Source organism: Massilia orientalis (assembly GCF_030411975.2).
Classification (GTDB): domain Bacteria; phylum Pseudomonadota; class Gammaproteobacteria; order Burkholderiales; family Burkholderiaceae_D; genus Telluria; species Telluria orientalis.
Window position 1 is genome coordinate 108,682 of record NZ_JASNRB020000013.1, and the last position, 53,081, is coordinate 161,762.

Annotated in this window: 69 protein-coding genes (1 of these 69 running past the window's edge); 22 read left to right on the forward strand and 47 right to left on the reverse strand. The window is 61.8% G+C overall.

What is annotated here, in order from left to right:
• Positions 1–269: 269 nt before the first annotated feature.
• Together QPK29_RS20855 and QPK29_RS20860 are read right to left on the reverse strand one after the other, a co-directional pair.
• Entirely contained in the window at positions 270–428 is a 159-nt protein-coding gene (locus tag QPK29_RS20855; RefSeq protein WP_371770916.1) for a hypothetical protein, read from the reverse strand.
• Complete coding sequence (locus tag QPK29_RS20860) at positions 425–784, reverse strand: hypothetical protein (RefSeq protein WP_371770917.1); 360 nt, start codon at positions 782–784, stop codon at positions 425–427. Before QPK29_RS20860 ends, QPK29_RS20855 begins: the two co-directional genes overlap by 4 nt.
• A gap of 167 nt (positions 785–951) precedes the next feature.
• Between QPK29_RS20860 and QPK29_RS20865 the strand changes: the two genes are divergently transcribed.
• From QPK29_RS20865 to QPK29_RS20875, 3 genes are all read left to right on the forward strand, one after another.
• Positions 952–1,527 (forward strand): hypothetical protein, encoded by a 576-nt coding sequence (locus QPK29_RS20865; protein WP_371770918.1) that lies wholly within the window; start codon positions 952–954, stop codon positions 1,525–1,527.
• Positions 1,528–1,655: 128 nt separating this feature from the next.
• Positions 1,656–2,234 carry a hypothetical protein gene (locus QPK29_RS20870; RefSeq protein ID WP_371770919.1) on the forward strand — a complete coding sequence of 193 codons (579 nt, stop codon included), beginning with the start codon at positions 1,656–1,658 and terminating at the stop codon, positions 2,232–2,234.
• 70 nt (positions 2,235–2,304) lie between these two features.
• Complete coding sequence (locus QPK29_RS20875) at positions 2,305–3,003, forward strand: hypothetical protein (RefSeq protein ID WP_371770920.1); 699 nt, start codon at positions 2,305–2,307, stop codon at positions 3,001–3,003.
• Between the two features lie 19 nt (positions 3,004–3,022).
• On the opposite strand, the gene QPK29_RS20880 is transcribed toward QPK29_RS20875, so the two are convergent.
• The 22 genes from QPK29_RS20880 to QPK29_RS20985 all read right to left on the reverse strand — a co-directional run bounded on the left by QPK29_RS20880 (position 3,023) and on the right by QPK29_RS20985 (position 16,738).
• Positions 3,023–3,592 carry a hypothetical protein gene (locus tag QPK29_RS20880; protein WP_371770921.1) on the reverse strand — a complete coding sequence of 190 codons (570 nt, stop codon included), beginning with the start codon at positions 3,590–3,592 and terminating at the stop codon, positions 3,023–3,025.
• Between the two features lie 144 nt (positions 3,593–3,736).
• Positions 3,737–4,318 carry a plasmid fertility inhibition factor family protein gene (locus QPK29_RS20885; RefSeq protein ID WP_371770922.1) on the reverse strand — a complete coding sequence of 194 codons (582 nt, stop codon included), beginning with the start codon at positions 4,316–4,318 and terminating at the stop codon, positions 3,737–3,739.
• Between the two features lie 8 nt (positions 4,319–4,326).
• The gene (locus QPK29_RS20890; RefSeq protein ID WP_371770923.1) at positions 4,327–4,692 is read right to left on the reverse strand and encodes a hypothetical protein; all 366 of its coding nucleotides are present in this window, start codon (positions 4,690–4,692) and stop codon (positions 4,327–4,329) included.
• A gap of 15 nt (positions 4,693–4,707) precedes the next feature.
• Complete coding sequence (locus QPK29_RS20895; protein ID WP_371770924.1) at positions 4,708–5,184, reverse strand: hypothetical protein; 477 nt, start codon at positions 5,182–5,184, stop codon at positions 4,708–4,710.
• 17 nt (positions 5,185–5,201) lie between these two features.
• The gene (locus tag QPK29_RS20900; protein WP_371770925.1) at positions 5,202–5,423 is read right to left on the reverse strand and encodes a hypothetical protein; all 222 of its coding nucleotides are present in this window, start codon (positions 5,421–5,423) and stop codon (positions 5,202–5,204) included.
• 87 nt (positions 5,424–5,510) lie between these two features.
• Positions 5,511–6,137, reverse strand: a complete 627-nt coding sequence (locus tag QPK29_RS20905) for a hypothetical protein (RefSeq protein WP_371770926.1) — start codon at positions 6,135–6,137, stop codon at positions 5,511–5,513.
• Positions 6,134–7,033: a nucleotidyl transferase AbiEii/AbiGii toxin family protein gene (locus QPK29_RS20910; RefSeq protein WP_371770927.1), complete on the reverse strand. Its 900-nt coding sequence runs from the start codon at positions 7,031–7,033 to the stop codon at positions 6,134–6,136. The genes QPK29_RS20905 and QPK29_RS20910 overlap by 4 nt, the downstream gene beginning before the upstream one ends.
• Before the next feature lie 110 nt (positions 7,034–7,143).
• Positions 7,144–7,455, reverse strand: coding sequence for a hypothetical protein (locus QPK29_RS20915; RefSeq protein ID WP_371770928.1), 312 nt, complete (start codon positions 7,453–7,455; stop codon positions 7,144–7,146).
• Positions 7,452–8,999, reverse strand: coding sequence for a DNA methyltransferase family protein (locus QPK29_RS20920; protein WP_371770929.1), 1,548 nt, complete (start codon positions 8,997–8,999; stop codon positions 7,452–7,454). Before QPK29_RS20920 ends, QPK29_RS20915 begins: the two co-directional genes overlap by 4 nt.
• A gap of 325 nt (positions 9,000–9,324) precedes the next feature.
• Positions 9,325–10,443, reverse strand: a complete 1,119-nt coding sequence (locus QPK29_RS20925) for a GIY-YIG nuclease family protein (protein WP_371770930.1) — start codon at positions 10,441–10,443, stop codon at positions 9,325–9,327.
• A gap of 425 nt (positions 10,444–10,868) precedes the next feature.
• Positions 10,869–11,207, reverse strand: coding sequence for a hypothetical protein (locus QPK29_RS20930; RefSeq protein WP_371770931.1), 339 nt, complete (start codon positions 11,205–11,207; stop codon positions 10,869–10,871).
• Positions 11,208–11,630: 423 nt separating this feature from the next.
• Positions 11,631–12,062, reverse strand: a complete 432-nt coding sequence (locus QPK29_RS20935) for a hypothetical protein (RefSeq protein WP_371770932.1) — start codon at positions 12,060–12,062, stop codon at positions 11,631–11,633.
• Between the two features lie 25 nt (positions 12,063–12,087).
• Entirely contained in the window at positions 12,088–12,258 is a 171-nt protein-coding gene (locus tag QPK29_RS20940; protein ID WP_371770933.1) for a hypothetical protein, read from the reverse strand.
• A gap of 59 nt (positions 12,259–12,317) precedes the next feature.
• A complete protein-coding gene (locus tag QPK29_RS20945) occupies positions 12,318–12,560 on the reverse strand; it encodes a hypothetical protein (protein ID WP_371771133.1) in 243 nt (80 codons plus the stop codon).
• A 45-nt stretch (positions 12,561–12,605) separates the two neighbouring features.
• On the reverse strand, positions 12,606–13,307 hold the full coding sequence (locus tag QPK29_RS20950) for a hypothetical protein (RefSeq protein ID WP_371770934.1): 702 nt from the start codon (positions 13,305–13,307) through the stop codon (positions 12,606–12,608).
• Positions 13,308–14,069: 762 nt separating this feature from the next.
• On the reverse strand, positions 14,070–14,525 hold the full coding sequence (locus QPK29_RS20955; RefSeq protein WP_371770935.1) for a hypothetical protein: 456 nt from the start codon (positions 14,523–14,525) through the stop codon (positions 14,070–14,072).
• Positions 14,526–15,308: 783 nt separating this feature from the next.
• The gene (locus tag QPK29_RS20960) at positions 15,309–15,461 is read right to left on the reverse strand and encodes a hypothetical protein (RefSeq protein ID WP_371770936.1); all 153 of its coding nucleotides are present in this window, start codon (positions 15,459–15,461) and stop codon (positions 15,309–15,311) included.
• Positions 15,462–15,535: 74 nt separating this feature from the next.
• Positions 15,536–15,838: a beta/alpha barrel domain-containing protein gene (locus QPK29_RS20965; RefSeq protein ID WP_371770937.1), complete on the reverse strand. Its 303-nt coding sequence runs from the start codon at positions 15,836–15,838 to the stop codon at positions 15,536–15,538.
• A gap of 16 nt (positions 15,839–15,854) precedes the next feature.
• Complete coding sequence (locus QPK29_RS20970) at positions 15,855–16,085, reverse strand: hypothetical protein (protein WP_371770938.1); 231 nt, start codon at positions 16,083–16,085, stop codon at positions 15,855–15,857.
• A 13-nt stretch (positions 16,086–16,098) separates the two neighbouring features.
• Complete coding sequence (locus QPK29_RS20975; protein WP_371770939.1) at positions 16,099–16,290, reverse strand: hypothetical protein; 192 nt, start codon at positions 16,288–16,290, stop codon at positions 16,099–16,101.
• 18 nt (positions 16,291–16,308) lie between these two features.
• Positions 16,309–16,536, reverse strand: coding sequence for a hypothetical protein (locus tag QPK29_RS20980; RefSeq protein ID WP_371770940.1), 228 nt, complete (start codon positions 16,534–16,536; stop codon positions 16,309–16,311).
• A gap of 31 nt (positions 16,537–16,567) precedes the next feature.
• Entirely contained in the window at positions 16,568–16,738 is a 171-nt protein-coding gene (locus QPK29_RS20985; protein WP_400189817.1) for a hypothetical protein, read from the reverse strand.
• Positions 16,739–17,081: 343 nt separating this feature from the next.
• Between QPK29_RS20985 and QPK29_RS20990 the strand changes: the two genes are divergently transcribed.
• The 3 genes from QPK29_RS20990 to QPK29_RS21000 all read left to right on the forward strand — a co-directional run bounded on the left by QPK29_RS20990 (position 17,082) and on the right by QPK29_RS21000 (position 20,132).
• Positions 17,082–17,942: an N-6 DNA methylase gene (locus QPK29_RS20990; protein WP_371770941.1), complete on the forward strand. Its 861-nt coding sequence runs from the start codon at positions 17,082–17,084 to the stop codon at positions 17,940–17,942.
• Between the two features lie 80 nt (positions 17,943–18,022).
• Complete coding sequence (locus QPK29_RS20995; RefSeq protein ID WP_371770942.1) at positions 18,023–19,243, forward strand: adenine nucleotide alpha hydrolase family protein; 1,221 nt, start codon at positions 18,023–18,025, stop codon at positions 19,241–19,243.
• A gap of 430 nt (positions 19,244–19,673) precedes the next feature.
• Positions 19,674–20,132 carry a hypothetical protein gene (locus QPK29_RS21000; protein ID WP_400189818.1) on the forward strand — a complete coding sequence of 153 codons (459 nt, stop codon included), beginning with the start codon at positions 19,674–19,676 and terminating at the stop codon, positions 20,130–20,132.
• A 40-nt stretch (positions 20,133–20,172) separates the two neighbouring features.
• Here QPK29_RS21000 and QPK29_RS21005 read toward each other — a convergent pair whose 3' ends face one another.
• Positions 20,173–21,387: an AAA family ATPase gene (locus QPK29_RS21005; protein ID WP_371770944.1), complete on the reverse strand. Its 1,215-nt coding sequence runs from the start codon at positions 21,385–21,387 to the stop codon at positions 20,173–20,175.
• 164 nt (positions 21,388–21,551) lie between these two features.
• Here QPK29_RS21005 and QPK29_RS21010 point away from each other — a divergent pair, with 164 nt between their 5' ends.
• The 4 genes from QPK29_RS21010 to QPK29_RS21025 all read left to right on the forward strand — a co-directional run bounded on the left by QPK29_RS21010 (position 21,552) and on the right by QPK29_RS21025 (position 24,005).
• Positions 21,552–22,388, forward strand: coding sequence for a hypothetical protein (locus QPK29_RS21010; protein WP_400189819.1), 837 nt, complete (start codon positions 21,552–21,554; stop codon positions 22,386–22,388).
• 116 nt (positions 22,389–22,504) lie between these two features.
• Positions 22,505–22,987: a hypothetical protein gene (locus tag QPK29_RS21015; RefSeq protein ID WP_371770946.1), complete on the forward strand. Its 483-nt coding sequence runs from the start codon at positions 22,505–22,507 to the stop codon at positions 22,985–22,987.
• Positions 22,988–23,005: 18 nt separating this feature from the next.
• Entirely contained in the window at positions 23,006–23,479 is a 474-nt protein-coding gene (locus tag QPK29_RS21020) for a hypothetical protein (protein ID WP_371770947.1), read from the forward strand.
• Positions 23,480–23,549: 70 nt separating this feature from the next.
• Complete coding sequence (locus QPK29_RS21025; RefSeq protein WP_371770948.1) at positions 23,550–24,005, forward strand: hypothetical protein; 456 nt, start codon at positions 23,550–23,552, stop codon at positions 24,003–24,005.
• Positions 24,006–24,251: 246 nt separating this feature from the next.
• Here QPK29_RS21025 and QPK29_RS21030 read toward each other — a convergent pair whose 3' ends face one another.
• Positions 24,252–24,413, reverse strand: a complete 162-nt coding sequence (locus tag QPK29_RS21030; protein WP_371770949.1) for a hypothetical protein — start codon at positions 24,411–24,413, stop codon at positions 24,252–24,254.
• Positions 24,414–24,466: 53 nt separating this feature from the next.
• Here QPK29_RS21030 and QPK29_RS21035 point away from each other — a divergent pair, with 53 nt between their 5' ends.
• Complete coding sequence (locus tag QPK29_RS21035; protein WP_371770950.1) at positions 24,467–25,024, forward strand: hypothetical protein; 558 nt, start codon at positions 24,467–24,469, stop codon at positions 25,022–25,024.
• A 284-nt stretch (positions 25,025–25,308) separates the two neighbouring features.
• Here QPK29_RS21035 and QPK29_RS21040 read toward each other — a convergent pair whose 3' ends face one another.
• Complete coding sequence (locus QPK29_RS21040; protein ID WP_371770951.1) at positions 25,309–25,692, reverse strand: hypothetical protein; 384 nt, start codon at positions 25,690–25,692, stop codon at positions 25,309–25,311.
• A 93-nt stretch (positions 25,693–25,785) separates the two neighbouring features.
• Positions 25,786–26,718, reverse strand: coding sequence for a glycine zipper 2TM domain-containing protein (locus QPK29_RS21045; protein ID WP_371770952.1), 933 nt, complete (start codon positions 26,716–26,718; stop codon positions 25,786–25,788).
• Positions 26,719–26,892: 174 nt separating this feature from the next.
• On the opposite strand from QPK29_RS21045, the gene QPK29_RS21050 reads away from it, so the two are divergent.
• Positions 26,893–27,789, forward strand: a complete 897-nt coding sequence (locus tag QPK29_RS21050; protein ID WP_371770953.1) for a recombination-associated protein RdgC — start codon at positions 26,893–26,895, stop codon at positions 27,787–27,789.
• 111 nt (positions 27,790–27,900) lie between these two features.
• On the opposite strand, the gene QPK29_RS21055 is transcribed toward QPK29_RS21050, so the two are convergent.
• Positions 27,901–28,527, reverse strand: coding sequence for a hypothetical protein (locus QPK29_RS21055; RefSeq protein WP_371770954.1), 627 nt, complete (start codon positions 28,525–28,527; stop codon positions 27,901–27,903).
• Positions 28,524–29,054: a hypothetical protein gene (locus QPK29_RS21060; RefSeq protein ID WP_400189820.1), complete on the reverse strand. Its 531-nt coding sequence runs from the start codon at positions 29,052–29,054 to the stop codon at positions 28,524–28,526. The genes QPK29_RS21055 and QPK29_RS21060 overlap by 4 nt, the downstream gene beginning before the upstream one ends.
• Before the next feature lie 144 nt (positions 29,055–29,198).
• On the opposite strand from QPK29_RS21060, the gene QPK29_RS21065 reads away from it, so the two are divergent.
• Positions 29,199–31,439, forward strand: coding sequence for a hypothetical protein (locus QPK29_RS21065; protein WP_371770956.1), 2,241 nt, complete (start codon positions 29,199–29,201; stop codon positions 31,437–31,439).
• A 39-nt stretch (positions 31,440–31,478) separates the two neighbouring features.
• Here the strand turns inward: QPK29_RS21065 and QPK29_RS21070 are convergent, their stop codons facing one another.
• The 4 genes from QPK29_RS21070 to QPK29_RS21085 form a co-directional block, all read right to left on the reverse strand.
• On the reverse strand, positions 31,479–31,802 hold the full coding sequence (locus QPK29_RS21070; protein ID WP_371770957.1) for a hypothetical protein: 324 nt from the start codon (positions 31,800–31,802) through the stop codon (positions 31,479–31,481).
• Between the two features lie 89 nt (positions 31,803–31,891).
• Complete coding sequence (locus QPK29_RS21075; protein WP_371770958.1) at positions 31,892–32,305, reverse strand: hypothetical protein; 414 nt, start codon at positions 32,303–32,305, stop codon at positions 31,892–31,894.
• Positions 32,306–32,412: 107 nt separating this feature from the next.
• The gene (locus QPK29_RS21080; protein WP_371770959.1) at positions 32,413–33,123 is read right to left on the reverse strand and encodes a hypothetical protein; all 711 of its coding nucleotides are present in this window, start codon (positions 33,121–33,123) and stop codon (positions 32,413–32,415) included.
• 5 nt (positions 33,124–33,128) lie between these two features.
• Positions 33,129–33,485, reverse strand: coding sequence for a hypothetical protein (locus QPK29_RS21085; RefSeq protein WP_371770960.1), 357 nt, complete (start codon positions 33,483–33,485; stop codon positions 33,129–33,131).
• A 308-nt stretch (positions 33,486–33,793) separates the two neighbouring features.
• Here QPK29_RS21085 and QPK29_RS21090 point away from each other — a divergent pair, with 308 nt between their 5' ends.
• The 4 genes from QPK29_RS21090 (at position 33,794) to QPK29_RS21105 (ending at position 37,711) form a co-directional block, all read left to right on the forward strand.
• Positions 33,794–34,945, forward strand: a complete 1,152-nt coding sequence (locus tag QPK29_RS21090) for a tyrosine-type recombinase/integrase (RefSeq protein ID WP_371770961.1) — start codon at positions 33,794–33,796, stop codon at positions 34,943–34,945.
• Positions 34,946–35,017: 72 nt separating this feature from the next.
• Positions 35,018–36,358, forward strand: a complete 1,341-nt coding sequence (locus tag QPK29_RS21095) for a GNAT family N-acetyltransferase (protein WP_371770962.1) — start codon at positions 35,018–35,020, stop codon at positions 36,356–36,358.
• Positions 36,359–36,370: 12 nt separating this feature from the next.
• Positions 36,371–37,162 (forward strand): hypothetical protein, encoded by a 792-nt coding sequence (locus QPK29_RS21100; RefSeq protein ID WP_371770963.1) that lies wholly within the window; start codon positions 36,371–36,373, stop codon positions 37,160–37,162.
• 117 nt (positions 37,163–37,279) lie between these two features.
• Positions 37,280–37,711 (forward strand): hypothetical protein, encoded by a 432-nt coding sequence (locus QPK29_RS21105; RefSeq protein ID WP_371770964.1) that lies wholly within the window; start codon positions 37,280–37,282, stop codon positions 37,709–37,711.
• Between the two features lie 70 nt (positions 37,712–37,781).
• On the opposite strand, the gene QPK29_RS21110 is transcribed toward QPK29_RS21105, so the two are convergent.
• Both QPK29_RS21110 and QPK29_RS21115 read right to left on the reverse strand, forming a co-directional pair.
• Positions 37,782–38,513 (reverse strand): DsbC family protein, encoded by a 732-nt coding sequence (locus QPK29_RS21110; RefSeq protein WP_371770965.1) that lies wholly within the window; start codon positions 38,511–38,513, stop codon positions 37,782–37,784.
• Positions 38,514–38,536: 23 nt separating this feature from the next.
• Positions 38,537–38,848 carry a hypothetical protein gene (locus QPK29_RS21115; protein WP_371770966.1) on the reverse strand — a complete coding sequence of 104 codons (312 nt, stop codon included), beginning with the start codon at positions 38,846–38,848 and terminating at the stop codon, positions 38,537–38,539.
• 146 nt (positions 38,849–38,994) lie between these two features.
• Between QPK29_RS21115 and QPK29_RS21120 the strand changes: the two genes are divergently transcribed.
• The 5 genes from QPK29_RS21120 (at position 38,995) to QPK29_RS21140 (ending at position 42,929) form a co-directional block, all read left to right on the forward strand.
• The gene (locus QPK29_RS21120) at positions 38,995–39,567 is read left to right on the forward strand and encodes a hypothetical protein (protein WP_400189821.1); all 573 of its coding nucleotides are present in this window, start codon (positions 38,995–38,997) and stop codon (positions 39,565–39,567) included.
• A complete protein-coding gene (locus tag QPK29_RS21125) occupies positions 39,564–40,127 on the forward strand; it encodes a bactofilin family protein (RefSeq protein ID WP_371770968.1) in 564 nt (187 codons plus the stop codon). The genes QPK29_RS21120 and QPK29_RS21125 overlap by 4 nt, the downstream gene beginning before the upstream one ends.
• Positions 40,120–41,442, forward strand: a complete 1,323-nt coding sequence (locus QPK29_RS21130; protein ID WP_371770969.1) for a hypothetical protein — start codon at positions 40,120–40,122, stop codon at positions 41,440–41,442. The genes QPK29_RS21125 and QPK29_RS21130 overlap by 8 nt, the downstream gene beginning before the upstream one ends.
• 285 nt (positions 41,443–41,727) lie before the next feature.
• Positions 41,728–42,555: a hypothetical protein gene (locus QPK29_RS21135; RefSeq protein WP_371770971.1), complete on the forward strand. Its 828-nt coding sequence runs from the start codon at positions 41,728–41,730 to the stop codon at positions 42,553–42,555.
• A gap of 53 nt (positions 42,556–42,608) precedes the next feature.
• On the forward strand, positions 42,609–42,929 hold the full coding sequence (locus tag QPK29_RS21140) for a hypothetical protein (RefSeq protein ID WP_371770972.1): 321 nt from the start codon (positions 42,609–42,611) through the stop codon (positions 42,927–42,929).
• 359 nt (positions 42,930–43,288) lie between these two features.
• On the opposite strand, the gene QPK29_RS21145 is transcribed toward QPK29_RS21140, so the two are convergent.
• The 11 genes from QPK29_RS21145 to QPK29_RS21195 form a co-directional block, all read right to left on the reverse strand.
• Complete coding sequence (locus tag QPK29_RS21145) at positions 43,289–43,672, reverse strand: hypothetical protein (protein WP_400189822.1); 384 nt, start codon at positions 43,670–43,672, stop codon at positions 43,289–43,291.
• Between the two features lie 103 nt (positions 43,673–43,775).
• Positions 43,776–45,062 (reverse strand): hypothetical protein, encoded by a 1,287-nt coding sequence (locus QPK29_RS21150; RefSeq protein ID WP_371770974.1) that lies wholly within the window; start codon positions 45,060–45,062, stop codon positions 43,776–43,778.
• A gap of 8 nt (positions 45,063–45,070) precedes the next feature.
• Entirely contained in the window at positions 45,071–45,616 is a 546-nt protein-coding gene (locus QPK29_RS21155) for a hypothetical protein (RefSeq protein ID WP_371770975.1), read from the reverse strand.
• A 57-nt stretch (positions 45,617–45,673) separates the two neighbouring features.
• Positions 45,674–46,738 carry a hypothetical protein gene (locus QPK29_RS21160; RefSeq protein ID WP_371770976.1) on the reverse strand — a complete coding sequence of 355 codons (1,065 nt, stop codon included), beginning with the start codon at positions 46,736–46,738 and terminating at the stop codon, positions 45,674–45,676.
• Positions 46,696–47,175, reverse strand: coding sequence for a hypothetical protein (locus tag QPK29_RS21165; protein WP_371770977.1), 480 nt, complete (start codon positions 47,173–47,175; stop codon positions 46,696–46,698). Before QPK29_RS21165 ends, QPK29_RS21160 begins: the two co-directional genes overlap by 43 nt.
• A gap of 75 nt (positions 47,176–47,250) precedes the next feature.
• Positions 47,251–47,703: a hypothetical protein gene (locus QPK29_RS21170; protein ID WP_371770978.1), complete on the reverse strand. Its 453-nt coding sequence runs from the start codon at positions 47,701–47,703 to the stop codon at positions 47,251–47,253.
• A gap of 10 nt (positions 47,704–47,713) precedes the next feature.
• Positions 47,714–47,941, reverse strand: coding sequence for a sigma factor-like helix-turn-helix DNA-binding protein (locus tag QPK29_RS21175; RefSeq protein ID WP_371770979.1), 228 nt, complete (start codon positions 47,939–47,941; stop codon positions 47,714–47,716).
• A gap of 12 nt (positions 47,942–47,953) precedes the next feature.
• Positions 47,954–48,271, reverse strand: a complete 318-nt coding sequence (locus tag QPK29_RS21180) for a hypothetical protein (RefSeq protein WP_371770980.1) — start codon at positions 48,269–48,271, stop codon at positions 47,954–47,956.
• 55 nt (positions 48,272–48,326) lie between these two features.
• Positions 48,327–48,851 carry a DNA topoisomerase gene (locus tag QPK29_RS21185; protein WP_371770981.1) on the reverse strand — a complete coding sequence of 175 codons (525 nt, stop codon included), beginning with the start codon at positions 48,849–48,851 and terminating at the stop codon, positions 48,327–48,329.
• 2 nt (positions 48,852–48,853) lie between these two features.
• Complete coding sequence (locus tag QPK29_RS21190) at positions 48,854–50,365, reverse strand: DNA topoisomerase (protein WP_371770982.1); 1,512 nt, start codon at positions 50,363–50,365, stop codon at positions 48,854–48,856.
• Between the two features lie 152 nt (positions 50,366–50,517).
• A protein-coding gene (locus QPK29_RS21195; protein ID WP_371770983.1) for a strawberry notch-like NTP hydrolase domain-containing protein crosses the window boundary here: on the reverse strand, positions 50,518–53,081 show its 3' end. The gene runs 3,433 nt beyond the window's last position; only the last 2,564 of its 5,997 coding nucleotides appear in the window; its start codon lies beyond the right edge, outside the window; its stop codon occupies positions 50,518–50,520.

Here is a 53,081-nt window from a genome sequence, read left to right on the forward strand (position 1 = left end):
CGGATGCCCCGCGCCACGATCGCCCGTCACGGCCGTGGGGCGACGTGTTCCTCGTCCCCGTCACCGACGGCTTCCTGCGCTCCCGCCGGGCCGTGAATTTCCTCAAGCAGCCTTGCGGCCTCGCCGACAACATTCATGCCGCGCACCAGCGTCTGCCTGTCCAGTACATTCCCGAAGCGCATCAGGATGTCGTGATGCGCCGACGATACCCGCTCGATGGCGCTGAGGATCCGGATCGGCGAAACGCCCGCAGGAATGCCCCGCCCTTCCTATATGGCCAGCGCGCGATCGAGCAGCGCGCACGCCGACGCGAGCTGGGACTGGTCCGCATTAGCCTGCTCCAGCTTGGGCAGCATCTCGCTCAGCATCTGGACCAGATCCTTGTGCATGTCCACGACCAGATTGCCTGCCTGGATCTGCGCCCTCACGCCCTCATATCGCGGTTCTCCTCAACCACCAGCGTTGCCAGGATGCCGGCATTGTTCGCGCCATCGTCCGCGGCCGCCACGACCGCCGGCGCCGAGGCCTCTCGCAAGGTCGCGGCGACCGCCTTCGATTCGTCCTGCTCAGTGGTCAAGGCCAGCTGATCAAATTCAGACACGAGGGACAGCTGGCGCTGGCCAGGTCCATCACTGGCGCGCTCAAAGCCCGCAATCAGGCTCTCGATCAACGTTGCGCTGATCGGAGTGCCGGGGTTGGCTTGCCTGGCCTGGGCAAGGTTGCTGGCCAGGTAGGCCGCAAGCTCGGCCCTGCACGAGGTGCTGCTGGATGCGGTCGACGTCATAACAGTTCGCTCAAAAAGAATTTACGAAGGAGGCATAACGCACCTGCACCGCGTTGTGGGTGCAACCACGCCTCGCCCGCATCCTTACACTCGATTATCCCAGTGGCCGCCGGCCGCGATCGACCGTGAAACGTGGTGGTGTCACCACAAGAGAAAGGACTGCCCCCATGATGAATTTTGACCATCCGCACCTGTCTAGGCTGCCTCAGGGCTACGTCGCCTGGCGCGGCCGCTCGGTCGAGCATTTTGACTTTCGCGGTGATCAGGAAGGGTTTGCGCGCGCCGGCCGCGAGCTGGCCCAGCATTGTGAGATGCTCGAGGCGAAGGGTTTCCCGGTCACGGCGCGCACCTGCATGTTCAGGCCCCTGTTCCGTGAGGCCCCGGCCGGCACGCCCTGGCTGCAGGCCATGACGACTTACTACACCGTCTTGGCGGACAGCACCGGTCGCGCACGCCGCTGCATCTTCGGGCTTCCGGATCACGCTGCCGTGGCCGTGGGCGTCGACGATGGACTGCTCGCCCTCGAATACGGGTACGAATCGGACGCCGCTTTCGGCACCACCAATCTTCTGGACCAGTTGCAAAACGACGGGTTCCGCTCCTGCGACGCCTCGAACTGCAGCTATGACCGGCTCACCCAGCTCTTCGTCGAGGCCGGGCTGACGCCGGAGCTTGTGGCCGCCGTTTTGGCCGCGACCGTCCCGGAGCAAGCCGATAAACCGCACGCCGAATGCCCGGCCTAACACCCGGCCGCGCGATTACCAGTGAGTGCCATGACGGCCCTAGAGCTTACACAACGCAAAATGAAAAATACGACATCTTTATCGACACGGGATACCCATATCGACCAGCCGGCGGAAGGGATCGCACAATGATCTTCGATCATCCGCTGTTGACGCGCCTGCCCCAAGGCTACGTCGGCTGGCGCGGGCACCCGGTCGCGCGCCTGTCCAACCTTCAGCTACGCCCAGACGAATTCACGAAGGCCTGCCGCGAATTGGCCGAGCACTGCGAGATGCTCGAGGCCAAAGGCTTTCCTGTTACAGAGCGCACCTGCATGTTTAAGACACTCTTCCGCGAGGCGCCCGCCGACACGCCCTGGTTGCAGGTCATGATGTCCTACTACGACATCGTCGGCGACCTGATCACCCGTCGCGCGAGGCGTTTCATCTTCGAGATGCCGGGCGACACTGCAGTGGCGATCGGGACGGAGAAAGGTCAGCTCGTGACGGAATACGGGTACGAGACGGAGCTGGCCGTCGGCAGGACAAATCTGCTGCACCAGCTTCATGACCAAGGGCACCGCTCTTGCGGCGCCTGGTACTGCAGCTACCATCGATTTACCCAACTCGTCAGTGAAGCCGGCCTGACCCCAGAGCTGGTGGCCGCAGTGCTTTCCACGCCTGTTCCCGAGCAGCCCGAAGCACCACACAGAGAATGCCCGGCCTGACCCGCAGCCGCGCCGAAACCCTGGTGGCGCCCGGCGGGCGCCGCCCCTCATACGACAGGACATCAAAAATATGACAACCCCAACAACAACGCAGCTGGCCGGCAGCGTGGTGATCTTCTCCGAGATCGAGGCCATGAGGTCCGGTGGCGGTTTCTGGTCCAACAATAACGGCTGGACGGTGCTCGCCGACGCCACGCTGTTCACGCACGAGGAACGCAGGACCTTTGGACTGCCATTTATCCTGGCCACGCTCCCAGACGCGAATTGGCTGGCCGGTAGCGACGCCGAGCGCGCGAACCTCGCAGCCAGGATCAAGACGGCACTGATTGAAGACGGCTTCGCGGTGGCGCTGGCGCCGGATGGACGTTGGTACTCGGCCGACGAGCAGGATCGCGACGAGGTGACAGAAGGCGAATATCACACCGAGAACATGGCTTGGCGCGACCTGGCCGAATCCAGGCGCCATGTGCTCGAAGAGGCCGGACTTGACCCCGCTGGCGCGTTCCCTGCGGTGACGTCGAGCATGCAGATGGCGATGCAGAAGAAGCACGTCTCCCGCGACGCCGCGACCGTTCTTCATACGGTCTCGCGCGAGGGCGAGGAGCTCGAGCTGCGCGTGTGCGGCTGCGGCACCGGCGCCTATTTCGAGTGGGTCGACCATCTCGGCGACCCGGTAGGCGATGTGTTCACCGAGATGGATTTCGACAAGGTGGAAGAAACGCTGGCGCTGATCGACCGCGATATCGCTGCACCCGGCGCCACGCTTTAGCGAAATCGCTCCACCAGCACTACCGCAGCTTGTCGCAAGCGGCCTGTTGGGCGGCTCGCGCCTGCGGAGTGGCATCGACCATTTTGATTAGCTGGCGGACGCACTTGCGCCGCGCCTGGGCCGCGGCCAGCCGGCCGCCAACATTCGACTCGTGGCACACCTGATCGTTGTACTGCTCGATCGCCAAGATCACTGGCACGTCGGAATGTGCAGCGTCCGCATAAAATGCGTCCAAGACCTGGGCTCCATTCGGTAGGGAGCTCGCCTTTGGGGTGACGCCGCGAAAACGGATGCCACAGAGGCGCAGGTTGGCGCGCAATCCCGGCTTCGACTTCAGCTGCGCGGCCGACACCACACCACCGCATTGCGTTTCCCCCGATACGTGTCCGGCGGTTTGTAGCCCGGTACAGATCCCGTCCAGGTACGCCGCTTTCTCGGCCGCCGACTGCTGCAGCCACACCTGGGCGTCCGAACCGATCTCAATCGGCGCGGCTTGCCCGAGCGTGCACAATGCAAGGCTCAATGCGCCCAGCGCCATGTACCTGCGGCGAGCTCGCCGGACGGCGGCTGCTTCGAAGAGTTTCTTCACGATCTTGAACGAGTGGTTGCAAAGCGACAAGTCTACCGACTTTCGTCGTTCATTGCCGATCCGACATCGAAGGCCACTGTCCACCCATCAGGTGCTGACGCGGTTGCGGCCCGCACCCTTCCCCCGGTACAAAGCGGCGACGGCCTAAGCCGCCTTCAACGTCGACAGTACAATGGGCTGAGAATTCTCGCAGCCCGCGAACTCGACCAGCAAGTCGGCGGCTCGGCGCTCGCAAAGCACAGGGAACGATTTCGCGCCATTGGAGAGCAGATAAATGGTCCTCGTGACCCCGTTGACGAAGCTCAGGCAGGGATCGCCCGCACGCACGACTATCACTTCGCGCTTGAAAAAGTGGAAGCGAGATTCATACTCGACGATGTCCGACGAGGAACGCCGGCACGAAACTTGCGCTAGAGGGACCGGGTTTTCCGCACCATGCGAAAAGCCGTCGACGGCATACGAGTACTTGTAGTCTCCCGGCCATGTCTCGGGCGTGTTGAGCGCAACCTCCCGGTGGCTGCTCAGCGGCTGGCGCCAGAGCTCAACGAACCGGGCCGCATCGACCATCACGACGACGTAATAGTCACCTTCCTGCGGTAGCTGGGCCTGCATGTGTACCGTTCGTCCACCGTCCAGTGCGACCTTGAACGTCGCTGCTTCCAGCCAGCCAAACAGCTTGCGGACACCTGTGTAGGCCGCCCCTTCTGGCGCCACGATTTCTTGCATATTCTTCCCTACTTTCTTGCTCGGTCAGTCTTCTGGCTTGATGTCATCAACTTGTGCACCGAATGGAAAGCGCCGCTGATGGTCAAGAAAGCCAGTGTGTACAGGGCCAAGCCGGTAACGTAGTACGCTGGCCATTGGAACAGTACGGCGGCGCCGTCGCCCCATCTCGGCGGCTTGTCCATCCAATAGCCTGAAAGTCGCTCGATGCCGAGGTAGTCAATCAGGAGGCCCAGCAGGTAAATCGGGTGCCGGAAATCGCCCACGATAAATCGCCACATGACGCCGATAGTGAGGAGCCACGCAACCAGTTGCGCTGCCGTATAGGACAAGGCATATACGCGCTCGCCGATTTCAACTTTACCTTCAACCTGCATACAGTTCTTTCACGTTCACTTCATAATGGACTGGCCCAGCGAGAGCCGGCGCGAGATCGAGAACAAAACGCTGCGCTCCGCATCGTAGTCTGTATCGTGCTGCCATTCTGCCCAGCCAACGATATTCGCTTTCGGGCCTGGCCAGATATTCCCGCGCGGCCTAGCGACTTCAGTAACACGTTTCCCGTCGACGTGCAGCAGTCCCCACCGTGCCGGCAGTTCGTCGGCTGCTATCAGGCCGGTCGGGCAGATGTAGAAGCGGTACAGCCCGATCCCCCCTGCGGCGCGATGCGGCTTCTTCCGGTCTGCAAGGAAGTCGGCGCGGCTCACCTTGGATTCGATCGTCGCTGAGCACTGCGAACGAAAGCCGATCACGTCGGCGCGCTCTCGGCATCCGAGCGCCGTCAGGTCGGTCGCGACAACGGCGAAGCCATTGCGCTTCAACCAGACCGCGCCGATACTGGCCAGCTCGTTGTGCAATTCGCTCGGCATGGACTCTCCCGTGAGGGTCAGACCGATGCCGCGCTCATCAGGGCGGCGACCTCGTCCGCGCTGATCGTTTCCAGCGTTTCGGAACATTCGTCGCAGCCCAGGAAGAACAGGCACTCGACGTCATTCGTGTTGAGACGCCCTTGTTGGACGTTTGAACGGTTCACGATCGAGGTTTGCCAGGTCAGCTTGGTGCTGCCGCACTCTTTGCAGCTGGTGAATGCCGTTGCTCCGATATTCATGACACTCCTAACCCGGTTGATGATGAGCCCATTATCCCGGTTCGGTTCCAAGTCTCGCCAGCATCCCACGGGACTGGGACGCTGGCACTATCGGCAGCGGCCCCAGTCCACTTCTTCGTCCGGATTCATCGCCAGATCGCCCAGGCCCAAGGCTTCGCAGGCAGCAGCCCACTCGGCTCGATCGCGATCGGTCACTTCATCCCAGTAAATGTCGTCCGGCGCCAGGCCGCACGCACCCCAACCTTCGCCGCGGACCATCTCGGCAAGTGCCCAACTCGGGGACAGCATAGCCACGCCACGCGCGTCGGCGCGCACCATGCCGGGCGCCAGCAGCTTGAACCAACCAGGGGGCCTGGGCTTCACATCGAAATGCTCGACCTGGTAGGTCGGCTCGGCCGAGTTCACCGCTACCTCGGGGCGATATGGGATCTGCGTGGTCCAGCCGGCGCGCCGCAGGATCTCCACGCCGACCAGCACCGCTGATGGCATGGCGAGGCGCAACCCAGCTTCCCAGTCGGGCTCCCGACCGACCACCAGGTTCGCGAAAACGTCACTATGACCGCCCAGGCCGGCTACCAGGCCGCGGCGCTTCCACAGGTACAGGTAGTGCGAGGCCGTCTTCGAAGTCCACTGGAACCGGACCGTCAGCTCGGCGCCGCGGAAGACGGCGGGCAGCAAGGCAAGGCGCTCGTGTGCCGAAATCGTCTTCTTCATGGTGCTGGCGCGCCCTCGTCAGGCTCGGGCTCGGCTTCGGCGGCCGGGCCCTCGTCCTCAGTATCGGCCAGCGCCCGCATGCTCTGCACGCCGCGATCGAGCGCCAGCACGGATGCTTCAATCATCGTGCGCACCTTATCGTCCGTCAGCGGCCACGACGGCGGCAGCCAGCGGCGCAGGTCGGCCTTCACCTTGTCCGTGGAACCGAGCAGCTCATGGCGCCGCGCTGCGGCCTTCTCAAGCCAGTTCTGTGGCGTCTCGTTCGGGTAGGTGGCCAGACGGACTGCCAGGTCTTCTTCGGTGCATGCCTGCGCTTCGCCGCGCTCGGCCAGCCAGTACAGGTCGAAGACGTCCCGTGGCTTCAAATACGGGCGAGCGGCCACCGCGAACACCTTGTCGACGAAGATCTCTTTCAGCTCGAGCGTCGGCACGAACGCCTGGGCGCCGGCGGCGCGGCCGACGATCAAGCGAACAGGGTGGACGGCCGTGGCCAGGGGCCTGAGAGCGTCGTCCGGCGCCGCCCAGAGCTCGACCTTGACGCGCACGGACCCAAGCACACCCTCGCCGCTGACCGCGACGTCGAACACGTGCGGGTTGCGTCCGTCCTTGGGCGTGGTGACGCTCAGCGCCATGTCGGCCGGCAGCCAAGGCGTGCCGGCAAGCCGCGACTGGATCGACGAGCCGATCGAGCCCAGCTTCAGCGAGTCGGCCACCAGGAAGTCCAGATCTTCGGAAAATCGCGGCGAGCCGTGCACCAGGTGCAGGCTGGTACCGCCCTGGAAGATCAGTTCGCCCGGCGCCCAGCGGCGCGATGCCATCAAGGCCTCCAACACGGCCACGTGCAGCGCCTGACGCAGATCGAATGCCTCAGCTGGCGCAAGTTGTCGTTTTCCCATACATCCTCCTGTTTTGGAGTTTATCTAAAGTTCTTTAGATAAACTAGGAATTTTTCAATGCGGCGACCTCGTTCAGCCGCGCCTGCGATGGCAGAGCCGAGCACCCGAAATCAAATCGGCCTGTAGTTCGCGGTCTCGCTGTTATCGGTGATCCACTCAGGCAGCCCGGCGCGCATGCAAGCCGCGATCGACGCGGATCCGTCGACCCGATCGGGAACCACAGGCACCAAGGTCGCCCCGACTGGGCGCCCTCCCTCCCACCCGGCCATGAACGCCTCAGCCGCATCGACACTTGAAAAGGTCACGGCGCAGTCTTGATCGACCGGATCTAGCTTGGACCAGAACCCAAGTCCCAGGCATTCGCCGATAAAAACGCCCTCTTCTTCGCTATAAATTACGAACGCCATGTCGAATCCCTTCATTGCATCGTGAGCGCGAATGGCTCTTCCTCTTCGCCTGCCTGGGTATCTTCGTAATGGAAGTCCTCGGCAGCTCGCGGCACGTTCACGTCGCGGAAGTCGAGGCGGACGGTCGGTACGCCGGTACCGGATTCCTGGAACGCGCCGGCCTCGATCGCCGTCACGGTCGCGTCCTGGGAGGCCAGGAATTCCTTGAACTGGGCGTGCGCCTTCGTTTTCCCGTCAAGCCAGCTCGTGGAAGTGATCACCGACAGCGCGCCGCCCGGCCGAATGAACTGCAGCATGTGCTTCACGTGCTGAATGTCCTGGTTCCGGGTGAAGGGAGGATTGGCCAAGACGGCATCGAAGGTACCGATCTCCTCTGGCGTCACGCTCAGGAAATCCTTCTCGATCACGTCGTACCCCTGGGCGCGGAGCTTGATGGCGTTGACGTTCCACGCCTCGATCACCACCACGTCGGCGCCCATCTCGCGCGCGACATTGGCCAGTGCGCCGGTGCCGGCCGACGGCTCCAGAATTCGCTTGCCGCGCATCGTGCCGAGCGATTTTCGAATCTCCTCGGCCGCCTCGATCGCCTTGCTCTCCGGCGTAGCAAAGAACTGGTACTCCTGCTGGAAATTGACGGTCTCGCCCGCGACCAGGCGGCGGAGCAGATCCGCGCAGTCAATGCCCTCGTCGAAGGCGAAATGCTTGTTGCGGCCGGTGATGTAGCGCCCACCTGCCTTGCCCAGGCGCTGGCTGATTTCGTCGTAATGCTGCAGCTGCTGCGCCGGTAGCTGCAGCTTCAATCCGGAGACAGTCAGCAGCGCCAGCTCCTGCTCGATCGTGGGCTTGGCCGGGGCCGGCGCAGCGGCCGAGAAGCTCGTCGCGGGCTGCCTGGCGCGCTCGGTTGCGGCCTGGCCGACCAGGCGCGCGCGCAGCTGTTCCAGCTGTTCGTCGGACACGGTGCCGACGTACCTGGAGCCGATAATGCGGTTGTATTTCAGGTAGATCCGGCCATTCGGAATAACCGCCAGGTAGTACTCGGTGGGAATCGCAGTCTTCTCGCTTCCGTAGATCATCCCTCGCGCCTCGACGTAGTCGATGAGCTCGTCGCTCACTGGCGCATATGCGGTATGCCCGGTCCGCCAGCCCGATTCCACCGGCAAGTTCACGTACACGTGGTCCGCCGGTCGCGTCGCCGTTGGGCTATCTAGCTCGCGGCGCAGGTGGATGGAATCGACCAAGCGCTGCAGGCCATCGTCAACCATGCGCCGGCAGAGATCAGGGTCGATGAACTGAATATTGACGTCCCAACCTCCGTTGGCGAAGGCGAGATGTTGAATCTCTTGGAACTCGGTGTCTTCGGCAAGGCCATTGCTCGACGTGCGCAGCGCGCGTTCGATATCGGCGCCCGAGAGCCCCTGCATGCCCGCAGCGAGGAAATCGTCAGCGGTCGCAGTCACGCGCGGCCAGCGGCCGTGGTGCCGCTTGAATTCTTGACAGTAGCCGAGGATATCGTTCAGTGTCAGGCGGCGGTCGGGAGTAATGAATGGCTGGGTGGGCATGGCGTCCTCGCGTAAATGGTCGCCGCCATATTGCCCAGTCGTTGCAGGCGTGGTTGCTCAGCTTTTCCACACCCACCTTGCCGGAGATCAAAAAGCTCTCCCGCATTTACCGCTAGATTGAAATTTTGAGTCGATTACGCGGAGGGATGATGGGTATCACCGGGTGGATTCATGAGAGCGACCGGGCCGCCTGCGAGGACCTGGTCGATAGCCAGGCACCGCGCCCGGTTCTTTCAATGCCGCAGCCGCGTCGAGCGCAACGCGGGTACTGCACGGCCTCTTCCGTCCGACTCAGCTACAGCAGCTTTGTACAGCACTCGGGAGATCAGCCTATTCGTGCGTAGGTTTTTCCATCCAAGACTCGTTTCACTTGATCCACGTTTTTCGCCCCGATGCGGACGTAGATCTCGTCGGGCGTGTGGTAGTTGGCGAGCTCACGTATTGCCTTGACTTGGACGACGGATAAGCGCCCGTCCCGCCCGCAAATCTGCGCTATTGCCCAGTCGTTGTCCTTCCACCTTTCGGCGACCCACGGCGCCGGCAATCCCAAGCGTGGATGGTCATTCAGCCACTTGTGCAGAATCTTGTCGCGGTCATCGGGTAGAGGAACAGCGCCTTTCGAAAGCAATCCGTTTTCGCGAAGGTAGCGTAGGCCGCTCTTTCCGCCTGGCACCATATTTAGCCGGCGCTTATCATCCCAATGGCCTTCCACCAGAAACTCTTCCGCCTCGTAGAGCTGCTCCAGATCGTCGGTGATAGCCATCACCTTGTGGTGCACGTACGTAAGTCGCCCACCGTCTTGCTCCTCTCGAAATCGACGATGGAAAAGCAATGGACTGCCCGTCCCAATCGCGCGACGGTGCTCGGACCAGCGCTTTTGCCAGCTTCGGGTGGACACACCAACATAAAAGTACCCATCGTCAGGATACGACGCACCAGCGCCGAAGATATGCTGGTAGAGGACGTATGCGCGTTCGGGGTAGTGCTTGGGCGATAGTAAGAAAACTGCGGGCACCGAAAATACAAGGCTAGGGCTCCTGATCGTGCTTTCGTCAATCTGCGTAGCTCCGCGCATGGCCGCAGCCAAATACGCGGGGTCAGTGACAACTTCCACCGAAATCGTAGGCCGGATAGCTAACTCGCCTTTGCCCAAGGCGCCGAGTCCGTATTCTGACTTGCGGTCCACAGTTCTGTGCCCATCCATGAGCTTCCGGAACGGAGCGATGAACCCCCGACGGTCGCTCATGAATATCATGCGCACCACGGGTATCACTTGGCCTGGCGTGAGCCTAAAAACACCATGGGGATTCGCAGCCACCCGCGCCCATTCCAACCCGTAGTCGGAGGCCCGTATGAAGTCTTCCAGCAATTGCTCAACCTCGCGCCGCCGTCCAATCATCGACTTCGGCGCTAGATGCTCCCACCAAGCCTTGTTTAGCTTCATCGAGTCACCTCCTATTCTTCAAAAGCCTGCAGGCCCGGCGCACTATTGGTGTCCCGTTTGAGAGCCAAGCTTGCACGTCTGCGGCTCCCACTCCCAAACCAGCGCCGAACGAGGCATCGCTTTACGGGGTATCACCGCACTCTAGCTGCCCTACCATCGCCGTGATGAAAGCTCAGAAAACGCTCTAGACCATAGAGGTGAACGGGGGCATCTGGCCCGATAGCAGACGGTCGACATGGCCCAGTGTACGACCTCGTTACTACCTGGACAAGGCGCCGCTGAGCGAGCTTGGCTGAGGTAGTTGTGGCCGACTATATTGTTCTGTGGCGAACTTTAATAGTTTGTGGCGAACGTTATTAGTTGGCGACAGCTGGTAGATCCGCATGGTTTGGTCGAGCGTCAGTGGCATGGCGTTTTCCGACGGGTTACTTAGCCATTGCTAAGGCAGTTGCACCAATGGCGTCCAAGTCGATCACCGAAGGGAAGTGAAGACTCGACGCCGCAAGCTCGCTGTCGAATTCTTTACGGACGCTTACCAGCCACTGCATCGAATCCACGATACGTTGAAGGCGCGTTGACACCCCAACTTCCTCGATGTCGTCGCCGGCCAGGTGCTCGATGTGGTCTGCGCAGCGCATGCAGCGTTCAGCTGCGGCCGGCACATGCTCCATCGCCAGCGTGCCACGATAGATCAGCGAGTTCAGTGCCTCGCTCACGTGCGCCAGATGGCGAATCGCCTGCATCGAAATTTTTCGTTCGGTCATGGTTTTTCGTTCTATTCAGTTGACGACGATTATGAGTTACTCTTCCATTGAAATTTGCATGCCTTGCAGAGATAGCGTCCTTTCGTGGCCACCGAGGCAAATCCACCTAATAGTAATCCCGAGAAACGATTGAACCCGCCTTCTTGAACCACTTGTGCTAGGTTGTCGATGACGTCGTTACTCCTGCACTTCGGGCATGGGCCAAGCGTCAACGCGGCATTTAACCGCGTAGCGTCAACAGGGTTCTTCATTGGTCGCCCGCAATGAATACAGGTTACCGCAGCATCAGAAATTTGCTTTGAACAATCGGGGCAAGAAATTAAGGGCATAGTTCCTCTATTGCTAACATTTTGTTGGCTTTGTCACTGTTTGACTCCCGTCGTGCGAGAGTTACTTACTGCCAGGTCTTTTCCGTGGCCATTGTTAACTTTTTGTGCGAGCACTGCATAAGGTGGCGGTGGTGCCTGCATCGCGGCCCATCGCCATCTGTCGATCGGATGACGGTCCCTGAATGAAGGTGTGCTCCTTCGTAAAAGAGTTCGGCTCGCCGTTCCATTCGATGACATGTCCACCACCCAGTGCTTCTTTGATCTGGTAGGTACCAGAATAGCGTAGGCCTAGTGTAGGGGCCACTAGGGAGTAATTGCCGCCGTCTCCGAGCGAGAGCTGGTAAGTTCCACAATCCCAATCTCGGGCAAGGTTCTGCTTGTAGATTTTGTCTGTACAGCCAGCGCTAGCCAGAGTAAGCCCGGCGATGGCGATGGCGATGGCATTGAAGATTCGACTGCTGGGTGTTCTGTCCATATATTTGTTCGTACAGTTTTTCAAATGCCGCTGGCTTTTGACTTGCAGCATGGTGCTCGGCGCTTTTCCTTGGCCGTTACTCGCGATCTTGGAACCAGGTCGCGAGGCCGACCAGTCCGCCCGCGATACACAGCGCGACCAAGCCGAAAAACGCGTTGCTGCCAAGCGTGAGGCGAGCGTCAGGAAAAAGCCAGATCGGTGCGCCCACCAAAGCGGACAGGCCCAAAATGAATGTGCTTCGTTTCATAGATGTTTTCCCCTTTCGTGACTCGACCATATTATATAAATGGTTTATATCATTTTCAGTCAGTCGGGGATCGGTTCGTTCGGGAGCCACATCAAGGCGCCTGTCGATTCGGTGCCGGCAACCGTAGTCCAGCTCTTTCCATACTCATCCACAGCAACACAACCGGGTTGCCAGCGCTCCGGGTTCCGCAGTTCGTTGACCCAGCTTTGCACTTCTCCGGCAAACAATACGACGACACCTCCCCGCCCGATATAGCCCCACTGTTCCCGCCAGCGCCGTGCTGTAGCCATGTTGTCGGTCATCGTCGTCACAGCATTTTCCGTTCTAGTTTGTTGAGAACACCAAGGCTAGTCACCGCGCCGGTGCGGAGTCATCCGCTTCCACTTTTCAAGCTCTGCCTTAGCAGCGTTAGGCTTAAGCACGGTCCCCCTGATATCGCGGCGATGAAGGTATCGAAGAAGTGCTATCTCAGCACTTTCTCTGGCATCCGCAATTCTTAGAGAAAGCTCATCGCCAAAGTCATCCGACGGATACATCGCCTGTTGCGCCGATTGAATGGCCGGAGAGTCTTCCGCCAGACTCAGGTGCTGATCGTGGAGAAGATCCAAGTAATCGTTTACGCGCCCAATGGCCTCGCGGACGGCACCATGAAAGACCAGCGTCGTTGCATGGATTGACGATCCCAAGAGGATACGTGCTTCCAATATCGAATCGTCGAGCGCTGCTATAGATGCTCCCAGGTCATCCAGTCGAGCACTGTAGACCGCAGCCTCAGCAAGCCGCCATTGTTCGTTGGCTGTGAAGTGCTTTGCCTCCTCTGGGGCCATCCGAACGTGCTCGTGGAGGTGAACCTTTCTTCTCGCGCGCCCAGCTGCTTTCGATACCTTGTGCAACTGCTTAATAACGTTGCGAATGACAGCGTAAGTCTCTTTGCCAACCAGGTCTCGCTTCCACACCTTTAGACCATACAATCCAAGGCTCATTGTCGTTAACGTGCCCAGTACGACGACTATATCTTTAACGACGGCCAGGTTTTCTGCGAACGGCATCTCTTTCCTCGTTCAGTTCAGCCGCTTCCACACGCACAGCGAGCAGCGCACCGTGTCGCAGTCATCGTGGTGTTCGGCCTCTTTTTTGCAGCGGCCGCAGTAACGTTTGAATGCCATATCTTTCCTTTGTGTGATGCGTCACACTTCTCTTCGATTTCGCGTAAGCGAAAGCAGCGCCCCTGTTTTCCGGTGTCACGTGGGTTGCTGAGTTTGGTCCGGCTCCTCGCCGGCCGCGAGGCGCGCTTTCGCGTTGGCGATCGCGTCGTCCTCCGTCGCACCGTAACCCTGAACGCCATTCGCCCAAGCCAGCCAGTAATCGGGCAGGTCCGGATGCCTGCCCTCGGGGTCGTGCAGCGTGCGAATGTAAAGGTCAGTCTTGATTTCTCGTCCCGTTTTTGTATCTTTACGCCATGTGTAAAGGCGGAATTTCCCGTGCTGGATGCAGAACGGAAAGCTGCTCAGATGAACTTAGCCCTTCTTCCTTCTCGCCTTATCGCCTTCTTTCTGTGCTTGGGTCCGGTCTCCACCACGATTACCACGATGGTCATGGCTACCATCTTGCTTGTTCTTCCCGTACGGCACCGCACCAGAGGCATGCCCGTCCTGGCGAACGTGCTCGTCCCTATTTCCACCGAATATTTTATCGAAGAGTCCCATATCTTCCTTTCGTTGACTCAAGTCATAAGGGCGACACCGCGCCGCTCCTTTCAGTGCCTCAGCCGCGTCGAGCGCGGCGTAGGCAATGCTGGGCGTCTTCCGTCCTCAAAACGCGATAACGACCGGGGCGACGCGAAAGCCGCCAACCCGGGTAAAAATGGACACTCTCCTGTCGCTTGAGCTGACCAAGACGTCCTGAGACGAATCGACGGTTGGGCAGGAGTGCAGCGTAGGATTTTTAAAGCCCAGTGCGACAAGCTTGTTGCAAAGCCATCTGCGTGCAGCTTCGGTTTCATCAGTTGTCGCCTGATCTTCATCCGGTGCCCCACCAAAGACGACAGGCGAAATTTGTGCTCGTTCCGCGACAGAAATTAAGGATTCGATACCGGCCAAAAAATCGTCTCCTGTCACCATTCTAGGATCATTGGAGTGCATCAGCGCACCTCCGCCCGATGTCACAAACGCGACCCCAATACAAGGACCGAAGCCGCTCGACTCGATGTCGTCAGGCTCGTTCACTGCAAATTCGTACATCCGGATTGTTTTCATTTTTCCGATCATTTGTCGTCATTAAATCGTGCGTCGAAAACGGCACGACAGATCCGCAGCTGCCGGTTTAGCTTCGACAGGGCCGAGAAGCACTCCGCTGTCCGGAACCCTGCTCGGATGCATGCCCGCAGCTCGCTCTCACCCAAGCGCACGACAAAGTCTTCGTGCTCCGGAGTGATCGGCTGGCCGAGGTTTCCGTAGAACGGACCAGGCGGGGGACACTTGCTCATCTGTATTCCTAGGTCGTGAGGTGAGTCTGCTTACTGCGGGAGTTCAGGTCTGGATACTCCGCGGCGAATTTTTCGGCCGCAGACGCCTCAAGTCCCTCAGCCCAGGCCATCGCGACTCGTTCTGCATGAGAGCCGGTACCAAATTCTAGTGCTCTCTTCCTGTTAACGTATCCAACCACCGTCCTATCGGCGAAGACTCGCCACGTGCGTTTTGACTGCCGACCTTGCCCGAACACCAGTGGAAGTTTTAATGAGATTTGCGCCAATTCGTAGTAGGCCTGTTCCGCAGGCGATTTAGTCATATTGGCGTCGTCCTAAACCAGGTTGCTCGGCAGAAGGGCGGCGCCGCACTCAGGGCACGCGGGCTTCATTTGCTCGAAAACCTCTTCCCAATCCGCCGAGCGGTTCGAGACCGAGTAAGTGCCGCCGACCAAGCCAACCAGGGTGTAGCTCTCCCAATTTGCCGAGTAGGGTTGGTCGTTCTCACTCATCCGAATCGCACCCTCGTGTCCGCAGTCGCAACGCACTGGATAGCTTATACGCGTCGTCATATTTTTCCTCGGCGTCAGCCCAGCGCGTCGATCTTCGCGTACAGGGCGTCGATTTCGGCCTGCATAGCGCGGTTCTCTTCGTCGTTCGCATCCATCTCATCCGATAGAAGGCTGATGCGCGCTTCCATCTCTTCTTTCGTCACCAGGTCAGGTGCTGCATTTCCCATCGTTGTGCTTCCTCATCGGCTTCCGGCCGGATCGGGGCGCCAGATCGGCGCCACGCCATTTTCCGTGGGTTCGGTTAGGGCCGTCCGATGGACACACCAGCCGGCCGAGACGCCCAACGCCTTTTTCGGTTCTCTTCGGCGTCGGGATCGATTTCCAGAACCAGGCGGTCCACCTCCGCTCGCAGCCGCGATGCCGACACATCGAGCAGGTCTTCGGCGATGTGCAGCGCCTTCACCAGGCCTTCGCCGTACTTCTCGACGAGAAGAGCCGCTAACTCAGGCGTCTCGGCGCCGCGACGGACATCGTTCTTGCGTTTGGCTGCATAGTCCCTCAACTCGTCCACAACTCGTTCTTGTAGCGCGGGCAATACGTTCATAATCGTTTTCCGTGGATTAAAACCGGCCGCAAACGGCGCGGCGAAGAACGAACATCCCGAACGTCGCGGTAAAGAACGAGGCCACGCCTGCTAAAAGGCCCAGCTCTGGCTTAGATCCGGGATCCAGCACGCCCAAGATCAAGCAGAAGATGAACCCCGCACAAGACCATTGAAAGATCGCCGCTGCTGCCTCAGGGCGCTTGGCGTCTCTGTCTAGGATGATCCAAAAGCTCTTACGCAAATTCATTGTAGTTTCCTTCCTAGAAGCCTGCGGCGCGCAGCGCACCGGTTTCGGCGAATCGGCCCGGCGCCACTTCCGCAACGAGGCCAAGCTCCTGCAAGCGCAGCATGCCGGCATGGTCAGGCGCCAACCGGTCTTGGTTATAACAGCTATCAGCGAATCGCTGCGCGAGCGCCGCATCGGCCGGGGCCAGAGTGTGGTTCATGGTCATGATCCTTTTCCTCGGCCGTTAGGCGGCGACGGCCTGCGCGACAATGCGCAGGAATGCCGGGCTGACGTTGTTGAATTGGTCGACCTCGGAAGCCAGCATTTCGCGCAGCGTACCCACGCGGCCGTGCGCGTTGTTCGCGAACGAATAGTGGCAATGCGGGCATCCCGTGTTCCGCTTCGGGATGGACACGGCGCAGGCCGGGCAAACCGTGCTGTCCATCGTGATCTTGGCGTTTGTGCGCATCATCGTTCTCGCTAAATGATTTATACCGTTTTCCTTACTTCGGTTCTTTGATCGCACGGATCGCCTGCTCTACCGCCGCCGTTCCAACTCGACGCGCTTTTTCTTCCACATCGGGATAGGTGCGCATCGAGAGGCGACCAGTGCGTTTCTGCTCGAGTGGGAGCGCAGGGCGTCCCGGCTTTTTCTGTTCAGCAGTGTTTCCCATAGGTATTAATGTACGCCATAAATAAGGATAATGCAAGCATTTATTGTACGCCATTAAATACCGTATAAGACTGCTATGCGCTCTGTTCAGAGGAAGTTTTCGCAGCTTGGCCACGAAAACGACAGTACAGCCGGCACGAAAGCTAGCGTCCTCGGAAAAGTCACTGCACGCGGCAGATACAACTGCTGCTGATTGCTGTTGCAACCACGCGGCGGGCGAGCTGGTGTAATCCGGCCATTCAGAACGACGCGAGCAAAAACATGCCTGTCCCGTCCCTCCGCTTCCTTCTCTCGCGCGTCTTCCGTTTTTGCGCCCCAACCATCGCGTTTCAGCGAGGTTTCGCATGAAGCGCGATCTCGAATCGTCACTCGCCCGGTCGGGCCACGCAGCATCTGCTCTCAACGAGCACGACCGTGCAGCGTACCTGTCCAAGCAGGCGACCGCGCACCGCTCAAACATCATCCGCATGATCGACGAGGTCGGCCGGCGCCACGACCGACGGATGGTTTTCCGTGACTTCGTGACCATGAGCGCGGTGGCGCTGAGCAAACTGGACCTGCGCCAGGCCGAGGCGCGCGAAGAGCTCTACATGCAGACCGTGCGCAAATACAGCCGCGACGAGGCCGCGACCATTAAGGCCATGTTCACGGAGCTTGTGGAGGGCATGCACGTGGCGCCGCGGGACATCCTTGGCGAAATCTACATGCAACTCGAACTGGGCAACAGTCGCCTGGGGCAGTTCTTCACCCCGCACCATATCTGCAGCCTGATGGCGGAGATCACGATGTCCGACGAGATCGTAGAGAAGGTCGCAAAGATTGGTTTCGTCACCGTAAATGAGCCGGCATCGGGCTCCGGCGCCACAATCATTGCGATGATGCTGGCCATGCAGGAGCGCGGACTGAATTATCAGCGCCATGTCCACGTGACCGCCATCGACCTCGATTCGACCGCGGCGATGATGGCCTACGTCCAGCTCTCACTCATGCACGTACCTGCCGTCATCGTGCACGGAAATACCCTCAGCCTGGAAGAGTACTCGCACTGGTACACCCCGGCGCACATCATGGACGGCTGGAACGCGCGGCTATCGCACGCACGCGCTGAAGCCGCGGCAGCGGCCATGCTCGCTGGCGCCAACACAGGCACTGGCGAGGTCGACGGCGAGGACGAGGCGGACCGCGAAACGCCGCGTGCCGCCTGAGCGTGCACGGCGTGGTTGCACGGACAAGCCGGCCCGCCGGCGCCTAAGATCGCCCATCTGATTTTGTCCGTGAGCCCAACATGAACGATCGCGTTTTCCCTGTCCAACTTCTGAACCATCACTTCGGCGCCGAAGTTCCGCCGGTGGCCATGACGCCCGAAATTGCCAGCCTGCTAGCGCGCGACTGCGTTGTGGCGATCGGTGTCAGCGGCGGGAAGGACTCGGACGCCTGCGCGATCGCGGTCAACAAGCACCTCAAAGAAATTGGCCACACCGGGCCTCGCCTGCTCGTGCACTCGGACCTCGGCCGCATCGAGTGGACCGAGAGCCTCTCGCAGTGCGAACGCCTGGCGGCACATCTGGGCTGGGAGTTGCTCGTCGTCCGTCGCCAGGCCGGGGACATGATGGATCGCTGGCAGGGCCGCTGGAAGAACAACGTGGCGCGCTATGCCGATCTCTCCTGCGTGAAGCTGATCCTCCCCTGGAGCACGCCCTCCATGAGGTTCTGCACGTCGGAACTGAAGGCCGCGGTAATATCGAGCGCGCTGAAAAAACGCTTCCCCGGCCAGCACATCGTGAACGTCGCGGGCATCCGCCGGGAGGAAAGCGACAACCGCGCGAAAGCGCCGGTGTCGAAGCCAGATCCGCGGCTCGATCGCAAAGGACTGGAGGGCTACACTTGGAACGCGGCCATCGAGTTCAGCATCGACCAGGTGCTGGGTACGATCGCGTCGTCGGGCCTGGCCCTGCATGAAGGGTATGCCAAGTATGGGATGAGCCGGATCTCCTGCGCGTACTGCATCATGAGTTCGGAAGCGGACCTGATAGCCTCGGCCGGGTGCGTGGACAACCACGAGGTCTACATCGAGCTCGTGGAGCTCGAGGCCGAATCCACCTTCGCCTTCCAGGGCAGCCGATGGCTGGCCGACGTCGCGCCGCACCTGCTGCCACAACAACTGCGCGCGGCCATTGTCGACGCCAAGGAAAAGGCCGTGCTGCGGCAGCGGGCAGAAGCGCGTATCCCAAAGGACCTGCTCTATACAAAGGGCTGGCCCACGAAAATGGTTACCGCCTCGGAAGCCCACCTCATTGCCGGCGTTCGCAACGAAATCGCGGACCTGCTTAACCTCAAAATACGATGCACGACCGCCGATGAGGTTGCCCTTCGCTACAGTGAGTTAATTAATGCGAAAGCCGCAAAGGACACAGTCGATGTGCCCCGTTTTGCAGCATATTCAGGCGAAGCATTTTTGGGCGAAAACGATGAGCTGCACATCAATGATCAGTCGAATTGCCGGTGATTTTGTGAAGTCAGCCAGTTTTTCCGACAAAGCGTTGAGCCAAATACTCACAAATTCTCACGATCAGCCGGAAAATTTTCATTCTCAATTCTCTCGCATTCTCACCTTTGTGGCCATGTGGCCGTGCTATTTGTAGCACTACTGATACAGCGAGTATTCATTTTTAGTTAAAACGTTTCAGCTTCTTGATTGTATGAGGCGCGTACTATAAAGTCCCATTTTGCCCAATAGCAACTATATTGCACCGAATAACAACTTTGTTGCCCAATCATAAATAGGAATAGCGATGAGTATCCTCTCGCCACTTAGCGTTCCAATGCAGTCTCCCAAAAAATCGAGCTGTGTGGCCCTAAGTACTCTGCCTTTCGGCGTCATACGGTCCGCCCGCAGTAACGCTGTATTGATGACCGCTCTTGCGACTGTTGATGCGATGGCGAGTTTCGACCTTCTACAAGAAGATTGGACTCTCATCCTTGCCGCTCATCCAGAGTTCGCGGACGAAGTCGAGATGGCTGATCCGCATGTATGTGGTCTTCGCACCTTGGCCGAGATGATTTCCCGCGCGCCGACAGCCGTTCTACGCCAAGTACTGCGCGAAGTCTATGATTGCCGCCAACAGATGGCGCCCATTCTCGGGTTGGAATATCCGCATACCGATGAACTCTCTGAATGCGTCATTGCGTCCGCACGTGCCGAATGGGCATTTATTCTTGCTGCACACGCCACCTATTCCGCTTGGCTGAGTACAATCGACAGGTTGACCTGCTCACGCGATACGCTGGCCGAAGCAATGATGCTCGCCCCAAGTGCAACAATCCGTCACACGCTGCGCGAGACGTTCTGCTTCCGTCAAGTGGCGGCGCTCATCACCAGGCACGACTTCACCTGATACCCGATAGAGCGGCCGCCACACCGGTCGCGGTCAAGTGTCATGGCTGCGGCGTATCCGGCTCATCTTCCTGGTCAGGCTCGGCCAGATCCGGACCAACCGGCGGCCACGTTCCCTGCTGGCGTCTTTTTTCAAACCACTGATACATTCCGGTATCGTCCAGGGCATACTCGCCCTTCGCCGACTTCCAAATGAGCGATGGCGTCTGCGCGCGCAACGACGCGATCGCAGCCTGGGCTTTCTGCGCCGTGATCTTTTCCCCCGTCTTCTCGCGATAGAAGACCAGCGCGTCGGCGTCGTACGGCCTGAAACGGTTTTTCTGTTCGAACATGCGCCACAGGACCGCCTGCTCGATTGGGCGCAGCACCAGATAGGCTGATTCCATGGCGCGCTCGTCGTCGGCGCGCTGCGCTTCGGCCATGAGCAGAACCTCCCTCTCGAATCCTCGTACCGGAGAGTGCAAGGGGTTCAAGACGATGCCCAGCAGGCGTAGCAGCGGCTGCGGCCGGTGGGCCAGGCGCTCGAAGGCGTCCCACAGCACGTCAACGTCGATCGGTGCCATCCGGGGATAGCTGCGCTCGATCAATCCGGCAATGTGCACGATGAAATCTCGGTCGAGCTCGGGCATGCGTGTGATGGCAGATCCGAAGAATGGCGCAGCGTTGCTGTTCACCAGGCGTAGCAGCTTGTCGCGATCCGAACCCGACATGACCAAGAGCAGACGGGTCTCGCTGGGCGTGTTCAGCTGGTCGCGCGCCGACTTCAGGGCAGTCATCGCCGTCTCCCCTTCGTCGCTGGTCAGTGAGTGCTGGGCCTCGTCGATCATCAGCGCCACCGTCCTGCGGGACATATCGCAGAGGGCGCGTATCGCGTCGGCCAAGGTCAAACCGTCGATCGTGCCGATCTTCTTCGTGTCGATCTTCATCCAGCCAGCGATGTTGAGCTCGCTGACGCCGGCGCCCTTTGCCGTCTTCGCCACGATGCCGAGGTGCTTGTGCAGTTCGGCCCCGACCGCGTCCGCGATGAGCGCCCCAGGATTGCGGCTTTTATCGCTCCACAGGTCGACATAGACAACCACGCACCCAGCACGCTCTAGTGCCGGCCGTAGCTCGTTCTGCAGGAACGTCGACTTGCCCGTCCGGCGCGGTGCCGCCAGGAACAACCCATTCGGCGCGTCGCTAAACGGGTTTGCCCCGGTGAGGTCCGCAACCAGGTGATCAGCCAGCGCAGGCCTTGAATAGTAGAACGCATCCATCCTTTATTTGTCTTTATTGGGCACTCAATAAAATTATTATACGCTGAATAATCCCAGATAAAGCGCCGGCGGTTCACGTTCTCCTGGATGTGCGAGGCGTGGTTGCACTGCAAAGCGAGGCGCGCCGCGTTACCGTAGTGCATCACAAAAACCGCCCTCACCCTATGCCTAACACTCATACCAATACCGACCGCCTACCCACTGGCGCCAGCCGCTTTTCCGTCGTGCTCATCGCGAGCGGCTTCCAGGTGACTGCGACGAGCCGCCTTGTCGCCAGCAAATATGCGGCCGAGGACGCTCGCGAATTCTTGCCAAACTGGAACTACACGGTTGATGCCGTGCACCCGGCGGCCGGCGAACAGCCGACCCGCTCGGTCAAGACCGAGCCAATCACCGTACAGGTCAAGGAATCGACGCCCGACGGTGGCCGGGCTCGCCTGTACACCTGCGACGCCTCCATCACGATCACCGTCGACGCGGCCGACGCATTTTCCGCAGGTGAGATCGCGCTGCAGCGCGTGTGCGAACCTTTGCGGCTCGCCGAGCATCTCGCGAGCTATCGTGACAAAGCGTTCTGGGACAAACTTCTGCCTGTCGCCCGCGCACCCTTCGAACAGATGGCTGAGGTGCTGCGCCGCCGCGGGTTCGAGGCAGTCGTTTGCGCCGGCGGCGAGGCGGGGCCGCGAACCCTGGCAATTGAGGTGACGGACGACGGGGAGCGCGTGGGCACATTCACACTGGTCAAGTGCAGCGGCGCAGCGGCAGACGCCGAGGCTGCCCAACGCCCAAGGCTGAGCGCTGGCCTGCATTTCGCTGGCGAGCATGACATCGAGGTCAGCTCCACTCCAGCTGCAGGGCCAGACCTGTGGCACAACGACACCCAGGTCACGACCAGCGATATCGCGTGCCTGGACCTCGACGCGTTCGACGAGCTGTTCGACGTGGTACTGGACCAACGCGAGGAAGCGCGCGCTGCGGCAGCGCCTGCAGCGTACGCGTAGCGCCAGCCTGGTACTGCCGGGTGCGGCGTGGTTGCACTGCCGCCCAGTGCCGTTCCCGATACCATTTCGACACCGAGCACGGCACGACGCCGACCTGAAGCAGAAGGAAGAAACCCATGAACACTATCGAGAGCCAGGCACCACAAGCCAACCCGGCGGCGATCGCCGCTATCCTGAACGACTCGCGTGACGAGCCGCTGCGAAACAAGGCCACGCGCGTGGCCCTCGAAGTACTCGAGCTGGTGCCGGATCTGCCTCGTGCCGGTACCGAGATCATGATGACCTCGCTGGCTCGCTACAACGGCAACAGGTACGTCGCATGCAGCACCTCGTATAGCACCGTGCTCTTTTTCGGGAAGCACGCAATGGTGCTGTCCAATAAGGACGGTGGCCACGTGCCCTGGGTGAGCACGGACAAGATGAACGTCCCGGATATGACGTTTTTCAAATGCCGCGTCCGTATCGACGACGGTTTGTCCGCCCATCTGCTGGCCTACATCGAGACAATGATGCACGCCGAGCGCGTGGCGGCCGACGCCGCGCTGGCGCATCTCGGCGACGAACAAGAAGAAGACGACTGCAGCGTGCCGGCGCCGTGAGCGCGCCGGAAGACACGAATGAACGATCTAACCCAGTTCTACGTCAATCGGCTGTTGAACCAGCTTTCGAGCGCCTGCAGCTCGGCCCAGGCGCTCATTTGCACGGCCACGACCATGCGAGCAGTGAAGTTCGCGGCCGATGTGCAAGTCAACGCGATGATTCGTTCGTTGCCAGATGTCCGGCAAGAACAGTACCGCATGCACGATTGTGCTGAAAAGCGCATGGAAGTTCTGCTGGACGAGCAACTCAAAGCTCTTGAGGGCTGCCCGTCGAGCGATCAGCTGCGTCAGGAGTACAGCAGACTGGTGCGCAACGACTGGGTCTTCCTGCGAGGTGAATTCGGACGTCTCTACGGCCGCGCCGATCGCGAGTACCACAGGCTGCTGCATAAACACGTGCAGCGCGAGAGAGAGGCTGCCTCCACGCCGCCTCCTTTCGCGGTCGACCCAGATGTCGACGACGACCGCGACGACAGCGCACCCACGCCGTAGCCCTCACGGGTTTGCAACCAGGTGTGACCAGGCCTTCTACTATCTCTCCACGCCAATAGCTCGAGCACCCATGAATTCGTACCACTTCAACAACCGCGCCAACGGCATCTTCGCCGATGGCTTTCGCGATCGCGACGGCGCGCCTGTCCGCGACACCTTCGTCGCACAGCTGCGCGCCAAAATGGTCGGCGCCGACGGCCGCAACTGGTCCAAAGCCCAGCATGCGGCGTTGGCGGCCAGCCTTTCCAGTGCCGAGATGAACGCCATCATGTCCGACGTCGACCATCCGCACGTCCAGGTAGAATTCGACATGAGCTACTACGGCGGCAACTATGGCGGCGTCGGCTCGCACGTGTACGTGCCCGAGGCCCTCATCGACCTGATGGATGGCAACGTCCCTGCTGCGTTCTCGAAGTTTGCGCGGAACGACGCAGTGCACATGGTCAGCTACACCCGCGACCAGCGCTTCGACGCTGAGGGCGAGCCACTCGAAGAACTCGAGCTCGCGGCCGAACGCTGCGGGTAAACCAGCTTCCATCCGGCCCTTCTGTCGAGCAGGCTATGTACGCGATCCACCAGCAGACTCCAGCACAACTGACCTCCATGCGCGTCGGAGCCGAAGACACCCTCCCCGTAGCGATTCATTTCGCCCGCAACCCCTCTCCCCGGCAGTAACGCCACTACCGCGCTATCTACCCTGCAGACGGTCGGCCAGCAGCCAACGCTGGCCGCCATAAGCAGCGCGCGCCTCACCTCCCACACCAGATCGAGATCACGCCCGGCCGGTGCCAGCGCGGTGCAGCTGGCCGGCCAGCACCAGGGCGACGCCGCGGGCGCGCGCGGCGCGGCCGCCGCCGTTGGCGCGAATGCGCAGCACCAGCTCGCAGCCCGGCGCCAGTGTGCTGCGGACGGTCGGCCAACAGCGTGCAACCACGTGCACACGCGCTCGATACAGTGTCACAGTCGATCTAAAAATGAGGCCAACCAATGCTGTCTTCCTGCCCCTTCGATCACCAGGCCGCCGCGCGCCGCCGCGCCAGCGAGCCGGAATGGCGCCGTTTTCCCTCGCTTTGGCAAACCCTCCCAGCCAGGAAGGCTGGCCTTCTTGACAGCCTGGCCCAGCTCTCCACCGGCCAGTCGCGCGCTGTGACGACCGCCATCACAACGGTCGCCCTCGAGCAGTTCTTCGCCCAGCGCGCCCCACAAGCCCTTTACCCCTACGTGTGGGTGCGCAATGCCTTGAATCCGGTGCCGGACGCGAATCGCATGCACCGGTGGCTCCACGAAGTTTATGTCAGCTACGACGCCTCCGATCTGCCGGATGATGCGCCGATCCGGTTCGCCAATGGGGCCTTGGAGACGCTCGACACCGACGCGCTGAAGTTCGGGGAGACGAGTCGCTATGGCGCAGGCGCGCAGGATCTCGTTCGCAAGTACTGTGCCTACGTGCACATCGGCCCGGCGCCGCGACGCGTCACCGATCTGGTCGAGACCGAACCCGAACAGGAATTCGAAGCCGAGCCGTCTACCGGCCCAACCCTTTGAAGGACATCCCATGAATCGGGGAGCCATGAACAGGAAATATGATGCGATCGCCCGCACCATCACAAGCGGGGCAAATATCGCCCGCGTTGAAGGCGTGTGTCTGAATGAACGAGGTACGGCGTCGATGCTACTGCACCCCTAGGCGCCTGCGGCGAACTTGTCGCGCCCCTGAAGCTCCCGCTGCTCTACGCCAAGAAAGGGCTGTCTCCCCGCCGGCCCAGCAGTTCTTGACGAAACTCTAGAATGAAAAGGCTCCGCGATTCGTGCGGGGCTATTTTTTTCGTTTAGACCCAGTGCTGGATCACCCGCACGCGGTCTCGCAGCGTCTCTTCCGGCACCAACTCCTCACCCAGGCGCGGGGCCAGCAACATTTGCTCGAGCATGGCGCCGCCCAGCTTCTCCAGGTCCGCGTCGCCGCCGGCAAAACGGTCTGGCCCCATCATTGCAGCGAACTTTTCTTCGGGCCGCAGGCTCTGGGCCAAGGTCATGGCGATCACCAGGCCTTGGGTCAGGTCGACCGCCTTCATGTGGAAACCTGGCTCACCGCGCAGCCGGTCGTCAAGGCGGTGGTCGCCGAGCGACGCCGCCGTTTCGCGGATCATCGCGTCGATGTGGCGCGGCTGGATTCTGATGTCCGCGATCGCTTCGTTGAAAGTAGTGTTTTGCATGGTTATACCTACCTGAAGAAAAATCGGCGGCGTCGCGATAAGCGACGCCGCCCGTTGGTAGCGCCCGCTGGCGCCGTTACCCGGTCGTGCTCATCAGCGGTTGCTGAAGCTCTCGCCGCGCACGGCGTCGGCGTCGTCGTAATTTTCCACGATGCGGGCGCCGCGCGTTACGCGCACGACGTCGCCGTGGCGCATGTCACCAGCCGTTACGCGGGCTTGCGACAGATTATAGGAATGCGCGAAGTAGTGGACATCGTAGCCACGCTCGCCCATGTGCCGCACGGCGTTGACAAAAGTGCCGCGCGCAGTGTTGTAATCGCTCTGCGCCTGGCGCTGCTGCGCATCGGCGGCGCTCAGTTTTTGCTGCACCCCGCGGTTCCCCGCGTCGAGCGCTGCGTCGTCTTCCGCCTGCTCGGATGCGTAAATGGCACGCGCATAGCCATCGCGAGCTCTCAGGAAGGCACCTTCCATCCCGATCAGTTTGCCCATGCGCTCTTCCGACATCTGCGTGGTGCCGCTCTGGAGCGAGAGCTGGCGCTCCGGCAGGCGTGTGTACGACGCATCGGGCAACGCCCCGCGCGAATAGACGGTGACTGCCGCAGCGCTGGGCATGCGGGTGTTGCTCCAACCCGACGAAATGACCGGACCGAAGGAATCGTTGTTGATGGAGCGACCGCGCTGCGGCTGTAGCGATCCCGATTGCACGGCTTCGGCCGCCCAGACGCCGGCAGCTGCGCCAGCGACGGTGGCGGCCTTTTTCCCGTTCCCGCCGCCGATCTGGCTGCCGAGCGCGCCGCCGACCACGCTGCCGACGACGTCGAGCGCGGCGCGTGCGACGTTATTGCCGCTCTGGGCGTGTGCCGGCGCCGGCGCTGCAGTCAGGCCGAGCACCAGGCTGGCGATTGCGGCTGTCGCAGCTGCGGTCATGCGCTTCGAGATCACTTCATGCCGCGCCACCTGGACAGCGGTATCGGACATGGCCGCGGCGAAGGCAGAGGCAAAAGCGCGGGATGGTTGCTTGGACATTACCTGTTCCTCATATGTGGTTTGGACGCCTCGATCCTACTCGCGGGCATCACGCGTGGTTGCAACATCTACCGGCGCCGACAATCCGGGGCGTGGTTGCACCAACAATACCTGCGAGCAACTTCTGTTCTGTATTATAGTCATTCCATCGAAATCATAACGAGGAACCAGACAATGTTTTTCCGAAACGCACAGATCTACCGCCTGCCCGCCGGCTACGACATGACGGCCGAGCGCCTGAGCGAACTCCTGGCGTCCCAAGTCTTTCGCCCGGCGACCAGCGCCGAACTGACAACGTCCGGATGGGTGCCGCCGACCAAGGATGGCAACCTGGTGCGCACCGTGAACAAGCAGCTGCTGATCGCACTACAGACGGAGAAGAAGCTGCTGCCGGGTTCGGTGATCACCCAGGTCGCTAAAGCCAAGGCCGCCGAACTGGAAGAGCAGCAGGGCTTCCCGGTCGGACGCAAGGCGATGAAGGAACTGAAGGAACGAGTGGCCGACGAGCTGTTGCCGCGCGCCTTCAGCATCAATTCCGTCGTGCATACCTGGATCGACCCGGTCAACGGCTGGATGGTGGTCGACGCCGCCAGCCCGGCGAAGGCGGACGACGTGATCAAGCTGCTGCTGAAGGCCGTCGACAAGATGCCTCTGGAATCGCTGCGCGTGCAGCGCTCACCCGTCGCCGTGATGACCGGCTGGCTGGAATCGGACGAGGCGCCGTACAACTTCACGATCGACCAGGATACTGAACTGCGCGCCACGGGCGAAAGCAAGGCAGCCGTCCGCTACGTGAAGCACTCGCTGGACCCGGAAGACGTCCGCCGCCATATCGCCGCCGGCAAGCAGTGCACACGCCTGGCCATGACCTGGAACAGCCGCATTTCCTTCGTGCTGACGGACTCCCTGGCCATCAAGAGCATGAAGGCTCTGGACGTCATCAAGGAAAATGAAGCGGTCACCTACAGCGACGACGAGCGTTTCGACAACGACATGATGCTGATGACCGGCGAGCTGGCGAAGATGATGGCCGACCTGGTCGAGGCGCTGGGCGGCGAAGCTAAGGCGTGATCGGTGCCGATGGGCGGTCAGCCGCCGGCCTCCCATCGGTCATCATGTAGAGCGCCGGACCGGCTTTCCTTGGCCGCCGGCGCTATTGGACATGCTTTCTCCTGGCGCCAGCTACCGGCCGGCGGTCGGGCGCGATCGGCGGGAGGCAAGGTAGGCAGATTGATGGCGCGAGATGTATTCGGGAGTAAGTGGGCTGGGCGCGACCAGGAACCGATTCACGTGGGCCATGAATTCCTCAAGGTTGTAGCAGACTGCCGTGTAGTAGCCCGAGGCACCCATGACCTGCAGCCAATCGTCCTGCTGCTCGGTGGTCGTGTTCTTCCCCACCTTCATCTCGATCGCAAGCCCGGACCAGCCGTTGTACGGCAGCGGCAGCAGGACGTCGAGGACACCAGGCTTCACGCCCATTGCCTTTAACTTGCCAGCGGCTCCGCGCGGCCGCTTGCCGCCATTCGGCACATGGATGACCCATTCAAGGATCGGATGTGCCGGCCGCATGAGCTCGATCCATTCGAAGCAGCTGATCTGCAGCTCGTCTTCGCTGACCTTCATCGGCACGGGGACTCGGCTCGACCTGCCCCCGCCTGCAGACTTTCGCGGTGCTGAAGCGGGCGCCGGGCCGGGCGCGGCCACCGCAGGCGCCACGCTCGCCTGCGCACCAACGCTCGCCGAGACGCCGCGAGTGCGCGCCACCAGCTGCTGAAGATCGTCCTCGCCAAGGCGGAAACCGCGGCTCACGTCGACTCCTTCGTGCCGAAGGCGACACGAACCATGCGCGCGTGGATGCGCGCCTCCCCATCGTCCATCAGCAGGGCTGCGATATGCGCAGGCAGACCTTCTTCACGCACCAGGTACCCGACATTCAGGCCAGGCTTCGCGCCGTCATGAACCCAGGTCATGCCGTCGGCATCCGTGCCCCGGCCGCTCTGGGCGTATGGGAACCAGCCTTGCCCGAAGAAATATGGCGTACTGGGAAGGTTCAAGGGCGTGGAGCTCTTGCGCAACTGCCAGAAGCCTGGGTCGTACAGGTCGTCGCCAATCTGGACAGCCCAATGCATCGGAAACTCCCCGTCGATCTGCCGGTGATCGTGCTTCCACCCGATGTGAACGAGGGATTTGCCGTCGTCCATGTGGGCCGCCAGCTCGACGAGGACGGGACGCACCCGCGTGCCCGGCAAGATCTCGTGCAGGGCGGCGGCGGCGATTCTGGCTGCGCGATGACAGGCGCCGCGCCACCGATTGTTGCCACCGAAGACGGCGGACATGTACAGGTCTAAGGCTTCGTCGAAGCATGCAATGGAGCGACTATCCATATTTTCCCGGTTGATATTTGCGAGAATGTGTTTCGTTTCGTTACTATGGTACAGCACAGGAAAGCACTCTCACAAACTTCAGCAGGAAGCATCATCATGTTCGAACGACCAGATTGGACCCTTTTCCGCAGCCTCGGCACCTTGGGCCAAAAGGCCGGCGTGCCCCTCCGACGCCTCGCCGCGCTCGTGGTCAAAGAGCTCGCCGATAATGCCCTTGACGCTGGCGCTAATGCACGGGTGGAGCGAGACGGCGACTGGATCTACGTCGAAGATGACGGGCCAGGCCTGCCGGCCGATCCAGTGACAATCGCCCGCCTGTTCTCTATCCAGCGCCCGCTCACGTCTTCGAAGATGGTGCGCGTCCCATCCCGTGGCGCCCTGGGGAACGGCCTGCGGGTCGTGTCCGGCGCGGTGCTGGCGTCCAGTGGCGACCTTTTTATCGAGACTGGTGGCCAGCGGTTTGACGTCCGACCACTGGACGATGGTACCAGCCAGGTGAAGCAGACTCCAGCACCCGCGCGGCGCACAGGAACGCGTATCGGCATCCGGCTCGGTGCCGGCGTCCCGGTTGCTGACGACGCGCTGTCCTGGTCCGAAATTGCCATCGCATTCGCAGACCTCGGCAAGACCTACAAGGGCAAGACCTCGCCGTGGTGGTACGACGCCGAGAGCTTCTTCGAAATGTGCAAGGCTGCGGGCGCCCGTCCGCTAGCTGACCTCTGCGAAGTTTTTCGCGACGTCACCCACGCTGCGGCGGCCGGCCTGGTGGGCTCGATGCAATCGGACGACGTGACGCGCGACCAGGCGCAGAAGTTGCTCACCCTGCTGCGCGAGCGATCTGCCGCGCCGAAGCCGGCGGCTTTGGGCAAGATTGGCGAGCTGGCCGATATGTCGTATGCCCACGCCTCGGGCGAAATCAACGTCGGCGCCAGCTTGCCGGCGCGCCTGCCATACAGCATCGACGCCTTCGTCGAAATCAAGGAGGAAGGCGAAGACGACAACGTCATCGTCTTGGTGAATCGCACACCCATCACTGGCGACGTCAATGTGATCCGCCAGAAAGCGCACCAGATCGGCGTCATCGGCTGCGGCCTGCGCCACATCTTCGAAGTTGGCCGCAAGCCGGTGCGGATCGTCATCAACGTGACAACGCCCTACATGCCCATCACCACCGACGGCAAGGAACCTGACCTGCAGCGCTACCTCGGGCCGCTGTCGACCGTGATCGAGAAGGCCGCGAAAAAGGCCAAGCGGAAGGAGAGCGGTTCAGTAGTCCGGGTGTCGCAGAAAGACGTCATCCTCTCCAACATGAAGGACGCGATCGCCAAGGCCAGCGGCAACGCGAAGTTCCGCTACTCGCTTCGCCAGCTGTTCTACGCCGTCCGCCCCTACCTGCTGGAGCAGCTCGGCAAGGAGCCCGACTACAATTATTTCGCACAGATCGTGACCGATATCGAGGCGGAGCTAGGCGCCGACCTGCCTGGCCTGTACCGGGACGCCCGCGGCGTCATCTACCATCCGCACACTGGCCAGGAGATCCCCCTGGGGACGCTGAACGTCGAGAAATACGAGCGGCCCGAATGGACGTTCAACAAGATCCTGTACTCAGAGAAGGAAGGCTTCTTCGGCATCTTGAAAGACACGGGCTGGCCCGAGCGAAACGATTGCGCCCTGTTGACCAGCAAGGGGTTCGCATCGCGCGCGGCGCGCGACGTTCTGGACCTGATCGGGCAGACGCAAGAGGAGATCTACTTCTTTTGCATCCACGACGCCGATGCATCGGGCACGCTGATCTACCAGGCCCTCACGGAGGCGACGCGCGCGCGCGGTGCACGCAAGGTCCACGTAATCAACCTGGGCCTCGATCCCTGGGAAGCCTTGGACATGGACCTGCAGGTCGAGACGTTCCGCGAGATGGGCGGCAAGCGCGATCGCCAGCTGCCGGTCGCCGAATACGTTCCGGAGCGCTGGAAGGAATGGCTCCAGACGCAGCGCGTTGAGCTCAACGCGATGACCTCGCCCGAGTTCGTGCGCTGGCTCGATAAGAAGTTCGAAGAACACGCCGACAAGGTGGTGCCGCCCCAACAGGTGCTGCGGGAAGAACTCGATGGGCAAACCCGGCTCCAGCTGGAGCGCCTGCTGGCGGCCGAGATCTTGGCCGCGGGCGGGTTCGATCAGCGCGTCGAAGCCGCAATGGCCGCCGCTCGCGAAAAGACTAAAGCACTGGACCTCGACCAGATTGTGCGGCACGGGCTGGACAAGACCCCCGAACACCGTTGGGACAGGCCTCTGGGCTCGACGGCTGCCGACATCGCCGCCGGCGTCCTCAACTCTTAAAGCGAAGGCCGTGAGATGCCTTCAGTGCATTTCGTGGCCTTAACCCGCTGGCGCTTCTGCAATGGAAGCGTCGAGTGAATCCAGCTTTTCGTAGAGAGCGTCGATCTCTTCCTGCATATCGCGACATTCTTCCTCGTTCGCGCCCATCTCGTCTGCGAGCAGCTTCGCACGAGCGAGCAGCGCATCACGACCTGGCGGCGCCGGGGTCGCGTCCGCGCGCCGGTACAACTCGTCGATCTCCGCTTGCGTTGCCCGGCTTTCTTCGTCGATGCCGTCCATCTCCCCGGCCAGCAGGGCGATCCTCGCCTGCAGCTCCTCTCGCGTTGGCGCTTGCGCGCCGTCCACTATCAAGGCCTCGGTCATATCAGTCTCCCTGTGGCCGGCAGCCGGCGCATTACGTGGTCGGCGACCGCGGCGCACGTCACATCAGTGTCGCTCAAGCAGCACAATGCTCAGTGCCCAAACCGCTGCAAGAATTCCCCCAGCCCTTCACGGTGCAAGGATTCATCGGCCATCAGCTCTGCATACCCTTCCCCGCAGAACGCTTCGCGGTCCTTGTACAAGTCGACAGCCGGGCACTCGCATTCGGCGCAATGGACGAAACCATAGAACGCGATCAGCGCGGCAGCGATGCCGAGGTTCATCATTTCACGGTCGCCCAAGCACTCTTCAGCTTTGAACTGGCAGTAAATAGCCGCGCGCTTCGGATCCACATCGCCAGTCCGGCGTTCGACAAAGACGTCTTGATTACCGATGTCGTAATGGTGCGTGATACGCACGGCTTTTTCATTCACGTTCGGCGGCAAGGGATTGTCAGCATGTGCGGCCGGGTCCAGAGCAGAGGATTGCAGGTCACTATCGTTCATCTCGTTTGTCCATTCCAAATTTGTACGTCGATCCGTTCTTTCGAGCCGACGGGCGTCACTGGCCGGCCGGGCTCGATTATCCGTGGCGATGCTCGCCGTGGTTGCCCCTACCGAGGGACTTCGGCGCCCTCTTCCTCCCCATCGAATCCAGCTACGACCTGAGAGAAGTAAGAGCCGAGATCTCCTGCACTGCGCTTCGACCACAGCGCCACCTCTTCAATCAGGGCTTCCTGCTCCTGACGGTCGCTGCCTTCCCAGTCCGCCAGCACCAGGCCATGAAATTCCAGCACGTCGACGAGCTGCACGCCGACAATCTCTTTTCGGCCGTCCGCTCGGCTTTCCAACTCGACGACGAAGTCGGCCGGGCCGCCGCCGGCGCCGAGAGTTGCCGGGGCGCGAGCCGACTGCGCGGGCCCTGAAACTACGACAGAGGGGACGTTCGACTCGAGGAGTTCAGCCGCGTAGCGCTTCATGTCCCCGCGCTCGCGCCGCGAAGAAAGCGCGCATTCCAGGACGTGCTGCTCGCGCGCTGCAAGAGGCACCTGCTCCCAGCTCGCTTCATCCAGACCGTGGAATTGCAACACCCTCGTCATCGAGAGCGCAAACGTCCATTCCTCACCGCTGGCCCCGACCAGGCGCACCCGGAAGTCTGGCGCGCGGCCAGGATCGGCGGCCAGGGCCTTGGCGTAAGACGCCCAGTCGTCATGACCGTTCTCGGCCGCCAGCTGCGCCAGAGCCGCCGTATAGGACTTGGCTTGCCCTGCACGCCTCCTCCTCTTCGCCTCCTGCCTGGCGAGATCCACGTCGCGATCGCTCATCGGTCTTACCTCGGCGCCGCGCTGTTCGAATCGTCTGCCTCTGCGAGGTCGTCGACGTAGGAGGTGACGAAATGATTGGCACCGTTGGGGGCCGCCGCTGCAGCAGTCGAGGCCTTCGCAATCCTTCGGAGGGATGCGATATCCATGCGCATGCAGTCGATGCGGCTGTTGATGTCACAGGTGTCGCGAAAGAACGCCTCCTGCACCGGGATCAGAGCTTCAATGTCGGCGCGCTCGGCCGCGTCGATATCCTGCGCACACTCCGCGGTCTCCCATGCGCGTGCGCGCTGGGCAAGCGTGGACTCGAACACGATCAGTGCTGCAGCCGTGTGGCCAAACGTGCGGGCTTTGATTTCGGACATGGGAGGAATCTCCGGCTGTGTTGGTCCGGCGATTATCTGGAAACACCCCAGGCGTGGTTGCAAGATCGACCACGTGGCATCTACGTCACCCGGAACACTCGGGCTGCGCAATTCCTTTGCGTGAGATGCGTTGCAGCTCTACAATGACTGGATGCCTGTCCAGTCCTATCGCGCATGCTTTTCTCGATCGCCGCGCCCACCGCGCGGCTCAGCCTTGCGCGCGCGCGAGGGTACGCTGCGCCGGTAGATCCGCTCGGCTGCAGCGCTCGCGCGGACAGTAGCAACCCAGGCGGAAATAGGAGAAATGCATGCGTGACGGCGACCTGAACCTGTTCGAAGCGACTTCGTCATTCCTGGCGATGTCCCCGACGATCGCTCGCGACGATTTGGCGGCCATCGTGGCGTGGATCGCTTCGAAGCGGAATTCCGAACACACCCAGCGCGCTTTCGGCTTCGAGGCGCGCCGCTGGCTCGCCTGGCTGATGTGGACGAAGGCGGGTCAGCCGTTCACCCGCTGGCTCGACAAGGCCACCTCGTTGGACGCGGCGGCCTACTCGCATTTCTTGGCCGGGCCGAAGGAGATCTCGATGCCGCAAGAGGTGCTGGACCGGGCCGGCCTCGAGCGCCAGCCGTTCAAGCCCGCGCCGCTGGCGTCGGCCAGCGTCGACCGTGCCGTCAGCGCGCTCAAGGCGATGTACGCCGACATGATCGAGATGCACCTGGACGGCGGGTACCGAATCGAGCGCAACCCCTTCAACCGCCTGAAGGTCAGCTCGATCATGAAGAAAGCCTCGCCGCGTAAGAAGGCCCTGTCGGCGCTGGAGCGGGGTTACATCGACGAAGCGCTGGAAGAAGTAAAGCGCGAGGGGCAGGTGCTCGAGTACCACCAGCAAAAATGGACTTGGACCGCCCTACTTTGGGCCGCCCTGCGGCGGCACGAGCTGGCGCAAGCGGTGGCCGGAGACGTCTACCAGGACAACGACGAAGACGGCGAGCTGACCTGGATGCTGGACGTGTGCGGCAAAGGTAACGTCGAGTCCACAATTCCGCTGGCCGACCAGTTCATAGCGGGGATGCGCGAGTACCGGCTCGCCCGTGGCTTATCCGCGCTGCCGGCGGCCAGCTACCAAGGCAAGGACACCACGCCCCTGATCCTTCCCATGCGCGGCCCCATGCGGAACGTGCACCCTGAGACGATCAACAGGACTGTCAAGAAGCTTCTCGACCGCGCGGCCCAGATCGCGATGGCGTCGGACAATCCAGCCGCGGCTGGGCGACTTGAAAGCTTCGCGTCCCACTGCGCGAGGCACACCCAGGTGACCATGATCGTCGACGCAACCGGGGACATCACGCTGGGGCAAGAGATAGCGAGGCACGGCTCCATCACCACGACGCGCCGCTACAAGGCAAAGTCGGTTTCCAGGCTCAAGCAGGCCCTCAAGGACGTAGCCACCAGGTAGATCCCGGCGCCGGGCGCAACCACGTCCGGCGGCCTACGGCAACATGATCGCGTGTCCACGACCGCGATCGCCATGTACCTTGACCAGTTCCAGCCACCACCCCCGATCCTAATCGGCCATTACCTGGGCCTGTCCCTCTACGCCGAGGGACAAGGCTTCGCCTTACCACGCGTTCGCGACATGCTCACCGAGGATCCGGACAGGTACTCGGACTTATGCGGCAGCACCGTAGGCCTCATCATGCCGCTGCTCGACTGGCGCGGCCAGAAGCTGCCGTTCTGCGTCACCGCATGCATCGACGACCAGGTGGTGGCCGCCGCCTGGGCCGGCACCATCACCAGCCGCGAAACAGGCGCCCAGGGCTGCAACATCTCTTTCGGCGTGCGCCCAGCATTCGGCGGAAAAGGCTTGGCCACGATCTTGAGCGCCGTCGCGTACCAGCAGTGCCTGGCCGACGCGCAGCACCTGGAATTCGTCAACGTGCAGACCGAAGCGGGAAACCTCGGTGCGCGCGCGATCGCCACAAGACTTGAGCTTCGCCGCGCCCCAATGTTCGATCGGGAGACGCGCGGCCGCGCGCCACGGCTCTACGTCACTTGCCGCGCCCCGGCCGACGTAGTAACTGCCCGGTGCATCGAGATCGTCACCGACGCCGGCGTCGATGTCCAGCTGCTACTTCCCCGTTTGACAAGCCGCCGGTCGACTGAAGTGCAACCACGCGCCTCGCTCCAGCCTAGTATCGCCGCGTTACTCCCACCGTTCAAAGGATCCAACATGATGACTTCCCCCTTCCCGATCCCGAAGGCACCACCTGCTCCGGCTCTCGTCGCCGCCATGACCGCGCGCACCGATAACGAAGCCTTGCGAAATGCCCTTGCCGGGCCGCACGGCCTCCTCCCAGGCATCGCCCTGATCGAGAATCAGCTGACGACCTCGACGCGAGCTGCCCCGGCAGATGCCCCGTTCCCCCTCGTGGGTGAGGAAGCGCGCATCTACCACGAAGGCGCCATATCCGCATATGTCCACAGCCTCGAAATGGTCTCCAGCGACTGCGTGCGCGAGCTGTTCAATTCCTTGGGACCGGTACCCGGCGACGAGGCGGCGCTGGTCGCCCAGAACCAGCTGATGGCGGAGACGCTGTTCGGCAAGTGCGGTGTCACCAGTGGGGCTGACGTCATCGAAAAATGCCTGCGGGTGGCCACTCGCGCCGGACACGCTGACGCCCCCTTCCCGATGAATGCGGCGCAAGGCGCTGTCTGGCACCAGGCGCAACGCACCGCCTATCAGTACGTGCTGGAGATGCTGTGCACTGACCGCCTGAAGCAGCTGGCGCCGCAGTTCGCTGCCCTGGTCTTCCAACCAGACGCCCCTGACCTGGCGGACGACGACGTGCCGGCCGCGCCAGCGATGTGAGGAGCACAAACCATGCAGAACACCGCTACCCATCAAGAACAGTTCATCGTCAGCGTCGGCACGGCCGGCGCCCAGGAGGTCGATACTTCGACCATGCGCGCGGGGATCGAGCACGGCATCAACATCGCCCGCAACGAGGGTATGCTGACACCGCTCGCAGATGAATCCACCGAAATCGGCGCGATCCGCGTCGCGGCGCCGGTATCGCCCTCGGCGGCTCTCCTGCTCATGTTGGAATCGGTCATAGCTGACACACCCGCAGCTCGGCGCGCCGTCGAGATGGCGGTCGCCTCTATCGTGCGCCAGCATGCGCGCGACCGCGTTGTGATCCTGACCGACGACGAACGGGAGCACCTCATTACCGGCGTGATCGAAACCCGGAAGGCCTGGCAGTCCAGCGGCGAGGATGACTGGATCGGCGATGTCGTCCAACACGGCTATGACGGGTACGCAGCCGAGCCCGACATCGGCCTGATCGAAAACGCCTTCTGCGACCAGCCAGTCTTCCGCCACCTGCCCGACGATGCGTCGCGCCTCGCCGTGCTTCGGATCCTGGCCAAGCCCGCGGTACTCGACGTGATCTGCTCCGACGAGCGCAATCAGCCCGTCCATGATCTCGAAGAATTCGATCAGGAGGTGAACCGCGCGGTTGGGCCAATGACCGCCGCGGGACGCAGATCACGGCCGGAGGATACGCTGGAAGCCCTGCAGTTGCACGGCCTCATCCTCCAGCAGCTGCAGGACCGGCTCGGCAGCCAAGAAGCCGATGAAGAAGGCGACGTAGCGGAAACGCCGCGCGGCTGATGCTGATCTTCGACGAGGGCCGGCCGGCTCGCCCGGCCGCCGCTGCAACCACGCCCTCAGGCACCTCCCGGCTGCCATATAATCGCAATATCAAATCGCCCACAGCCGCACAACATTATGTTCATCGTCCCCGACACCCCGCCCCACATCACCTGCGTCGACTTTGCCGTCGCTCGCGCCGGCGCGACGCGCCCCGAGACCAAGCGCTTTCTTTACGACCCGGAAGAGAGCGTGACCGGCGTTTCGCTAAACGATTCTGGCATGGATTTCAACCAGTACCTGCGCACGCTGGCTGCAGACGAGGCCATCACCTCGGCAAACGTGTCGATTTCGTTCGACCACGGCGTTCGCCCTGTTCTGGCGGTCCCGATCAAAGGTGCCTGCCCTCACCTGGATAACGTCGGAGCGTTGGTTGGCATGGTGGCCAACATGATGCAGGAAAGCGGTGAGTTCCCGAATGCCACACCCGAAAACGACGCGATCTACCACCTGGCGGTGCTGACTGGCCGGACCGTGGAAGCACCGGCATCCCCGGCTCAGCGCCCATAAGCGCATTTCTCAGACCGAAAAAAACGGGCCGGAGGGTTGATCCCCCGGCCCGTTTTGCTTTGTACCGACTTTACTGGGCCTGCTTGGCGAAGTGCTTGAGCAACTGGTCGGCCGGAATGGCGCCTGGCACGCGATCGCCATTCGGGAAGAAGATCGATGGCGTGCCGTGAACCCGGTATTTCGCGGCCATCGCGCCGTTGCGCGTGAGCGGCGTCTCACACTCAGCTGCAGGTGACGGCAACGGCTTACCGTTGAGCATCCAGTCGGTCCATGTCTTCGCCGGATCTTCCGAGCACCAGATCGCTTTCGCCTTGACGGTCGAGTCCTCTCCAAGCATGCCGACCAGGAACACGTAATGCGTCGAGTCGCTCATTTCGTCGAGCGTCTTCGTAAGCCGCTTGCAGTATCCGCAGTTCGGATCTTCGAAGGTGACCAAGACGTGCTTCCCGTTGCCGCGGACGATCTTGATCGCATCCTTCAACGGCAAGTCTGCAAATTTGTAGCCAGCCAGCTCGTTCATCCGCTTTTCCGTGTAGTTCGCGTTGTCCTTGGTGGCGAACACCTGCGCGCCCAGAAGAATGTATTCCCCTTTCGCGTCGGTGTAGAAGATCTGGCTTTCGGTCTGCACTTCATACAGTCCAGCGATCTTCGACGGCCCGATCTTCACGACGTCCAGCTTCGTCACCGTCTTCACCGATTTTTTTACCGCCTCGAGGTCTGGCGAAGCGTGTGCTGCCTTAACCGACAGGACGGATATTGCCACCGCAATGGCTGCGCGGCGGACGAAGGATAGGTTCAGCATGTGGAGATTTTCGAAGTGGGAAATTAATGGAATCGGGCACTCAGCACTTGTTCGCTGACCCCGTCGATGCGTGCGACGTCGACCTGTACAAGTAACAGGCCCTCGTGGTGGGTACGGATGCGCTTGAGGACCGCTGTACTGCAGGGATTCTCGGCCGAGCCCAGAACCTCGACGGCGCCGTCGGAGCCTGTGATTTCGATAGCACCGGCTGACGTGACGAGCGAGCGCTTGATCGGCAACCTACCTTCGCGATGCTCTAAAACAACAAACGGCGTCTCCGCTTGAGCGGTGAATTCGAAGTAGTCGACTGGAGTTTTGTTCGTATTTGTGGACATGAGGCAATAGTTCTGCTGGACAACCTAATGATATATCATTAGACTCTAGTTACGCATCTTGCCCATAATACGCAACAAAGTTCTTTCAGGCAACACCTCGAATGCAACACGACTCCCTTCACAACACGATACGCAGCCTCGACGGCATGAGCGACGCACAGATTGCTGCGCTCACGTTCCCGAAGGAAGGACTGCGGATTTCGACGCCGCTTGTGATCCAGGAGCGTTACGCCGGCGCCACAAAGTTGCCGCCAGGTCCGCCGAATGGGCTCGAAAAGCGAAAGGACGGCAGCTTCGAGATCACCAGGGTCGCAATCGTCCGCGTGCAGCCTGATGAATACCGCCTGTTAGCGGCAGAGATGCTGAAAAAGGCGACTAGGCAGAGCCTCGGCATCGGCCTCGGCAGCGGTCTGGTTGTTGCAGTTGCAGCCTTCGTCGCGATGCTGTGGTGGCAAAAGAACGTGAATTCGCTCGGGCAAATGGCCCCGGCACCCTGCCTTGTCGCGGGTATCGAAAAGACCTCTGTCAGCTGCCGCATGGGCGAGCAAACAGTGCAAGTCGCCATTGGCAAATATTTCCCGGACGGCCGCTATCTGCTCGACGCGGTTGATCCAGTTCACCGCGGGTTCACCGCAACCCGCATTACTGATCGCCGGACCGTCGTATTCCAGGCCGATCCAAAACTCGTCACACCTCAACCAGGAGCTCTTCAAAAATGAACCATTCGGACCTCAGCCTCGGCAGCATGCCGTCTCTCGACACTCCACACGTGCATGCACAGCCTGGCGCTCAGCACGGGCACCAGAACAACGCCGGCACGCCTCCCCCGCGCGTGACGAACTTCAACCCCGGCGGCAACCCGAACGAGTCGAGCTTCGCTGAACACGTCGGCAAGGGCACGACCGCCGAGGTGCTGTGCGACACCCTCGACATCAGCATGGCGATCGGCGTGGAAGATGTCATCGAAGGCAATATTCGCATCGGCGGCAAAAAGAGCCTCGTGATTCGCGGCACGGTCGTGGGAAGCATCGAGTGCGCCGGCCGCATTCTCATCATGCCGGGCGGTCAAGTGCAAGGCCACATTCGCGCGGCCGCCCTGTGGATCGAAGGCGACGTGGGCGTGAGCGGCAAGCCAGCCAACGTCGACGTCGGCGACCTGCACCTGGGCATCAACTCGAAAGTCATTGGCGACTGCACCTACGACACCTTGAGCGTTGCCGTCCCGAACCGTGGCGTCCGCGGCCAGATGATCCCGCGTTCGGAAGCGGATCATGCGTAAGATCCGGCACACGCCATCGCGGCCGCATATGGCGCAGCGCGTCATCGCGCTGGCCTTGCTGGCGTCGTTTTCTGCCTGCTCGCACGGTGGAGAGCCCCGCCACTCCTTCGCCAAGGAAGAACAGCAGCTGTCGGCGCGCGCCGCCGCTTCTGCCCACAGTGCTGCTCTCCAGGGTCCAACGGAACGATCGAAACATGGAGTGATCCGTACTGCGGAAGCGTTACCGGAGCCCGATACCGCTCGCCAGGAAACCGCAGCGGCTCCTACGCAGGACATCGCCACCGCCGACACCCACTCGCCGCGAACCACTTCCCCGCGGCATACCGGCGCTGCGCCCGAAACTGGCCCGGAGCTACCGCACCCCCGACTGGAGGGAACGATGACGCTGGAGCAGGAGCCTGCCCCCGCACAGGTTGCCGTGTCGTCGCCGACGCCTGCCCTGCCGCAGCCAGCTCCCCAGCACCAGGAATCTGCGTATTGGCCCCTGTATATCGGCGCTGGCATCGCGGCCTTGTCGATCCTCGCTCTTGCCCTGCTCCGGCGCCGTGATCGCAAAGCATCGCAGGTAAAGCGTGACGCCGAGCTCGCGCGCGTCGAGGAGCAAGAGCGTACGGCAGCTGCCGCACGTGAAGAGGCTCAGCGACTGGAGCAACAACGTGCCGCTCAGGCCGCTGCCGAGGCTGCTGCAGAGGAAGCCGCCGAGCAAGAGCGCGCGCGAGCGGCCGCAGCCGCCGCACGTGTCCAGGCTCAGATCAAGGCCGACCCACGGATCGAAGCTGCGCATCGCCTGTTCGACCTGCTGCACCGCGCCGAGCGCGACGTCGAGCCCTTCCTGCAGCTGCTCGATGAGGCCGCCCCACATGACACCACCACCAGCGCATCGCGGGAAGTCGTCGCATCGTGGCACGAATCGATGCTCAGCACTCGCAACCGCTTGTCGGAGGCCCTCGCGCGACACAACGCACCTGTCGACATGCCGCTCGTCGAGCCGGCTACGGACCTGCCGGACGCGATGAGCCGGCTGATTGATCATGCGGCGCGGATGAGCGCGCTGATGGTCGCCCAGCAGCAGGAAAACTCCGCCATTCTCCATTGGTCTCGCCAGCTCCCCGGTGCACTGATCCAGCTCTTCTGGCGGGCGCAGACGGCGCGATACACGTCGACCCTTCCGCAACTGCCGAAGGTTCCGGATACCCCGGCTCCTGGCACCGTCGCGCCGGCCGCGCCGGTAGCTGCAGCGCGCCCGGCGCGAGTACAGGACAAGGCCATCCAACAAGCTCTTCGTGGTGGTCAAAGCCATGCCCTCCGTGCTTAGTAAAGCCGATGCCGCGGCCCCTGTGCGAGCCACACAGGTCGCTTGCGCGCAGGCGGACCGGGAACCTATCAGCACGCCCGAGGCGGCCGCACTGATGGGCTTTTCGGAGGCCACCCTGCGCAATTACGTGTGGTTGAACTCGCTCTCCAGCGAGGAACGTGCCATCCGTAAGCTACAGGTGCCGCCGGCCGGTTTGCCGGTACCGACCCGAAAGAGCGGGCGACTGCTCTGGCCAGTGGCGGAAGTGTTGAAGTTCGCCGAACAGAAGTCGAAAAGCACTCCGTAATGACCGAGTTCAATCGCTACTGGGCCGAAGATGCACTTGGGGAGTCGTACGCGCCCCAGGACTACCGGTGGATGAAGTCGTCCCGCCGCGCTGGCATGCTCCTTGGCGGCGTCACCTGCGTGCTCACCACGGGTGCGCTGCTGGGCGCAGCGGTCTATCACCTGGTCGACCCTGCTCCCCGCGTTTCCATATCGTCCTACGAAATAGAATTGGCCTCGACGCAACCGCCCGCGCCAGCGCCGTCACCGCCCAAGGCCACCCCAGAATCGAATAAGGAACTTGGCCGCCGGGTACCAGCCGATCCGCCCCAGCTCGCGTCTACCGCAACAGGGAAGCCGGACTTATCACGTGGTGCGGCGGCAGCGCCGGCGATAGTCGCCGCCAAGGTTGATCACACGACAAAAGCACCAGCTGCTGGCGCCGGTATCGTGCCAGCCGCGCCCCAGGCGAAAGCCCCGCTCACGGCGACAACACCAGCGCCAGGCCCAGTAGCTGGCTCGGCACCAGCCGTCGCCGATCGCAATGCGCTGGCTCCTAGCGTGCCGGACAAGCGCCAGCCGGCCAAGCCGCCCGATGCCTCGCCCTCTGCAAAGCCCGAGGCCGATACCAGGATCGGATTGAGCAAGGCAGCCGAAAGCAAGCCAACCGACATCGCAAGCGGCGAGAAGCTCGGAATCCGAGAGGTCCTGCCTGACGGGATCATCATGCAGAACGGGCGCCGGATCAAGAATGGATCATCACTGCCCAACGGCGAGATCCTGATGGGCACCGACGCCACAAAGGGTATGGTCGAGACGGATCGGCGCGTCCTGGTACTGACTCCCTAACTGCTGGCGTTGCTCGCCGGGCACGGCGCCAAACGTACGCGATTACTGGACCCGTGACCGCCTCGATCGGCGTGACCGTCAGCGACACTTCGTACTCGCCCGCATCATTTCTGACAGTGCGGGCCAAGCTTACTGCAGTCGATCCCGGCCGGTCCGTGCGCACCTTTGTATTGAAAATCGGCTCCGGGTCCGACGCCAGCAGCAACTCGGCCATGCGCGCCACCGGCAGCACAGGGGACAGCGTGGCCATGCTTGCCAGCCCGTCGACTGGCGACATGGTCGTGGCGCTCTTGGAAGCCTTCGCGGCCGCGATCGCCCAGCCGCTGGCGCCACCGATCAGGATGCCGCCAATGAGCGCCGCCACTACGCGATAAACCTGGCTGATGTGCTTAATCGCGATCTCCACCCGACGTACTCGGCGGTCTTCTCGACCAGAGCCTGCGCTTCGGCCACACTCATATCCTTGAAAGAAGCGCAGTGAAAGACCTGCAGTTCGTCGTAGCGCTCTTTGTCCGGCTCCTACCCAAGATCTCGGCCCGGCACCGATCCAGATCGCAAACGCTGAAGAACGAGCCCAGGGCCCTCTGCAGCCGCCGCTCGAAAACCATCCTGCTCCACCCTTTCAACTGGCAACCCTCCGGTACCGAATGCGTTTTATCTTCATGGCTTGACCTGATCCTTCGTTTTGTTCGAAATTTCTAGTTGGGCGAATTCCACCAGCGCCCGGAGGAACCTAGTTCGCGGCGTTGGCGTGCCCCAGGTGAGCAGACGAGCGTCTCGCAGCGAGGGGCATGTAAGGCTGCCGGTGCAGATCATGGAGCCGCTGCAGCTCCTGCAGGCGCTCTGGCGGGGGCGCCGCCGGGTGCTTCGCCGACCGCCCCGTATGCTCCCGAAAATCTCCCATCAGGGCACGGAGCACGACCAGGCTCAGCCCTGTCTCCTCATGCATATTGATCAGGAAGGCCGCCGAGATCGGGGCAAGGCGCTTGCGGATCTTGCAGACCTGCGAGGGCAGCACACCGAAGCGTGCCGCGAGCTGGCGGTCGTTCTTGACCCGAAGGACACGCACGAGCATGTCCATGAGATTCTCAGGGGCGTAATGTGGATTGTTTTTCATATCCTGCTCAGTTGTAGGACCACAAAAAAGGCCGGTGAACCCGGCCTTTTCGACTGCTACGGCGGATGCCGCTGATAGACGGGTTGGCTGATGCCTGCCACTTCTAGCGCGTCGATGTCGCCCGCTTATGCTGCGCGGCGAGCTCCGGCATGAAGTCCTTGTTGAGGGATGCCTGGTAGACGGCGCCGAGCAGCGCATTCGTCTTCTGCGTCTCCATCAGGCTCTTCGACATCAGGCTGGCCATTTGCGCCGACAGCAGCAGCTGCTCGCGCTGGAGCGTCACCTCATCGGCCGCGCCGATCTCCTTGATCCACTCCGGGTTGTCATACCGGCGCGCGGCATCGATGTACTGCAGGTGGTGCAGTGAGATGCCTTTGGACTGCCAGTCCGGAGCGGCCTCAGGGAGGTGCTGGGCGAGGTAGCGCGCTGCCGCGCCGCCGCCTTCCTGCATCGCCTTCAGGATCGGGATGGTCGCCGCGTACTTCGTGCGGTTGCTCGTCCACTCCTCGACCGGGCGCATGGCCAGGTCGACTCGCGCCTGGTAGCTGTCGCGCAGGGCGAGATAACGGCGACCCTCGTCGGTCTTGGCTTCGACCTGGGTCAGGTCGCGCAGCTGCACTGGCGCCGAGAGGTTACGCACATAGGCGGTGGCGGCCGCGAGTTGCTTGTCGCTGAACGACAGCGAAACCTTGCCCTGGTCGGCCGCTGTCTGCGCTCCGTCGAAAATCGTCGCCGCGCGAATGTCGGCGTCTGGAAGGCCCGTCGAGACAGATGGCGTGGTGCCGGCCCACGTGCACGACTGGGCACGCACCTTGCCGCTGGCGTACGCCTCGCAGGCACCGCGCTGCGCCATGACGGCCTGCACCTCCGGCGGCGGCGCGAAGTCGTCATTGCGCGCGATCGCGACCGCCTTATCCATCGACGAAGAGCCGGTAGATGGCCGGCCGCCGCCACCACCGGAGCCGCGGGGCCCGAAGGCACCGCCGTTGGAGCCGCGGAAGCCTGGATTGATCCGATCGAAGCTCGGATCGGCCAGGCCGCGGGAAGCATTGGCGCATGGGTCGAGTGGCAATCTGGTCTTGCGCTCGAGCTCGGTGGCCTGCTTCGTGCGTTCGATATCGATGTTGCGCTCAACTTGATTCTGGCTTGCCTCCGCAATCTGGTTCGCGACCTTCGCCGAGTTGGCGGTCATCACGTTCTCGATGCGCAGCAGAGCCTGACCTATCGTGGTGAAACCGCCGGTGATGGCCGCCGTCGTGCCATTCACTGCCGCCGTCGTCAGGTTGATCAGGGGAGCCAGGACCGCGGAATCACCCAGCGCGAAGGAAGGGGTAGACGCGCTCACGGCCGCGATCGCGGCCACAGCAATTATGGTTTTCTTATATCGCATTGCACACCTTAGGGCATGATCATGTTTTTGAGCTTGTCCCAGGCATTGGCCACGTAGCTGGTCGCCTGACTTGTCACCGAGGGCTGGCTGTTCATCGACGGCTGGCTGCCCGTCGTCATCGACGGTTGCAGACCCCCGAGAGCGCCGCTGATCGAACTAGTCGACACGCCTGGGATGTTGACGCCGTTAATCGTTCCGTTCACGCCCTGCACTGCCTGCTGCTGCACCTCGCTGATCTTTTGCGACAACTGCTGCGACAGTTTCTGGCACGCCTGGTTGGCCAGCTTCGTGACCAGGGCAGACGCGCCAGGCGTAAATCCGAAAGCGCTCATGTCGACCGCAGAGAGCTGGTCGAGGCAACCCGACTTGATCAACTGACCAGCTTGCTGGACGGCGTTCAGCACGGAGGTTGACCGGTTGCTCTCGATCTGCCGCACCTGCTGCTGAATCGCCTGCAGGTCGGCACGGAACTCATTGCACGTGGTCGCGGCATCGACATACGTACTATAGACATAAAACAGAACAAATAAGGGCAAAAAAAATCGGCGTTTCATTTCAGGCCTTTTTGGGGGATACGTAAGTGTCGCACGGAAACATTTCTTGCGCCACTGTTACGGCCCAACGCTCGGGTGCGACTCGTCCTGGTCTGCTGGCGCCGTGATCACATCGAAACCAGCGACAGCCACCAAGTCAGAGAGCGTCTCGACTGTCACGGCCCTCGCTTTGTGCAGCACATCCGGCAGACTGCTCGACGCTTTGGCGAACCGATTTTCGAACGCTTCCTTGGAAATCGCCTCACCGGCCCGGAACCAGTCCATTACCCGTTGGGTGCTCGCCACATATTCCGCGCGGTAGATCTCTGCCGCGTGGCGGATCCACGACTGCATGACGACCGTGCGCTGATCGTTCGACAGTGCGGACGCAAACTTGATATCGGTCAGGAAAGTGTTCATCGCGCCGGCGAAGTCCGCTTGCATTGCCGAGACCACGGCCGCCTTTTTCTGGCCGAACGTGAACGACAAGCCCTTCGAGTTCGTCAGCCGTTGATCGGTCACGCCTTCGAAGAACCGCAGCGTCGCCTGGTGCATCGCGAGCTGGAGCCGCGTTTGCATGGTTTCCGGCGAATCGACGCGTTGATAGCCCATCTTGCCCATCATCAGCTCGGCATGCGCCTGGCGCTGGTTGAGGAAATCAGGGTCTGCGAAAACGGCGGCCACCGTCCGCACGAAGTCGTCAACACGGGCCTGCTGGTTTTCTTGCGTGGATTTTTCCCAGATCTGGCCCACGATGTGCGAGAGCATCGAGTTGAGCTCAACGCGGTCATAGGCCTTCGCGGTAGGGCTGACGCCAAACCGGTCGGACATCACCTTCGCCAAGCCGTCCGTCGAGGCGATCATGAAGTCGAGGGCTGCCTTACGCTCCTCCATACTGGCGTTCGTACCGGGACGCTGGATGATGCCCAGCATCAGTGGGCTCATGTGATTCAGGTACCGGATCGAGACGTTCGCGTCCTTCCAGGCTGCCGAATAGAGATCTTTCGAGTCGCCCGCGGCAGAGCGAAAATGCTGCTCCATCACATTTCGCACTACCTCGGCCGGGGCGCGCGGCGCCGGCGTGCCAGCGGCAGCCGGCGTCACGCCGCCTGCTTGGGCTGCATCTGCTGATAGAGAGGCCATTGCTTCAGTTCCTTGTCTTCTGCCTGCGTCAGGCCACCACGCTGCTCGCGCGGCATCGCCCGGAAGAATTCGAATACGGGGGTAATGTCGATGATGCCGGGCTTACCCATGCCCAGGACATCGCGCGCCGCTTCGGACAGCGCGGCCAGGCGCAGGCCGTCTTCCAGAACGCCCCCGGTCGGCGCCGCAGCCATGAAGCACTCGCCGAAGATGCCCGCACGGTCAGGGATGTACGAAAAGCCGCAGTTGATCTCGGTCGAGGTGAGCGTACGGGTCAGCTTGCGCTCGGCCATGCGTCCGAGCAGCGGCAGGAAGCCCTGCGCCGAAAATACTTCGTCGGGATAGATGATTCCGCCGTCGAGCCAGTAGGTCGTGCGCTGGTCTTCGGGGATGTCATCCTGCTCGGCCGTTGCGAGCAACGCTTCCATCAAGTTCAATTCTGTTCTCCTGGTTGGCCAGCCGTGCACAGCTGACAAGGTGATTGCGACGCGGATCGCGGCCGCTTGCGCGTCTCAGGCCGAAGCAAGGCCGACGACGTTTGCGCCGGCGACCTCGTCGTAATTGTCCACGTCGCCCAGCGAAGATGCTTCCTGCACCGAATCCATACCCATCGCACGCATGAAGCGCTCCAGTCCGCCACCGGTGCGCGCAGCGGAGCGCGAGAGGTATTCGCATGCCACCTTCAACTCGTTGGGGCGCTCGAGGAACGCGGTTTGAAGGGATGGAATAACCGCGGGCGATGCGTCGACGATCTGCAGCCAGGCCTCGAGGTTACGAGGATCTTTCACCCAGGCGAGCGTCTCGTCGTAGTACTCGCCGTCCGGCGAAGCGAGGTCGGCGGCGGCGCCACCGATCATCTCGATAAACAGAAGACCGCGGCCGCGTTCGGAGAAGCCGTCTCGATTCCCTGTAACGACCAGCTCAGCGGGCACATCGTTGTCGAAATCGGTCACGATTTTTGGCATGTCGATTCCTTTAAGCAGCCGCAGGGCAGGTAGGCGCGTGCGCCGCCATCCGGCGCAAAGAGCGCAGGGTCTCACCCAGCAGCTGATCGTAATGCGCCGGGTCCATGTTCAGACGCCGGCAGGTTACCTCCCGCGTCTCGTCGGCCACGTACCGCGCGCTGTAGACTTCTCGCTGATCTTCCGGCAGCTCGTCGAGCGCGCGCACCGCGATCGAAGTGCCTTGATTGATGCCACTCATGATTGGCTCCGATCAGGAGGGACGGCCTGGCGCCATCTCTCCCGATTCATCGTCCTGGTCGGACGCGTTTTCGACCTGCTCTTGCGCCATGCGCTGCCTGACCTGCTCGCGCACGGCATTGATTTCCGACAGCGAGCCGACGGCGACTTTTTCCGATACCGGCGCCTTCTTGTCCAGAACGCTCTGGAGCGCTGCCACAGTTAGCGGCAGGGCTGCGGAGCAGTTATCGCGATCGAGCTGCCTGAGCGTATTGGTGATCACGACCGGGCTGCAGCCGAGCCCCTGGCCGCTCAGTCCAATAGCGCGTCGCGCACCGTTCAGCGTCTTCATTATTTGCTCCGATCTCATGTGGTTGTCCTTCGAATGTGTACGGATATACCGTTCGTTAATTTTGGCGGACGCTGGCTGGCGTGGTTGCAATTCGACCACTTGCTTTTCGCTTTTTTGCATCCGCAACCACAGCTGCTACAAACTTCCGGATCACCGCTATGAAGCTTTCAGCCGTGACCTCGCCTCGTTCGATACGCCTACACAACATCTCCCACTTTGCCGTCAAGCCGACGCTCTTGAGCTCGGCTGGCAAAGCGGCTTCCAGCTTTCTTCCTGCTTCCGTCATCACAACCACCGTGGTCTGGCGGCCGCCAACGAGACGCGTTTCTCGTGCCAGTGACTTATTACGAATCAGGTCGATAATACCTTCGCTACGTGTTCGAGCCGTACCAATTCCGTTGGTCGCCTCGAGCACGGCCGCGTCAGCAGGACTGTGGGCGTGGCGCGCAGCGAGCAGCATGTCTTCCAGCAGGCTGGCCTCGGTATGACAGGGCGGAGGCTCGTCTTGCGTGACCTCTACTCGTGCCGCTACCGCACCGACAATTGCCCCTACCCGCACGCGGCTGATGTCCAAACTCATGCTCAGGCGGCCTCCGCTTCGTTGTCGTCGTCTACTTCGATCTCTGCTGGAGCCGCTTGAGGCACATCATCGTCCCCAACGTCCATCTCCGGCACCTGCGAATCAGCCTCAGTCCAGCCGTAGCGCACCACCTGCGTCGAGTCCGCGACGAATACGTCGTCGCCGAACGCTGCCTCTACCGTGGTGACGTCGTATTCGAAGTCAGGGTAAAACTGCGCTGCGAAGCGGTGCGTGACCATCTCAAAGACCTCACGCTCGGCCGAGCTCAGGTCGCGCCCGGATGCCGGCAACGTCCCCAGGGGCACAATCGCATGGTGCTCGTTTTCACCGATTTTTGCGTCGTCCACCGAGGCAGGATGCGCGCCGGCATTGGCGCCACGCATGACCTTCCCGAACATGGGAGACAGACCAGCCATGATTGCGCGCGCTTCCAGCAGCATGGTCTCGGGGATGTACGGGCAGTCGGTACCGATATATGAAATCAGGCGATGCTTCAGGTACAGGTTGTGCATCGCCTCCGTGACGTCTTCCATCGGGATGCCCAGGCGCTGGCTCGCTTCCATCTCCAGCGTGGACTTCGTGAATGGCATTGGCGGCGCCTTGCGCTTGCGACGCACGGCTGCCTTCTGATACCGCCCCTCTAATCCACCGTTAATCCTGTCGACGATGGAACGGGCGAGCGCTTCGCTCGTAATCCTTCCGCGGACGTCGATCCCTTCCGTGTTCTCGGCTCCCGGCCGGGCCTTCCAGCGCAGCTCTGTACCGTCCTGCAGGGTAATGATCGGCGTGTAGAAGTGTGTCGGAACGAATTCGTCTCTCTCGCGCTCGCGCTTTCCTGCGAGCCAAAGGATCGGACCTTTCAAGCGCCCTACAGCCACCGACTTGTCGTGCAGGAGTGACTGGTAGGCACGCGATCCATTGAAGCCGACAAGCCAATCACCTTCCTGGCGCGCGCGCGCCGCCTCGCCGGACAGCTGCCACCGCGGAAGTCCATTGGGCGTCAGTTGCGAAAAGGCCTTCTCCAACGCCGTAGGGTGCATGTCGGTCACGGCCGCACGCAAAATGTGGGTGGCCGTGGGATCGAGTCCCAGCTCGCGGAAGAGCTCGTCCATGACGAGTTGGCCTTCCCTCCCCTTGTCGCCGGCATTGACGATGATGTCGGCGGTTTGCACCTCGCGCCGGATCGCAAGGAATAGAGGATCGGGAACAGCCGCGCCGTCGCGCACTACGATCGAACCATCCGCCGCGCGACACGGTCGCGGCCCGCGCTTGTGCGACGTCGGCATCACGGGCAGATAGTCGAACGGATCAGACCAGGTGTGCTCGGCACCGACATACTCGTCGATCGGCGCCATGTCGATCAGATGGCCGTTTGTGTAGCCGACGAAGTCACCATTCGGCAGCCGGTACCCGCAGTCCTCGCGCCGGGACCGCCCGCCCTGCTGCGCCGCCAGGAAGGAGGCAATCTCCTTCGCTACCGCAGCCTTCTCGGCGAGGATCACAGTGCGCGGCATTTATCGGTTCCAAATTTTCTGTTTCGTGGGATAGCTATGGTACAAGAATAAGACCATAATTGAAAGTTAGCAACTTCTATTGTGCGTTGTAAAAATCTGCAAATGACTAGCCAAAAGTAAATAAGGCCGAGGAATTTTCCCCGGCCTCGGCCTTATGCTGCGCGTTGCTCGTCTGGCCCGCTCTCGCAGAGGTCGTTATCGGCGTCGTTGCCGTCGATCTCATCCACTTGGTCCGGTTGCTCGCCATTCAGGTGCAGGCGCTGCATCTGGCGCCGCATCATCTGGGCCTCATGCGCAGCCTCACGGATCGCGCGCGATTGCTCGCGATTACGCTCGGTGACCGCCATCGCGAGCAAGCGCATCGCCGGCGACGTCGAGTAGAACTGACGGGTTTCGGTCGCGCGCATGACGTGGCGGCTGAAGACGGCCAGCTTGTGACGGATCATCTCGTCGCTGTCGCGATTGCCGCTATCGTCGGTAAAACGCAACAGAACGCGGACGGTCGCAGAGGTCTGGCGGCCACGCTCAATCTTTACGCCCTCGATCCCGAGTTCCTCATTAATGGCAGTGGCCAACGCCGATTGCTCGTTGCGGTCGAGGCAGGTCTTGCGGATGCGCGCCCCGACGCCGGCCAGCAGGTGCTCGGCCTGCGCGTGAGGCGTGCGCACCTCGCTGCGCTCCGCCATCTCCTCCATGCTCAGCTCCTCCTGCATATCCTGCTGCCAGGTGGTGCGGGTCGGCAGCCAGTAGATCGACACGTCGGCATTCTTCGAATCTGCCGCCGAATGCAGCGCGCGGCTCTCCAGACTCGAGCGCAGGAACTCCTGCCAGTAGTGGGCATTCTTCGATGGCGGCCGGTTGAGGGCCGACCAGGTCGAGCAGAACAGCGTCGTCACGCCTTCCGGTGCCAGTTCAACCGGCACCGTCGAGTAGATCGATTCCCTGGTCATGTACGGACGGATGTTGATGACGCGGCGCGGCGCCTCGGCAGGCATCTGCAGTACGGCACCCGCGCCAATCTTATGCTTTGCCGCGATCGACGCCGCGCGGAACAGGTTGCCGCACAAGACATAGCGCTTGTGCACATGATCACGTTCGAGATACGCGTTGAACTCGTCCGGCACCTCCCGGCTGAGCAGACCGTCCTCGATACGCTCAGCGCCAGGCAGCCACAGGTCCAGACCGGTGAACTGCTTCTTGTAGAGGTCGGCCAGGGTGAAGCGCTCGGGCGACGTCCAGCCGGCCATCTGGATCGTGACGACCCAGCGCGCCAGGTTCGTCTCGCGGCCGCGCGGGGGCAGCGTGAGCGAAGTCACGGCGCCCTTCATGACCTTCACCTCGCCGATGCCAAAGTTGCGCTCACGGACGATCACATATTGGCCTGGCGTGAAATGCTGCAGGTGCGACAGCAGCCAGTCGCGGCGGCGCTCGATGACCTGGGTCGGCGTCACGAGCTGGTTGCCGTTCTCGTCGCTCGTGCGGGCAGCGACAGTCTCATCGGCGGTTTGTCGCGCAGCATCCGACGACCGCATCATCACCAGCATGGCATCGAACATCTGATTGACCCGCGTGCGCAGGCCGGACGGCACCATGCGGATCGCGCCCGTCATTGGTCCCACGACACCTTCACCGGCCGACCTGTAGATCGCAGGGACTTCCATGTCCGGCACGAAGTCGGGCGTCTGTCCCGCCTGGCGCGCCTGTCGCGATTCGAAGAACATGCGCTGGGTGTTGCTCTCGATCTCGGCCAGCACGTCGTCCCACTTGCGAGCGGCGACCTTGACGCGGGTGGTGACGGTTTGCAGCTCGACAGCCTCGTCGAAGACCGAGTCGACTTCGCCGTGGTCGTTCAGGCGCGCCGGCAGCAGATCTTCGGACGCGGTGATCGCGGCCGCGTCAAAATCAGCCATGTTCAGCACGTTTGTGCGCAGCGGGTTGATGCCCTGAGCGTCCAGCTCAGCGACAACCTCGTTGAAGTTGTACGAGATCTCCTGGTACACCTGACGCGATTCCTTATCCGGAAGCAGATCCAGGCGCGACACCGTGCGCTTGGCCAGGCCGTGCGTCGACGCATTTACCTCGGTACCGTCCGCGTGGATCGCCTCGGGCATGAACGACCGGAACTCGATGCCCAGGCGGGTTGCGATCGCCGGGTTCGCCTGCAGGAAGTCACGTACCGACGCATCGCCGACGTTGTTGAATAGGTCCGGTAGCTCGTGCAATTCGAAGCGGCTGGAGCGGTTGCTGGTGGCCGAAGCATACAGCTTACGCAGATGAGCGTAGTGAACCATCATGATGCGCGCCTCGGACTGCAGGCCCGACGCCAACATCTCCACCTCGGGGGGAATAACCTGCCCGCGGCGATCGGCGCGGCCGATGGCCTGCACGTAGTCCACGATATCGCCGAACACCTGGCAGAACATCTCGGTGCGCTGGCGCTGGTCGGTAAAGTCTTCCGACGCGTGCAGGCTCATACCGGTCGACATGGCCTTGTTGCCCACCAGGGCGTCGTAATCGCCGAAATTGAAGCCGCGCTCGATGTTGCTGATCTTCGATTCGTGGGCCGGACGCGGTGCCACCGTCCAGTGGTCCGGCTGCATGTCGATCACTTTGTACTTACGACCGGTCGCCTCGCCCACCGTAAAGCCGGCCTGGCGGATCGCATTGCAGATCGTGTCGATCGGCGAGCAGTACAGGTCATCCGGAAGCTGGTCGA

Bases quoted from the DNA above. Each gene is read 5' to 3' on its own strand.
- QPK29_RS20860 (WP_371770917.1), bottom strand. From the start codon at position 784: ATGACGTCGACCGCATCCAGCAGCACCTCGTGCAGGGCCGAGCTTGCG.
- QPK29_RS20865 (WP_371770918.1), top strand. From the start codon at position 952: ATGATGAATTTTGACCATCCGCACCTGTCTAGGCTGCCTCAGGGCTAC.
- QPK29_RS20870 (WP_371770919.1), top strand. From the start codon at position 1,656: ATGATCTTCGATCATCCGCTGTTGACGCGCCTGCCCCAAGGCTACGTC.
- QPK29_RS20875 (WP_371770920.1), top strand. From the start codon at position 2,305: ATGACAACCCCAACAACAACGCAGCTGGCCGGCAGCGTGGTGATCTTC.
- QPK29_RS20885 (WP_371770922.1), bottom strand. From the start codon at position 4,318: ATGCAAGAAATCGTGGCGCCAGAAGGGGCGGCCTACACAGGTGTCCGC.
- QPK29_RS20890 (WP_371770923.1), bottom strand. From the start codon at position 4,692: ATGCAGGTTGAAGGTAAAGTTGAAATCGGCGAGCGCGTATATGCCTTG.
- QPK29_RS20895 (WP_371770924.1), bottom strand. From the start codon at position 5,184: ATGCCGAGCGAATTGCACAACGAGCTGGCCAGTATCGGCGCGGTCTGG.
- QPK29_RS20900 (WP_371770925.1), bottom strand. From the start codon at position 5,423: ATGAATATCGGAGCAACGGCATTCACCAGCTGCAAAGAGTGCGGCAGC.
- QPK29_RS20905 (WP_371770926.1), bottom strand. From the start codon at position 6,137: ATGAAGAAGACGATTTCGGCACACGAGCGCCTTGCCTTGCTGCCCGCC.
- QPK29_RS20910 (WP_371770927.1), bottom strand. From the start codon at position 7,033: ATGGGAAAACGACAACTTGCGCCAGCTGAGGCATTCGATCTGCGTCAG.
- QPK29_RS20915 (WP_371770928.1), bottom strand. From the start codon at position 7,455: ATGAAGGGATTCGACATGGCGTTCGTAATTTATAGCGAAGAAGAGGGC.
- QPK29_RS20920 (WP_371770929.1), bottom strand. From the start codon at position 8,999: ATGCCCACCCAGCCATTCATTACTCCCGACCGCCGCCTGACACTGAAC.
- QPK29_RS20925 (WP_371770930.1), bottom strand. From the start codon at position 10,443: ATGAAGCTAAACAAGGCTTGGTGGGAGCATCTAGCGCCGAAGTCGATG.
- QPK29_RS20930 (WP_371770931.1), bottom strand. From the start codon at position 11,207: ATGACCGAACGAAAAATTTCGATGCAGGCGATTCGCCATCTGGCGCAC.
- QPK29_RS20935 (WP_371770932.1), bottom strand. From the start codon at position 12,062: ATGCTGCAAGTCAAAAGCCAGCGGCATTTGAAAAACTGTACGAACAAA.
- QPK29_RS20940 (WP_371770933.1), bottom strand. From the start codon at position 12,258: ATGAAACGAAGCACATTCATTTTGGGCCTGTCCGCTTTGGTGGGCGCA.
- QPK29_RS20945 (WP_371771133.1), bottom strand. From the start codon at position 12,560: ATGACCGACAACATGGCTACAGCACGGCGCTGGCGGGAACAGTGGGGC.
- QPK29_RS20950 (WP_371770934.1), bottom strand. From the start codon at position 13,307: ATGCCGTTCGCAGAAAACCTGGCCGTCGTTAAAGATATAGTCGTCGTA.
- QPK29_RS20955 (WP_371770935.1), bottom strand. From the start codon at position 14,525: ATGATCGGAAAAATGAAAACAATCCGGATGTACGAATTTGCAGTGAAC.
- QPK29_RS20960 (WP_371770936.1), bottom strand. From the start codon at position 15,461: ATGGGAAATGCAGCACCTGACCTGGTGACGAAAGAAGAGATGGAAGCG.
- QPK29_RS20965 (WP_371770937.1), bottom strand. From the start codon at position 15,838: ATGAACGTATTGCCCGCGCTACAAGAACGAGTTGTGGACGAGTTGAGG.
- QPK29_RS20970 (WP_371770938.1), bottom strand. From the start codon at position 16,085: ATGAATTTGCGTAAGAGCTTTTGGATCATCCTAGACAGAGACGCCAAG.
- QPK29_RS20975 (WP_371770939.1), bottom strand. From the start codon at position 16,290: ATGACCATGAACCACACTCTGGCCCCGGCCGATGCGGCGCTCGCGCAG.
- QPK29_RS20980 (WP_371770940.1), bottom strand. From the start codon at position 16,536: ATGATGCGCACAAACGCCAAGATCACGATGGACAGCACGGTTTGCCCG.
- QPK29_RS20985 (WP_400189817.1), bottom strand. From the start codon at position 16,738: ATGGGAAACACTGCTGAACAGAAAAAGCCGGGACGCCCTGCGCTCCCA.
- QPK29_RS20990 (WP_371770941.1), top strand. From the start codon at position 17,082: ATGAAGCGCGATCTCGAATCGTCACTCGCCCGGTCGGGCCACGCAGCA.
- QPK29_RS20995 (WP_371770942.1), top strand. From the start codon at position 18,023: ATGAACGATCGCGTTTTCCCTGTCCAACTTCTGAACCATCACTTCGGC.
- QPK29_RS21000 (WP_400189818.1), top strand. From the start codon at position 19,674: ATGGCGAGTTTCGACCTTCTACAAGAAGATTGGACTCTCATCCTTGCC.
- QPK29_RS21005 (WP_371770944.1), bottom strand. From the start codon at position 21,387: ATGGATGCGTTCTACTATTCAAGGCCTGCGCTGGCTGATCACCTGGTT.
- QPK29_RS21010 (WP_400189819.1), top strand. From the start codon at position 21,552: ATGCCTAACACTCATACCAATACCGACCGCCTACCCACTGGCGCCAGC.
- QPK29_RS21015 (WP_371770946.1), top strand. From the start codon at position 22,505: ATGAACACTATCGAGAGCCAGGCACCACAAGCCAACCCGGCGGCGATC.
- QPK29_RS21020 (WP_371770947.1), top strand. From the start codon at position 23,006: ATGAACGATCTAACCCAGTTCTACGTCAATCGGCTGTTGAACCAGCTT.
- QPK29_RS21025 (WP_371770948.1), top strand. From the start codon at position 23,550: ATGAATTCGTACCACTTCAACAACCGCGCCAACGGCATCTTCGCCGAT.
- QPK29_RS21035 (WP_371770950.1), top strand. From the start codon at position 24,467: ATGCTGTCTTCCTGCCCCTTCGATCACCAGGCCGCCGCGCGCCGCCGC.
- QPK29_RS21040 (WP_371770951.1), bottom strand. From the start codon at position 25,692: ATGCAAAACACTACTTTCAACGAAGCGATCGCGGACATCAGAATCCAG.
- QPK29_RS21045 (WP_371770952.1), bottom strand. From the start codon at position 26,718: ATGTCCAAGCAACCATCCCGCGCTTTTGCCTCTGCCTTCGCCGCGGCC.
- QPK29_RS21050 (WP_371770953.1), top strand. From the start codon at position 26,893: ATGTTTTTCCGAAACGCACAGATCTACCGCCTGCCCGCCGGCTACGAC.
- QPK29_RS21060 (WP_400189820.1), bottom strand. From the start codon at position 29,054: ATGTCCGCCGTCTTCGGTGGCAACAATCGGTGGCGCGGCGCCTGTCAT.
- QPK29_RS21065 (WP_371770956.1), top strand. From the start codon at position 29,199: ATGTTCGAACGACCAGATTGGACCCTTTTCCGCAGCCTCGGCACCTTG.
- QPK29_RS21070 (WP_371770957.1), bottom strand. From the start codon at position 31,802: ATGACCGAGGCCTTGATAGTGGACGGCGCGCAAGCGCCAACGCGAGAG.
- QPK29_RS21075 (WP_371770958.1), bottom strand. From the start codon at position 32,305: ATGAACGATAGTGACCTGCAATCCTCTGCTCTGGACCCGGCCGCACAT.
- QPK29_RS21080 (WP_371770959.1), bottom strand. From the start codon at position 33,123: ATGAGCGATCGCGACGTGGATCTCGCCAGGCAGGAGGCGAAGAGGAGG.
- QPK29_RS21085 (WP_371770960.1), bottom strand. From the start codon at position 33,485: ATGTCCGAAATCAAAGCCCGCACGTTTGGCCACACGGCTGCAGCACTG.
- QPK29_RS21090 (WP_371770961.1), top strand. From the start codon at position 33,794: ATGCGTGACGGCGACCTGAACCTGTTCGAAGCGACTTCGTCATTCCTG.
- QPK29_RS21095 (WP_371770962.1), top strand. From the start codon at position 35,018: ATGTACCTTGACCAGTTCCAGCCACCACCCCCGATCCTAATCGGCCAT.
- QPK29_RS21100 (WP_371770963.1), top strand. From the start codon at position 36,371: ATGCAGAACACCGCTACCCATCAAGAACAGTTCATCGTCAGCGTCGGC.
- QPK29_RS21105 (WP_371770964.1), top strand. From the start codon at position 37,280: ATGTTCATCGTCCCCGACACCCCGCCCCACATCACCTGCGTCGACTTT.
- QPK29_RS21110 (WP_371770965.1), bottom strand. From the start codon at position 38,513: ATGCTGAACCTATCCTTCGTCCGCCGCGCAGCCATTGCGGTGGCAATA.
- QPK29_RS21115 (WP_371770966.1), bottom strand. From the start codon at position 38,848: ATGTCCACAAATACGAACAAAACTCCAGTCGACTACTTCGAATTCACC.
- QPK29_RS21120 (WP_400189821.1), top strand. From the start codon at position 38,995: ATGAGCGACGCACAGATTGCTGCGCTCACGTTCCCGAAGGAAGGACTG.
- QPK29_RS21125 (WP_371770968.1), top strand. From the start codon at position 39,564: ATGAACCATTCGGACCTCAGCCTCGGCAGCATGCCGTCTCTCGACACT.
- QPK29_RS21130 (WP_371770969.1), top strand. From the start codon at position 40,120: ATGCGTAAGATCCGGCACACGCCATCGCGGCCGCATATGGCGCAGCGC.
- QPK29_RS21135 (WP_371770971.1), top strand. From the start codon at position 41,728: ATGACCGAGTTCAATCGCTACTGGGCCGAAGATGCACTTGGGGAGTCG.
- QPK29_RS21145 (WP_400189822.1), bottom strand. From the start codon at position 43,672: ATGAAAAACAATCCACATTACGCCCCTGAGAATCTCATGGACATGCTC.
- QPK29_RS21150 (WP_371770974.1), bottom strand. From the start codon at position 45,062: ATGCGATATAAGAAAACCATAATTGCTGTGGCCGCGATCGCGGCCGTG.
- QPK29_RS21155 (WP_371770975.1), bottom strand. From the start codon at position 45,616: ATGAAACGCCGATTTTTTTTGCCCTTATTTGTTCTGTTTTATGTCTAT.
- QPK29_RS21160 (WP_371770976.1), bottom strand. From the start codon at position 46,738: ATGGCCTCTCTATCAGCAGATGCAGCCCAAGCAGGCGGCGTGACGCCG.
- QPK29_RS21170 (WP_371770978.1), bottom strand. From the start codon at position 47,703: ATGCCAAAAATCGTGACCGATTTCGACAACGATGTGCCCGCTGAGCTG.
- QPK29_RS21175 (WP_371770979.1), bottom strand. From the start codon at position 47,941: ATGAGTGGCATCAATCAAGGCACTTCGATCGCGGTGCGCGCGCTCGAC.
- QPK29_RS21180 (WP_371770980.1), bottom strand. From the start codon at position 48,271: ATGAAGACGCTGAACGGTGCGCGACGCGCTATTGGACTGAGCGGCCAG.
- QPK29_RS21185 (WP_371770981.1), bottom strand. From the start codon at position 48,851: ATGAGTTTGGACATCAGCCGCGTGCGGGTAGGGGCAATTGTCGGTGCG.
- QPK29_RS21190 (WP_371770982.1), bottom strand. From the start codon at position 50,365: ATGCCGCGCACTGTGATCCTCGCCGAGAAGGCTGCGGTAGCGAAGGAG.